Annotated in this window: 47 protein-coding genes (1 of these 47 cut by a window edge); 18 read left to right on the top strand and 29 right to left on the bottom strand. The window is 42.4% G+C overall.

Going from position 1 to position 57,671, the window contains the following annotated elements:
* The 10 genes from MUCPA_RS31655 to MUCPA_RS31610 all read right to left on the bottom strand — a co-directional run.
* On the bottom strand, positions 1–1,127 hold the 5' portion of the coding sequence (locus MUCPA_RS31655) for an aminotransferase class III-fold pyridoxal phosphate-dependent enzyme (RefSeq protein WP_008512192.1). It extends 226 nt beyond the left edge of the window; 1,127 of the gene's 1,353 nt are visible here — the first part of the coding sequence; it begins with the start codon at positions 1,125–1,127; its stop codon lies off the left edge, out of view.
* 122 nt (positions 1,128–1,249) lie between these two features.
* Complete coding sequence (locus tag MUCPA_RS31650; protein WP_008512190.1) at positions 1,250–2,707, bottom strand: CoA-acylating methylmalonate-semialdehyde dehydrogenase; 1,458 nt, start codon at positions 2,705–2,707, stop codon at positions 1,250–1,252.
* Positions 2,708–2,915: 208 nt separating this feature from the next.
* On the bottom strand, positions 2,916–3,329 hold the full coding sequence (locus MUCPA_RS31645; protein WP_008512189.1) for a hypothetical protein: 414 nt from the start codon (positions 3,327–3,329) through the stop codon (positions 2,916–2,918).
* A 63-nt stretch (positions 3,330–3,392) separates the two neighbouring features.
* Positions 3,393–3,884: an Lrp/AsnC family transcriptional regulator gene (locus MUCPA_RS31640; protein WP_008512187.1), complete on the bottom strand. Its 492-nt coding sequence runs from the start codon at positions 3,882–3,884 to the stop codon at positions 3,393–3,395.
* 190 nt (positions 3,885–4,074) lie between these two features.
* Positions 4,075–5,997, bottom strand: coding sequence for a glucosamine-6-phosphate deaminase (nagB, locus tag MUCPA_RS31635; protein WP_008512185.1), 1,923 nt, complete (start codon positions 5,995–5,997; stop codon positions 4,075–4,077).
* Positions 5,998–6,077: 80 nt separating this feature from the next.
* Positions 6,078–7,313 carry an ROK family transcriptional regulator gene (locus tag MUCPA_RS31630; RefSeq protein WP_233276812.1) on the bottom strand — a complete coding sequence of 412 codons (1,236 nt, stop codon included), beginning with the start codon at positions 7,311–7,313 and terminating at the stop codon, positions 6,078–6,080.
* 235 nt (positions 7,314–7,548) lie between these two features.
* Positions 7,549–8,991 (bottom strand): rubredoxin domain-containing protein, encoded by a 1,443-nt coding sequence (locus MUCPA_RS31625; RefSeq protein ID WP_008512182.1) that lies wholly within the window; start codon positions 8,989–8,991, stop codon positions 7,549–7,551.
* Between the two features lie 6 nt (positions 8,992–8,997).
* Positions 8,998–12,522, bottom strand: a complete 3,525-nt coding sequence (locus MUCPA_RS31620; protein WP_008512180.1) for a nitrate reductase — start codon at positions 12,520–12,522, stop codon at positions 8,998–9,000.
* A 25-nt stretch (positions 12,523–12,547) separates the two neighbouring features.
* The gene (locus MUCPA_RS31615) at positions 12,548–13,855 is read right to left on the bottom strand and encodes an MFS transporter (RefSeq protein ID WP_008512178.1); all 1,308 of its coding nucleotides are present in this window, start codon (positions 13,853–13,855) and stop codon (positions 12,548–12,550) included.
* A gap of 49 nt (positions 13,856–13,904) precedes the next feature.
* On the bottom strand, positions 13,905–15,500 hold the full coding sequence (locus tag MUCPA_RS31610) for an alginate export family protein (RefSeq protein WP_008512176.1): 1,596 nt from the start codon (positions 15,498–15,500) through the stop codon (positions 13,905–13,907).
* A gap of 481 nt (positions 15,501–15,981) precedes the next feature.
* Between MUCPA_RS31610 and MUCPA_RS31605 the strand changes: the two genes are divergently transcribed.
* Positions 15,982–16,680: a Crp/Fnr family transcriptional regulator gene (locus tag MUCPA_RS31605; protein WP_008512174.1), complete on the top strand. Its 699-nt coding sequence runs from the start codon at positions 15,982–15,984 to the stop codon at positions 16,678–16,680.
* Positions 16,681–16,690: 10 nt separating this feature from the next.
* Here the strand turns inward: MUCPA_RS31605 and nirD are convergent, their stop codons facing one another.
* Both nirD and nirB read right to left on the bottom strand, forming a co-directional pair.
* On the bottom strand, positions 16,691–17,041 hold the full coding sequence (gene nirD, locus MUCPA_RS31600; protein ID WP_008512172.1) for a nitrite reductase small subunit NirD: 351 nt from the start codon (positions 17,039–17,041) through the stop codon (positions 16,691–16,693).
* Between the two features lie 128 nt (positions 17,042–17,169).
* Positions 17,170–19,665 (bottom strand): nitrite reductase large subunit NirB, encoded by a 2,496-nt coding sequence (gene nirB / locus MUCPA_RS31595; RefSeq protein WP_008512170.1) that lies wholly within the window; start codon positions 19,663–19,665, stop codon positions 17,170–17,172.
* 276 nt (positions 19,666–19,941) lie between these two features.
* Here nirB and MUCPA_RS31590 point away from each other — a divergent pair, with 276 nt between their 5' ends.
* A complete protein-coding gene (locus MUCPA_RS31590) occupies positions 19,942–20,292 on the top strand; it encodes a DUF7009 family protein (protein ID WP_008512168.1) in 351 nt (116 codons plus the stop codon).
* A 298-nt stretch (positions 20,293–20,590) separates the two neighbouring features.
* Positions 20,591–21,763 (top strand): retropepsin-like aspartic protease, encoded by a 1,173-nt coding sequence (locus tag MUCPA_RS31585; protein WP_083839398.1) that lies wholly within the window; start codon positions 20,591–20,593, stop codon positions 21,761–21,763.
* A gap of 1,515 nt (positions 21,764–23,278) precedes the next feature.
* Here MUCPA_RS31585 and MUCPA_RS31580 read toward each other — a convergent pair.
* Positions 23,279–23,887 carry a PAS domain-containing protein gene (locus MUCPA_RS31580; RefSeq protein ID WP_008512164.1) on the bottom strand — a complete coding sequence of 203 codons (609 nt, stop codon included), beginning with the start codon at positions 23,885–23,887 and terminating at the stop codon, positions 23,279–23,281.
* 494 nt (positions 23,888–24,381) lie between these two features.
* Here MUCPA_RS31580 and MUCPA_RS31575 point away from each other — a divergent pair, with 494 nt between their 5' ends.
* Positions 24,382–26,574, top strand: a complete 2,193-nt coding sequence (locus MUCPA_RS31575) for a T9SS C-terminal target domain-containing protein (protein ID WP_008512160.1) — start codon at positions 24,382–24,384, stop codon at positions 26,572–26,574.
* A gap of 100 nt (positions 26,575–26,674) precedes the next feature.
* Positions 26,675–27,460: an alpha/beta fold hydrolase gene (locus tag MUCPA_RS31570; RefSeq protein ID WP_008512158.1), complete on the top strand. Its 786-nt coding sequence runs from the start codon at positions 26,675–26,677 to the stop codon at positions 27,458–27,460.
* On the opposite strand, the gene MUCPA_RS36560 is transcribed toward MUCPA_RS31570, so the two are convergent.
* A complete protein-coding gene (locus tag MUCPA_RS36560; protein ID WP_008512156.1) occupies positions 27,453–28,244 on the bottom strand; it encodes a response regulator transcription factor in 792 nt (263 codons plus the stop codon). The two genes, MUCPA_RS31570 and MUCPA_RS36560, sit on opposite strands and share 8 nt — an antisense overlap.
* Positions 28,245–28,732: 488 nt before the next feature.
* Here MUCPA_RS36560 and MUCPA_RS31560 point away from each other — a divergent pair, with 488 nt between their 5' ends.
* The 4 genes from MUCPA_RS31560 to MUCPA_RS31545 all read left to right on the top strand — a co-directional run bounded on the left by MUCPA_RS31560 (position 28,733) and on the right by MUCPA_RS31545 (position 33,064).
* The gene (locus MUCPA_RS31560; RefSeq protein ID WP_008512153.1) at positions 28,733–29,404 is read left to right on the top strand and encodes a hypothetical protein; all 672 of its coding nucleotides are present in this window, start codon (positions 28,733–28,735) and stop codon (positions 29,402–29,404) included.
* Positions 29,405–29,416: 12 nt separating this feature from the next.
* On the top strand, positions 29,417–31,276 hold the full coding sequence (locus MUCPA_RS31555; RefSeq protein WP_008512151.1) for a hypothetical protein: 1,860 nt from the start codon (positions 29,417–29,419) through the stop codon (positions 31,274–31,276).
* Positions 31,277–31,462: 186 nt separating this feature from the next.
* On the top strand, positions 31,463–32,326 hold the full coding sequence (locus MUCPA_RS31550) for an AMP nucleosidase (protein WP_050982188.1): 864 nt from the start codon (positions 31,463–31,465) through the stop codon (positions 32,324–32,326).
* Positions 32,327–32,746: 420 nt separating this feature from the next.
* Positions 32,747–33,064 carry a hypothetical protein gene (locus MUCPA_RS31545; protein ID WP_008512147.1) on the top strand — a complete coding sequence of 106 codons (318 nt, stop codon included), beginning with the start codon at positions 32,747–32,749 and terminating at the stop codon, positions 33,062–33,064.
* A gap of 189 nt (positions 33,065–33,253) precedes the next feature.
* On the opposite strand, the gene trxA is transcribed toward MUCPA_RS31545, so the two are convergent.
* From trxA to MUCPA_RS31530, 3 genes are all read right to left on the bottom strand, one after another.
* Positions 33,254–33,553 (bottom strand): thioredoxin, encoded by a 300-nt coding sequence (gene trxA / locus MUCPA_RS31540; RefSeq protein WP_008512145.1) that lies wholly within the window; start codon positions 33,551–33,553, stop codon positions 33,254–33,256.
* Between the two features lie 183 nt (positions 33,554–33,736).
* Positions 33,737–33,943, bottom strand: a complete 207-nt coding sequence (locus MUCPA_RS31535) for a hypothetical protein (RefSeq protein ID WP_008512143.1) — start codon at positions 33,941–33,943, stop codon at positions 33,737–33,739.
* 37 nt (positions 33,944–33,980) lie between these two features.
* Positions 33,981–34,733 carry a hypothetical protein gene (locus MUCPA_RS31530; protein ID WP_008512141.1) on the bottom strand — a complete coding sequence of 251 codons (753 nt, stop codon included), beginning with the start codon at positions 34,731–34,733 and terminating at the stop codon, positions 33,981–33,983.
* A 729-nt stretch (positions 34,734–35,462) separates the two neighbouring features.
* On the opposite strand from MUCPA_RS31530, the gene MUCPA_RS36555 reads away from it, so the two are divergent.
* A complete protein-coding gene (locus MUCPA_RS36555) occupies positions 35,463–36,605 on the top strand; it encodes a GAF domain-containing protein (protein WP_008512137.1) in 1,143 nt (380 codons plus the stop codon).
* 159 nt (positions 36,606–36,764) lie between these two features.
* On the top strand, positions 36,765–37,292 hold the full coding sequence (locus tag MUCPA_RS31515; protein ID WP_008512135.1) for a hypothetical protein: 528 nt from the start codon (positions 36,765–36,767) through the stop codon (positions 37,290–37,292).
* Here the strand turns inward: MUCPA_RS31515 and MUCPA_RS31510 are convergent, their stop codons facing one another.
* Both MUCPA_RS31510 and accC read right to left on the bottom strand, forming a co-directional pair.
* Positions 37,293–37,877 carry a riboflavin synthase gene (locus MUCPA_RS31510; RefSeq protein ID WP_008512132.1) on the bottom strand — a complete coding sequence of 195 codons (585 nt, stop codon included), beginning with the start codon at positions 37,875–37,877 and terminating at the stop codon, positions 37,293–37,295.
* Between the two features lie 232 nt (positions 37,878–38,109).
* On the bottom strand, positions 38,110–39,594 hold the full coding sequence (gene accC, locus MUCPA_RS31505; RefSeq protein WP_008512129.1) for an acetyl-CoA carboxylase biotin carboxylase subunit: 1,485 nt from the start codon (positions 39,592–39,594) through the stop codon (positions 38,110–38,112).
* 102 nt (positions 39,595–39,696) lie between these two features.
* Here accC and MUCPA_RS31500 point away from each other — a divergent pair, with 102 nt between their 5' ends.
* From MUCPA_RS31500 to MUCPA_RS31475, 6 genes are all read left to right on the top strand, one after another.
* The gene (locus MUCPA_RS31500; RefSeq protein WP_040626730.1) at positions 39,697–40,227 is read left to right on the top strand and encodes a DUF892 family protein; all 531 of its coding nucleotides are present in this window, start codon (positions 39,697–39,699) and stop codon (positions 40,225–40,227) included.
* A 383-nt stretch (positions 40,228–40,610) separates the two neighbouring features.
* The gene (locus tag MUCPA_RS31495; protein ID WP_063747594.1) at positions 40,611–41,294 is read left to right on the top strand and encodes an MBL fold metallo-hydrolase; all 684 of its coding nucleotides are present in this window, start codon (positions 40,611–40,613) and stop codon (positions 41,292–41,294) included.
* Positions 41,295–41,310: 16 nt separating this feature from the next.
* Positions 41,311–42,195 (top strand): diacylglycerol/lipid kinase family protein, encoded by an 885-nt coding sequence (locus MUCPA_RS31490; RefSeq protein ID WP_008512124.1) that lies wholly within the window; start codon positions 41,311–41,313, stop codon positions 42,193–42,195.
* A gap of 54 nt (positions 42,196–42,249) precedes the next feature.
* The gene (locus MUCPA_RS31485) at positions 42,250–42,738 is read left to right on the top strand and encodes a dual specificity protein phosphatase family protein (RefSeq protein WP_008512122.1); all 489 of its coding nucleotides are present in this window, start codon (positions 42,250–42,252) and stop codon (positions 42,736–42,738) included.
* 238 nt (positions 42,739–42,976) lie between these two features.
* Positions 42,977–43,783: a DUF1570 domain-containing protein gene (locus MUCPA_RS31480; protein WP_008512121.1), complete on the top strand. Its 807-nt coding sequence runs from the start codon at positions 42,977–42,979 to the stop codon at positions 43,781–43,783.
* A gap of 147 nt (positions 43,784–43,930) precedes the next feature.
* Positions 43,931–46,375 carry an outer membrane beta-barrel family protein gene (locus MUCPA_RS31475; RefSeq protein ID WP_050982187.1) on the top strand — a complete coding sequence of 815 codons (2,445 nt, stop codon included), beginning with the start codon at positions 43,931–43,933 and terminating at the stop codon, positions 46,373–46,375.
* 127 nt (positions 46,376–46,502) lie between these two features.
* On the opposite strand, the gene MUCPA_RS31470 is transcribed toward MUCPA_RS31475, so the two are convergent.
* From MUCPA_RS31470 to MUCPA_RS36550, 8 genes are all read right to left on the bottom strand, one after another.
* Positions 46,503–47,069, bottom strand: a complete 567-nt coding sequence (locus MUCPA_RS31470) for a hypothetical protein (protein WP_008512117.1) — start codon at positions 47,067–47,069, stop codon at positions 46,503–46,505.
* A gap of 120 nt (positions 47,070–47,189) precedes the next feature.
* Complete coding sequence (locus tag MUCPA_RS31465; RefSeq protein ID WP_008512115.1) at positions 47,190–47,678, bottom strand: c-type cytochrome; 489 nt, start codon at positions 47,676–47,678, stop codon at positions 47,190–47,192.
* 576 nt (positions 47,679–48,254) lie between these two features.
* Positions 48,255–48,329 carry a hypothetical protein gene (locus MUCPA_RS39655; protein ID WP_394330574.1) on the bottom strand — a complete coding sequence of 25 codons (75 nt, stop codon included), beginning with the start codon at positions 48,327–48,329 and terminating at the stop codon, positions 48,255–48,257.
* A 582-nt stretch (positions 48,330–48,911) separates the two neighbouring features.
* A complete protein-coding gene (locus MUCPA_RS31460) occupies positions 48,912–49,487 on the bottom strand; it encodes a Crp/Fnr family transcriptional regulator (RefSeq protein ID WP_008512113.1) in 576 nt (191 codons plus the stop codon).
* Between the two features lie 6 nt (positions 49,488–49,493).
* The gene (locus MUCPA_RS31455; protein WP_008512110.1) at positions 49,494–50,366 is read right to left on the bottom strand and encodes an oxidoreductase; all 873 of its coding nucleotides are present in this window, start codon (positions 50,364–50,366) and stop codon (positions 49,494–49,496) included.
* A gap of 292 nt (positions 50,367–50,658) precedes the next feature.
* A complete protein-coding gene (locus tag MUCPA_RS31450; protein ID WP_008512108.1) occupies positions 50,659–51,756 on the bottom strand; it encodes a hypothetical protein in 1,098 nt (365 codons plus the stop codon).
* Between the two features lie 2 nt (positions 51,757–51,758).
* Positions 51,759–52,616 carry a class I SAM-dependent methyltransferase gene (locus MUCPA_RS38735; protein WP_008512106.1) on the bottom strand — a complete coding sequence of 286 codons (858 nt, stop codon included), beginning with the start codon at positions 52,614–52,616 and terminating at the stop codon, positions 51,759–51,761.
* Positions 52,609–54,366 carry an FAD-binding protein gene (locus MUCPA_RS36550; protein ID WP_008512104.1) on the bottom strand — a complete coding sequence of 586 codons (1,758 nt, stop codon included), beginning with the start codon at positions 54,364–54,366 and terminating at the stop codon, positions 52,609–52,611. Before MUCPA_RS36550 ends, MUCPA_RS38735 begins: the two co-directional genes overlap by 8 nt.
* A gap of 116 nt (positions 54,367–54,482) precedes the next feature.
* Here MUCPA_RS36550 and MUCPA_RS31435 point away from each other — a divergent pair, with 116 nt between their 5' ends.
* Positions 54,483–55,034: a hypothetical protein gene (locus MUCPA_RS31435; RefSeq protein ID WP_040626725.1), complete on the top strand. Its 552-nt coding sequence runs from the start codon at positions 54,483–54,485 to the stop codon at positions 55,032–55,034.
* A 165-nt stretch (positions 55,035–55,199) separates the two neighbouring features.
* Here the strand turns inward: MUCPA_RS31435 and MUCPA_RS31430 are convergent, their stop codons facing one another.
* Both MUCPA_RS31430 and MUCPA_RS31425 read right to left on the bottom strand, forming a co-directional pair.
* Positions 55,200–56,675 (bottom strand): DUF1593 domain-containing protein, encoded by a 1,476-nt coding sequence (locus MUCPA_RS31430; protein ID WP_008512101.1) that lies wholly within the window; start codon positions 56,673–56,675, stop codon positions 55,200–55,202.
* 117 nt (positions 56,676–56,792) lie between these two features.
* Positions 56,793–57,587 carry a penicillin-binding transpeptidase domain-containing protein gene (locus tag MUCPA_RS31425; RefSeq protein ID WP_008512098.1) on the bottom strand — a complete coding sequence of 265 codons (795 nt, stop codon included), beginning with the start codon at positions 57,585–57,587 and terminating at the stop codon, positions 56,793–56,795.
* Positions 57,588–57,671 lie beyond the last annotated feature (84 nt).

Below are 57,671 nucleotides of genomic sequence, written 5' to 3'. Positions count from 1 at the left end.
TTAACCAACTCGATACAGCCTAATAAACCGGTGTTCCTAAAATCGCCTATGCTTGGATGGTGTTTCTCCATTTCGGCAACCTGCTCATCAATATATCGCCCCATGGCGGCGGCGTTTTCAATCAAATGTTCATCCTCGTAAATTTTGAGCACTTCCACTCCCGCCGCGCAGGTTACCGGGTGGGCCGAATAGGTTAAGCCCAGCATCAAAGGCTTATCGTTAAATGCCTCAGCAATTTTATCCGTCACAATCAAAGCGCCTAAGGGCAAATACCCTGCGGTGATGCCTTTGGCGGTAGCTATCATATCGGGCACTACACCACCATGATTATCCACACCAAACCATTTGCCGGTACGGCCAAAGCCGCTCATTACTTCGTCGGCAATTAACAAAATACCATGCTTATCGCATAAGGCGCGCAGCTTTTGCAAATAATCGGGTGGGTATTTGATACATCCGGATGTACCGCTTTCGCCCTCCATTAAAATAGCGGCTACGGTTTCGGGGCCCTCAAATTCAATTACCCTTTCAATATGGCTCACACATTCGCGGTTACACGAGTGGATTTCTTTTCCCCAGGGGCAACGGTAGCAATAGGGGTCTTCCACGTGTACAAAGTTGGGTGCCTGTTGCGAATCGGACGCCAGCTTACGCGGATCGCCACCGGCAGTCATGGCACCGTAGGACGAGCCGTGAAAAGCCCTGTAGCGGGTGATGATTTTATGCCGGCCTGTATAAATGCGGGCCAGCTTGATAGCGTTTTCGATAGCGGTAGCGCCGCATACCGTAAACAAAGTTTTGGTTAAATTACCGGGAGTAATCTCGGCCAATTTTTTACCCAGTTCGCCGCGTGCTTTGGTAACGCAACTGGGTGTTACATAACTTACCTGCTGCATTTGCTCCATTACCGCCTGCGCCACACGCGGGTTGCCGTGGCCGATATTGACATTCATTAAGCCCGATGAAAAATCGAGGTAACGCTTGTCTTCGTAATCATATAAATAAACCCCCTGCGCATATTTAACCGCGATGGGGTTAATTCCTTTTTGTTTGCTCCATGAAAACAGGGTATAATCCATACTGTTACGGATGATCTCTTCTGTTTCGGTTAATGTTTCTGTTAGCATATGGCCCCCTAACCCCCTAAAGGGGGAATAAAAGTTTATATTAAATTAATTAATTATTCTATTTGATCATTCCTTGATATTCCGCTTGCCCATTTCCTCCCCCTTCAGGGGGCCGGGGGGCTCTAACTCATCCAGTTAACGCCCGCCTCCGGGTTCCATTTGGTGGTGGTTTTCTTTAGCTTGGTCCAAAACTCGATGGAGCTTTTACCGGTGATATCGCCTACGCCAAACTTACTTTCGTTCCAGCCGCCAAACGAGAAAGGCTCGCGGGGTACGGGTACACCAACGTTTACCCCGATCATCCCTGCGCTGGCATTGTTAATCACATGCCTTGCCGCGCCCCCGTTCTGTGTGAACACCGCCGCCGCGTTGCCGTAAGGGTTTGCATTTTCAATGGCCAAAGCTTCATCAAGTGTATTGGCCCGCATAATACTGATCACCGGACCAAAAATCTCTTCGCGCGCTACATCCATATCAGGCGTAACATAATCAATTACTGTTGGGCCTACGTAAAAGCCCCCCTCTTTGCCTGTCACCGTAATATTACGGCCATCTACCAATATTTTGGCTCCCTGCCGCTCGGCGCTGGCAATGTAACGTTCAATGTTTTCTTTAGACTGCTTGCTGATTACCGCACCCAGGTTATCGCCGGGCACAACTTTCTTTGCCTCTTCTACTATTTTATCTACAATATGGTTAACATCGCCTACCGCTACCATGGCTGATGCCGCCATACAACGCTGCCCGCCGCAACCACTCATAGAGGCCGTAATATTAGCAGCCGTCATCGCGGGTATAGCATCGGGTAATACCAACAGGTGGTTTTTTGCGCCACCCAAAGCCAAACAGCGTTTATAATTATAGGTAGCCCGGCGATAAACTATTTTGGCAACCTTGGTTGAACCGACAAAGGATACAGCCTCGATACCCGGATGATCGCAAATTGCTTCTACTATCTGGCTATCGCCGTGCACCACATTGAATACGCCATCGGGCAAACCGGCTTCTTTTAACAGCTCAGCTATGCGGCCAACACTCAAAGGCACCTTTTCGGATGGCTTCATGATCATGCAATTACCCAGTGCAATAGCATTGGGGATGGTCCAGTTGGGTACCATGCTCGGGAAATTAAACGGTACGATGGATGCCACAACACCCAGGGGTACGTATTCGGTGCGGCATTCTATTCCCTTACTTACTTCCAATAATTCGCCGGCAATTAATTGTGGTAACGAGCAGGCAAACTCGGTTAGCTCAATAGCCTTTTCAATTTCGGCAACAGCCTCGGTATAGGTTTTACCGTTCTCTTCAACTATGAGTTTCGAGAGTTCGTCCAGGTGCTGATGCAACAGATATTTGTATCTGAAGAACACCTGCACCCTTTCCTTAATTGGCGTGTTTGACCATGATTTGAAAGCCGCTTTTGCAGATTGAACTGCCAAATCCAGATCAGCAGCAGCCGAGAGCGGAACCTGGGATAATAACGATCCATCAACAGGAGATACTACATACAGGTAATTACTGGTTTGCGCATCTAAAAACCGACCGTTGATGTAATTTTTAACAGCACCGTACTTCATTGAGTATAATTTATAAATGTAACTGGCAATATTCTCTAACAATTTTCAAGGAAGATTAAATCGCCAATAAAGATTTAAACATACAACAAAAAAGCGAAATATGCAATTTAATTGACATTTTCTGCAAAAATTGCAATTAAGATTTCAAAAGGAAAGGGGTACAGATTTTACGATAAAAGGCTTAGCGTTGAGAGTGCTAACTTGAGATTTATGTGCCAGCTTGTTGAGATATAGGCAAGTTAATGTTTTGAGGCAATTGTGTTATTTGATCTCTAAATTCAATAATTTTGAGTTGGGTTATCATGTGCTCAAGCTCCTGAATAAGAACAAAATCTAATTTTTCCGGAATCGGAGTTTTGCTTTTGAGATATTGATTACACGCCACGTTAATCATTTCCGAAACGGTTATTTGACCATCAGCATCTAAAAATATCTCCTGTGCCCAAAAATCCATCGTAATCATAGTTGGCTTACCGTCAATCTTAGACATTACGTATATTTCCTTTTTACTTAGCCAGTCCCAAGGCTTTGTTCTTATAAAGTATTTATCCTTATTGGAATAAGTTAAAAGAAATTCATTAACAATGACGTTATGTTTACCTTTTAAAAATTTATTAAACATACTTTAATGATTAAAAAACTTTCCTCGAAAAATAGAATCTAAAAAAAGAAATAACAGTTAAAACTACCTCAATCCGCTTAAATCGGGCTGGGCTAATTTGAGTACTTTAAAGTACATATCTGTTTTTGTTTGGTAAACACCTTCAATGGGAGCGATGCGTTCGTTCACAACTTGTACCAGATGGCTGTTATCGCGGCACATTACATCTACTTCAAGGTCAAAGTCGCCCGAAGTGCTGGCCAGGAAGCTCACCTCCGGAAATTCCATCAGTTTAGCGGCCACATGTTCAATTAAGTTAGCGGGGCGGATAGAAATTTTTATGTGGGCATAAGCATGGAAACCCACCTTTTCGGGGTTAACCCTACCTACAATCTGGATAGTTTTATCATCTATCAATTTACCTACCCTGGTGCGGATATTGCTGATAGACACGCCCAATTTTTCGGCCATAACAGTAAATGACATTCTGCCATCCTGTTGCAACAACATCAAGATGGAAAAATCCAATTCGTCAAGGGAACCATTACTACCGTGAAAAGCGTTTGTTAAATTCATTTTGGGGATTTATTAATGGAGGTTAATATCATCAATAATTTCCAAATATGCAAAAAATCGCCTTAGCAACGGATAACAGAATTTGTTCTTTTTAAATTATAATCAAATTTTAATACCGGACTTATTGATATACAATTCATCCGGCATTAAAAATGATTAAAAACAAATTAATTAAATATAGGGGAAGGGATCAAAAAATATACTTTACAAAAGCTTCCATCGCCTCATATTCGGCCAGGCCGAGCCTGTCGTAACATTTGGCGGTTTCGCGGTTACGGTCTTCCGCCCGTACCCAAAACTCTCTCGAGTCTTCGCCAGGGAATACCGGAAGGTCTTTTTGCGACTGGTGTTTGAAGATAGCGTTACGCTTCCGGATCACTTCCTGTGGTGATAAGGGCACCGCCATCTCAATCTCGTGGGTGGCAAACTCGTGCCAGGCTCCGCGGTACATCCATAGCCAGCAGTGGTTCACCCAATCTTCGCCCTGGTCTCTCAAACGGCGCAGAGCGGCCACAATGATATTGAAGCACACCAGGTGTGTGCCATGCGGGTCGGCAAAGTCGCCGGCGGCAAATATCTGGTGTGGCTTTACTTTTTGCAGCAGTTCTACCGTCAGCCTGATATCTTCTTCGCCAGCCGTATTCTTTTTGGTTTTGCCGGTTTCGTAAAAAGGCAGCGCCATAAAGTGGATATGATCATCAGGCAGGCCAGCATAACGCGCTCCCGAAATTGCTTCCGTTTTGCGGATGAAGCCCTTAACATCCCTGATGGTTTCGGTATCTACCTGGTTGGGTTGTTTTTGGTCGATAAACTTGCGCATATCCTCGTAGATCTGTTTCAGGTGCGTATTGCCGTCGCCGATGCTGTGGTTAAAGTCGATGGCGAATTCCATGTATCTTAACACGTCATCATCCCATACCGCCGTATTGCCCGATGTTTGGTAGGCTACGTGTACATCGTGTCCCTGGTCTACTAAACGGATAAACGTCCCTCCCATCGAGATTACATCATCATCCGGGTGCGGCGAGAAGATGATCGACCTTTTGCGGGCCGGTTCTGCCCTTTCGGGCCTTTGGCTATCGTCGGCATTGGGTTTACCTCCAGGCCAGCCGGTAATGGTATGCTGGATCTGGTTAAAAATATCGATATTGATGTTATAAGCGGGGCCCTGTTCTACCGCCAGTTGCGCCATGCCGTGGGTATTATAGTCTTCTTCCGTCAGTTTCAGGATAGGCTTTTTAATGGTATTGGCCAGCCAGATTACCGCTTTCTTTTTCAGTTCGTTCGTCCACTCGCAGTCTTTTACCAGCCAGGGTGTATCAAAACGCGTTAACTCGGAGGCTGCGCCCTCGTCCAGAATAAACTCTACATGGTCCGACAGTTGAAGATAGGTAGCGGGTACTTCGCCCGAAATTTCGCCCTCTATCGCCTTTTTAATAATCGGGGCCTTTTTCTGGCTCCAGGCCATCAGGATAATTTCTCTTGCTTTAAAGATAGTCCCTACGCCCATGGTAATGGCTTTGGTTGGTACGTTTTCTTTACCGCCGAAATCGCGCGAGGCATCGCTGCGCGTCAGGTCGTCCAGCGTTACCAGCCGGGTGCCCGAGTTGGGTGCCGAGCCCGGCTCGTTAAAACCGATGTGCCCGGTACGGCCAATACCCAGTATTTGTAAATCCAGGCCGCCAAGCCCGGTGATCTTTTGTTCGTATTTTAAACAGAATGCCGCCACGTCTTCCTGTTTCAGCGTACCATCAGGGATATTGATATTTTCCCGGTCGATGTCTATATGGTTAAACAGGTTTTCGTTCATAAACGTAACGTAACTTTGCGCAGCCGTAGGCTTCATGGGGTAGTATTCGTCCAGGTTGAACGTAATTACGTTTTTAAAGCTCAACCCTTCTTCTTTGTGCAGCCGTACCAGTTCGTTGTACACGCCTATCGGTGTTACGCCAGTTGCCAGGCCTAATACCGCTTTTTTGCCTTTTTCTTGCTTATCGCGAATCAAAGCGGCAATACGGCCAGCTACTTTGACCGACGCTTCTGCCTGCGTTGCGTATACGCTTACTGCTAACTTTTCAAATCGGGTCTCTTCTAAGAGATTTAATCGAGCCATGAGGTGAGGTTTTATTATGAGTATATCTGTAAATAAATTAGTCGTTGTTGCTGCAATTTAATTTCAATCCATTGGGAATCTTATACCTGTAATTCGGCCAGATTTAAAGCTTCCATCTTATTCAATTTACTTTCTAACGGCTTACCAAAGTTTTCGACCACAAGGGCAGCACTACCAATTAACTGGGCACGCGCATTGAGATCAGAGATCAGGAATTCGGTATGCTCTGTTAACCTGGGTATGCAATGTTCGTTAATGGCCTGCTGGATAGGTGCAAGCCATAGCCTACCTACTGTACTGCCTTTACCACTCAAAATTATGGCCGCCGGATTCATCAGGTGGATCAGGATAGATAAGCCCTGCCCTACTAAATAGGCGGCCTCTGATATCAGCTTCACCGAAAACACATCACCTTTAACGGCTTCATTAATTATGGCGTCGGCATCAATCGCATCATAGCTGCTTAAACTGCTCACTTGCCCTTCCTCAACCCCTTTTTTTGCTTTCGCGGTAACGGCAATCAACGAAGCCTCGGTTTCTAAGCATCCGTGCTTTCCGCAAGTGCATAACTTTCCATTTTTAAACAAGGGTATATGGCTAAACTCACCGGCCAAACCGTTGTCTCCGCGAAATATGGATCCATTCAATATCATTCCTAAACCAATACCCCAGCCCAGGTTAATCACCATCACATTTTTTTTAGCGGCGGCTATGCCAAACTTTTGTTCGGCCAAGGCTATGGTAGTCGAGTCGTTATCTATAAATACGGGCATGGATAGCCCTTTCTCCAAAAGCTCAACCAGCGGATCGGCAGATTGCAGGTAACTATAATTAATACCTTTTTCTGTGTTGACAAAACCTGGCATAGAAATTCCGGCGCCCAGGACTTTAGTTTGAGGGATACCCGATTGTTTCAAAAAATTGTTGATATGGCCAATCAACACATCAACCTCATTTTGATGCTGATACATGTCGAATTTAAGGCTCTGGATATCGCTAACAAAGTTATTGTTCAGATCAACAATAACCATCTGAGTGGCAAAACGGTCCATCGCGATAGAGAGGATGTACCATTTATCGGCTACGAGGGAGTAATTTAAAGGCTTACGGCCACCACTGGATATGCCGAGACCCTTTTCCATTACATAACCATCCTCAATCAACTCGTTTAATAACTTTAAAGTATTGGGGATGCTTTTGCCAACAAAAGTGCTAACATCAGCGTTAGATGCTACCTTGTTATAGTATAAACATTTAATTATCTCGCTATGGGCTGTCAACACAGCAATATCCCCGTTCATCATCTGCACTTCCATTTATACTACATATTTAGAAGTTTAAATTGACAAAACGAAATACTTTTTAAAATATTTAAAAAGTATCCTCTTGTTTATAAACCAAACGTTAAGTAATTATTATCCAAAGTTTGATTGATGTGAAGAAGAAAGAAAAGAAATGCCACACTTTTATAGCCGGTCAACTTGAATATAGTCAATTATCAAACTACAGCATCAGTTTCTGAATGCGGTGGTTTACAGGTAGACTTTGGGTTTATTGATTAAGATGAGCGGGAACGAAATTTTGCTTGGGTGCATCGCAGGTTGAACAGCGATAGTTGCTAATATCCTCAAATTTAACGCCGGGCGCAATGTTATTCCAATCATCGCCGTACTGTTCGTCGTAAACGGTTTGGCAACTTTGGCACTGATAAACCTGTTTTACCACAGGCGGAGTTAACTGCCCGGGTTGCAATGGAGGTAGCGTATTTTGGTGGTGCGAACAGGTTTCGTAAAAGTGATTGCAAAGCTGGATGAGGTAGCGGCTCAATTCTGCCGCTATAACTGATTCCCGATAGGGTATCAGCCCATTTAAGTTGGGATTAAAATCCGGCTGGTGTAAAATATCAAACAACCCATTCACTTGTTTTTGAATAACAATGGCAGCAAACGGTACAGCTGCAGGCTTAACCTTAACGGCAAAACTAAGGCGATAGGTACGTATGTCGGCCTCTTCAAACTCGCGTACCAGTTGGCGCTTCAATGCCAGGCCCTCATCGCATAAATCCTCAACCTGCCAATTCAATTCGTTGGAGGCATGGCGCACATTCATTCTGTGCTGGTTAAGCAGGTTGCCCCAAATATCCCTATCAGCCAAATCAATATTTTTTATCAAAATTGATTTCCAGGGGCTAACATATAATTGCCCCAACCTGGTTTGCATACAGCAATGGCACAGCTCTTTTAAAAACTCAATAGCAAATAGCTCATCGCGGCGGTAAATGCCGAGCCAGTACTTGTTGCCCTGCCTGTTAATACCTTCGTAATAGGGTAAATGGAATTCGGGTATTTGTAAAGGCTGATTAATTTGCTGAACAACTAAACCGGCCCGCTGATTAACCAGCTGATAAAAAAGCTCGGAATTGGCCCCTGGCTCAGCATAAAACAAGCCTGCGTTGGCGTCTATCGTTTCTTCAATCACCTTACAAAGCCCGGCAATATCATCCGAATAAATTAACGAGGGCCAGCAGTACAGCGTGTTGGTTTGGGGATACCTTACATACAAATACCAGTAATTGCTTACATCCGACGAGATAAAATTTAAGTGACCGGTAAAAAACGGAACAAAGGTTTGGTTGCTGTCAACCACGTTAATTTTAAGCTTGGGCCGGTGGCTAAACAAGCTAAAAACATCTTTATAAACACCTTCCTTTAACCAGTTATCCTGGTTAAAAAGATAGTCGGCAATGTAGGAGCTTAATATGTTAGGGTATAGATCGCCATCAATCTCGTAATCAATTTCGGCGCTTAGCATATCCAGTTCCATATCTTCCAACTGCTCTGCCACTATGGTAAAGTACAATTGCTGCCTGTTACCAAACCTGATGTGTTGCGCACCTGCTTTTTGCGCTATAATTAAAATCTCATAAAAATCGCCGGCTGAAATAACACCGCCGGGCAAGTTGATTTTGATTAAATGTTGGTTGCTGTTCTGCATAAAATATCAATTAACACAATAAACCAAACCTGGCAGTAAAACCTCGTCGAGCAAACGCTTTACTTCGGGGCGGCATGAGCCGCAACCCATGCCAGCACCTGTTGCCGAGCAAAGCGCATTGAGCGTGTTACAGCCATCGCTTACCTTATTACGAATATTATCCGCACCTACATTGTTGCAGCTGCAAACCAGTTTGCCCAGTACCGGCTCTGCCACTTTGCCGTTACGTAATAATTGCAGGCGTTTCTCGCTCAATTCGGTTTTATTGGCTATCAATTCTTTAAACTCCTGAAACTCGCCCTTATCCCCTATCAATATGGTACCCACCAGCCTATCCTGGTGAATGATGCACTTTTTGTAGTAGCGCTTGGCTTTATCAATAAATACAATTTCTTCATAATCCTGGTTGTTGGGGCATTCGGGCAAACCTATACTGCATAAATCAAACCCGTGGATCTTGATGATGTTCATAAACAGGCTCCCCTTGTAGTAACTGGCAATATCTCCCTTTAAATAACGGGCCACCACGGCGGCCTGCTGCTCGGCAGCCGCCGTAATACCATATAATACGCCCTCAAATTCGGCTATCTCGCCAATGGCGTAAACGTCGGGGTCGCTGGTTTGCAGGCGCTCGTTAACAATTACGCCACGCTTACACTCCAGGCCGCAATCCCTGGCTAACTCCAGGTTTGGGGTAGTGCCAATAGCCAGTATCATGGCATCGCAATTTATTTTGCGCCCGCTCTTTAGGCCTACACCGGTTAGCTTTGATCGCCCGTAAAAAAGCTGCACCTCATCGTCATAGTAAATATCGCAACCCTGGTCAACCATTTCCTCGTGCAGTAACTGGCTGCCTAACTCATCCAACTGCCGGTTTAAAAAACGCGACACCCGCTGAACAATAGTTATTTTGATACCTATCTCGCGCAATGAGGCCGCCATTTCAAGGCCCAATAAGCCGCCGCCTACAATAACCACATGCCCATTTTTAGGCACATGCTTTTTAAAGTTATCAGCATCGGCACGGCTGCGCATACTGAAGATACCGGGCAACGAGGGGATATTTTTAGGGATAGCCGCCCTGCTGCCTGTAGCTATCAGCAAAACATCATAGTGCGTTTTGATTCCGCGGCTATCGGTAACAAATTTCTGCTCGCGATCAATCTTCTCCACGCTTACGCCACGCAGCAGACTGATGTTATATTCCGGCTCTTCGGAATCTTTCATCTTAACCAGTTGCTCCCATTGCTGCTCGCCGCTAATATAATCGGGCAGCATAACGCGGTTATAAAAGGGATAATTCTCTTTGCTGAAAATGGTGATCTCGTCGAGCTGGTTAATCTCGCGGTATGATTTTACAAAGCCATAAGCCCCGGCCCCCGCTCCTATGACCACGATACGCTGAAAGGGTTTTTCAAACTTACTGACGTGTACAGCGCAATATTTAAAATCGGGCTCCTTGGAAATATCGTCAACCAGATTGTTAGTAACGTTATTGGCACGGTTAAGATCGTTACCTAAAATTTTGCCCCAGTGCATGGGTAAAAACACCACACCTTGTTTTATTTCAGCCGATACACTGGCCTTTACTCTTACTTCGCCCCTGCGCGATGTTATCACCGCCATTTCGCCATCTTTTAAATTCAATTGCTCCGCATCCGCGGGATGGATGGTTAAAAACGACTGGTTGATGTGTTGGTTAAGCTTATTTACTTTACCGGTTTTACTCATGGTATGCCATTGATCGCGGATGCGACCGGTGGTTAATATCAACGGATAATCAGCATCAGGAAGCTCACTGGTAAGGGTATCGGCCACAGCACTGATGACGGCCTTTTTTGATGGCGTATAAAACAACTTATCCGTAAAAAGGCGCGGTGTGCCGTTATTTGTACTTCGCTTTTTATAGGGCCACTGCACCGATCCCTTTTCTTTCAGAATATCGTAGCTTAAGCCGCTGATATCGATATTGGTTTTGGCCGTTAATTTGGCATGCTCGGCATAAATCTGGGCAGGGTTTTCAAAATCGAAACCCTTATAACCCATTTTTTGGGCAAACCGGCAGATAATTTCCGCATCGGGCAATGCTTCGCCAGGGGCATCTATAATCTTGTTCAGGTAACTTATCCTCCGTTCAGAATTAGTCATCGTCCCCTCCTTTTCGGCCCAGGCGGCGGCAGGCAATATCACATCGGCATATTTTAAACTCTCCGGCTTGTTGCTTACCTCCTGCACCACCACAAATTTGGCTTTCTTTAAAGCCTCTTCGGCTAAACGCGCGTTAGGCAAACTGGTTAAGGGGTTGGTACACATAATCCAGATGGCCTTCAAGCTACCATCGTTCAGGGCCTCGAACATTTCTGTAGCCGATAGGCCCGGCTTAGGCGATATTTCGGTTCCGCCCCAAAACTTCTGCACTTCTTCGCGGTGCAGGGGGTTACTCATGTTTCGGTGTGCCGGCAGCAAGTTAGCCAAGCCACCAACCTCGCGCCCACCCATGGCGTTGGGTTGCCCCGTTAATGACATAGGCCCCGACCCCGGTTTACCAATGTGGCCGGTAATCAAATTCAAATTAATCAAACTCAGGTTTTTGTTAACACCAATAGCACTCTGGTTAAGCCCCATCGTCCACATGGAAATAAAGCCCCCGGCCTTGCCTATATATTGAGCCGCCAGGCGGATATCGCTCTCGCTCAGGCCACAAATCCCTGCCGACTCGGCCAAAGTTCTTTTGAAAACCACGGCGCTGTATTGCTCAAAACCTTCGGCATGGTTGGCTATAAAGTGGGTATCCACGTCGCCATTTTCAATCAATAACCTGCCAATGGCATGGTTCAGGGTAATATCGGTACCGGGGTTTAATTGCAGGTGCAGATCGGCAATGCCGCAACTATCCGTAATACGCGGGTCAACTACAATAATTTTAATATCGGGGTTGGCCGCTTTGTGGGCCTCAACCCTTCGCCATAAAATGGGGTGGCACCAGGCGGGGTTTGCACCGGTAATATAAAAGCAATCGGCCATTTCAATATCATCATAACAAACGGGCACACTATCCTCGCCCAGGGCAATTTTATAACCCGCAACCGCGCTGCTCATGCAAAGGCGCGAATTGGTATCGATATTATTACTGCCAATAAAGCCTTTAATGAGCTTGTTAACCACATAATACTCTTCGGTTAAACACTGGCCGGAAGCATAAAAGGCAACAGAATCGGGCCCGTACTTATCTATAAAGGTTTTAAAAACGGCGGCGGTACGGTTAAGAGCTTCATCCCAGCTTACCCGTTGCATGGGCATATTTTTATGATACCGCATTTGCGGATAAAGCAACCTGTCGCTTTTATCATTTACGGTATAGTGCAGGTTAAGCCCTTTACTGCAAAGCATCCCTTTATTTACAGGGTAATTTTGATTACCCTGTAAAGTAATAGTTCCGTTTTTTTCCTTACTCAACACCACACCGCAACCCACGCCACAATAGCAGCAGGTAGAAGTATAGGTATCTGAATGCTTTTTTAAACCAGCCATCTCAAAATTGATTACAGCACCAATATTATAACGAAGCCTCCATGGTAACGGGGGCTAATTGCTCTTGATGAAGGCCGAAAATTTTACTGAAGCGGGTTAACAGCACAATAACTGATACCACTATTACAGCAATGCCGATATAAGTAAAAGCCTGCGCATAGCTGATGGTGCTCGATTTAAATAAAAACCCAAACAACATGCCGCCCAGGTTACCGCCCGCGCCCACTATGCCACTTATTAAACCTACGTTTTTGGTGTTGATGAATGGCACAATACCATAGGTTGCACCGTTGGACATTTTAAGAAATAAAGCGAACGTAAGCATGGATACAATGGCAAAAACCAGGGACCCCGCCTGCGCAAAAACAATTAAGCCAACACCTTCTAACAATAACATGCCAGCTAAAAGCAAACCTTTGCCACGCATACCAAATTTGCCGCCCACCCTGTCTGAAACTATACCGCCCAGGGCACGCGCAAAAATATTCATGAAACCGAAGATGCCTGCCCAAAAACCGGCAGAACTCTGGCTCAGATGAAATGAATCGACAAAATGAAGCGAAGCAACATTATCAAAAGTTAGCTCCATACCAAAACAGCAGGCATAGGCCAGGGTAAGCGCCCACACGCGCCAGTCGGCCAACACTTTCCAGTCCGTTGTTTTGCTTTCGGCTTTTGAGTGGCCTATCTCGTCAAAATTACCTGCGGGGGTATCTTTGGTGTACCGGTGATATAAAAAAGCGATAGCCAGCATCATCACTCCCGGTATAATCATGGCATATCGCCAGGCTTCGCCCTTGGTATAACCAAAACCTACTATGGCGGCAAATATTAAAGGCATTACCATATTGGTTACGCCCCCGCCCAGGTTACCCCAACCACCGGTTACGGCATTGGCGGTCCCTTTTATTTTAGGCGCAAACATCATGGAGGTATGGTACTGGGTAATTACAAACGAAGCGCCGATTACACCGATGCCCAACCTGAACAACAAAAAGGTAATATAACTATGAGCAAGGCCCACACAAAAAACAGGAACCGAACCAACAATCAATAACCTGACAGCAGTTTTGCGCGGCCCCCAAACATCACATAACTTGCCGATAATTAACCGCGCTATAATGGTTGAGGCAACCGAAGCAATAATGATGTTGCCAACCTGCCCTTTGGTTAAGCCCAGCTCAACGCGTATAGTGGGCATAAGCGGCGCGAGCCCGAACCAGCCAAAAAAGCACACAAAAAACATGAGCCAGGTGATATGGAAGGTACGCATTTGAACGCCTTTAAGGCTAAAAATATTCAGTTTGTCTAATGGTTTTGCTATTGAATTCATAATGTTGTAAGTATTTTGATCAATTTGATATTGAGTTGATAATTCAGTGTTATTTGCCTGCTTTATAAAAAAAATCGGGTGTAAACTTAAGCATAACATACGCCCAGGTTCCGTTTTTTTTGTAGGTGGATGCTACAGCATCTGTTGTAGCCTGGCCCTTGGCAAAAGGCATACTATCGGTAGCATCCATCAACGAATAACCAAATTCAATATTGGTAAATTTATTGGTGTTATAACTTACCTGGAAATCGGCTTCGTTACCCAGGTGCTTATCAATCAGGGTACCATCGGCCTTTTTCATATCATTATTCAGCGCAAAATAGTGCAGATCCAAACCCAGGGCCAAAGCTTTGCCGGTGTATTTAAACTTAAGGTAAGGGTTTACCAGGCCGCCCTTTGGCGAGCCGCTGCCTGCATAAAAATAATCCATATATCCCCAAAACTTGTGTGGGGTGCCGTACAGGGGGTCAAAGGTATTATTTTTGCCCGAGGCGATATCGGCCGGATCTGTCCCCGAAAGTACATCATAACCAGGGGCAACGCTAAACCAGTCTTTTTGGTAAGTGGCCTGGATGCTGTAATGATAAGCATTCATACCCAACCCATCGCGATCTTTTCCCTGCTGACGGTAATAAGCGGCTTGCAGGGCTATTTTGCCGAAGCCCGAAGCATTACCCAATGTAGGGCTAACCATTAAGCCGTAGGTATAGCGTTTATTGGTGGAGTAGTCGAAGGCATCGGTAGTGCTGGCAGCCACAAAGCGCCTGCCGTAAACATACCCGGCGGCGGCACTGCCCACCGAATCGAGCCGGTATTTGCCAAAATCATCATTAAAAAACAAAGCCGATATTTTGGTTTGATTGATTTTTTTGCTGATATATAAACTGGTGAACGATTTATAGTTTTGCGTGGCTGCGTTAGTGCCCGGCGGGTTGGCATAAATTGGCGTACCTGTTTTTGAGCTATTGTTACCCGCGCTGCCACCTGCGGCCAAGGGCACCAAACCCGCCGGAGCAGGTACCAATACACCTAAACTATTTTTAATGTATGCCGGTAAATTGCCCGGTATATAATTGGTATTGGTTGTACCTACATTATCGGCATTTTGGTTAAAGGCATAACCAAGCTCAACCTGCCAGCCATGATGCATCGCTTTTAACAAAGCCATGTCATGCTGGCGTGCCTGTTGCAGCCAATCCAGGTTGCCAATTAAGCGCGAATCATCGTAAATTAATTCCTGACGGCCTATTTTAAGCGAAAGCAGATCAATCCATTTAAAGCCAATAGATGTATCAGCCTTGTTAGCCAATACCCAATCAGCCCAACCTTCGTGTAACGACAGCCGATTACCATCGGCGGTTGAAATGGTGGAAGCATCGGCACCCCAAACACGCACATCCTGAACACTGACGCCAAAGGTCAACCTGTCCCATTTATAACCGAAGTTTAAGCGGGTACGCTGCGAAATAAAACCACCATCTTTTGAGCCGTCGGCTACCAGGTTTCCGTAACCGCTACGGTCTTCAGCACGTACACGCATCTGGCCGGTTAAAGAGATTTGACAATGGCCTGCGGACGAGGCAAAAAGACCCGAAATTAAAAATACAGCAAAAAGCCTGCAATTGTGGAGTACAATTTTATACATTTGTTAAGGTTTTAGAGTTTGTTAAAGCACTGAACTAATTTGCCCGCCAGGAATGCGACCTCCTGACGGGTTTTTTTATTTGGCGTATACCTGAATTTATTTCATCAATTTTTTCTTTTTTGGGATGATTTATTTAACCGAATCACTTTACAGGTATAAATATATCAAAAGCAATAATAAAAAGCAATAAAAATCACAAAAACTATAAATTAATATGACTTAAATCACAAAAAACTAAATAAAATGCAAAAAAACAAATCACATATCGCTTTTTAAAGCACAATTAATCAACTTAACAAAAAACTTTACTGAAAAACCAATACAAAAACCGATCAAAACCCAAACAAGCTCCAAAAAAATCAATAAAAAAGCCAAAACAACACATTATTCAATAAAAGATCTATTTAATTTATTTCGATCATGATATTTAGATGTTGTTATCCTTAATATTGCACAGATTATATTTACATCATTTTACCAAATGAAAAAAGCTAAAAGCGAGTGCGATTTAAAAAGTTGTTTCTTGTGCAGGATGTGTGTTAAAGAATGGCTGCCAGCAGTAAGTGCCAACCGGAAAAATTTTGACGTAAAAAAAGGAGAAGTTATTTTTAAAGAAGGCGACCCAGTTACCGGAGTTTGCTTTGTTTACTCGGGCAATGTTAAGGTTCATAAAAAGTGGGGAAAAGACAAAGAGCTGATTGTACGCTTTGCCAACAAAGGTGCCATATTTGGCCACCGCGGTTTAATTACGCCCTATTACCCGATATCGGCCACGGCACTGGAACCCACAACGGTTTGCTTTTTCGACCTGGATTTTTTTAATTCGACACTGAAGGTCAATCATGATTTTACCTATAACCTGCTCTTGTTTTTATCACAAGATTTGCAGGAATCGGAAAAGAGGATGCGTAACCTGGCGCACATGTCTGTAAAAGGCAGACTTGCCTATTCGCTACTTTCACTCAAGAACCAGTTTGGACTGACCGAAGATGGAGCTATTAATATCGATATTACCCGGCAGGATATTTCATCCTTTGCGGGGGCAACTTACGAGACCGTTTTTAGAACGATGAACGAGATGGTAGCCGAGAAGCTCGTTACCCTAAACGGAAAAAATATTTTCATCAGCAACGAAGAAAAACTGACTGAACTAACAACAGATAGCTTTCTGGAACAGTAGCGCATACAAATTAAACCTGCCCGATATAAACGCGGCCATCCGCCACCTTTACCGGGTAGGTTTTTATTTGATAATCATCGCCACTTAAACACTCGCCACTATACAGCGAAAATGTTTTTTTATGAAACGGACACGCTACCTTTGGCTCACAAGCATCGCCGGTACTACCAATCATACCGCGCGAAAGCGCCATCTGTTGCTTATGCGGGCACAAGTTTTGAGTTGCAAACCACTCGCCGCGGCGGGTAAAATTATAAATGGCTACCTGCTCGTCACCAAGCTTCACACAGGCGCCGCCATTTTCGGGCACATCATCCGTGTAACATACCATTTGCCAATTAAGATCTGTTAATGTTTCCATTGTTTTATTTTGGTAGCCTAAAAAATCTGGCGAAGTCAAAAGTTTAGATTGATTTTTTTTGCGCGGAATTGAAAAATATATTTTTTTTTGCTGGAGGCAGCAATTAACCTACGCCCCCCTTCCACACGCTACCACTCTTTAGCTTTAACCTGATCGCGAAGCGGCTCAAACTCAGCATTCGGATCTTTTTCGGTTGGCGCGTTTACAAAATGCGCGAAGCGCTTGCGGAGTTCGGGGCTTTCAACCGCCTCTTTCCATTCACAATGATAGGTATCAATCAATCCCTGTATCTCCTCCTGCAGTTGGCTGCAAATCCCTAAACTATCGTTAAGTATTACATTTTTAAGATAGCTCAGCCCGCCCTCCATTTTGTTAAGCCAGGTAGCGGTTCGCGTAAGCGGATCGGCCGTTTTAATATAAAACATCAAAAACCTGTCGAGGTATTTAATACAGGTTTCGCTGTCAATATCGGCAGCCAACAATTGCGCGTGTTGCGGTTTAGAGCCGCCATTGCCGCAGATGTATAAATTCCAACCTTTTTCGGTGGCTATAATTCCAAAATCTTTAGCTTGCGCTTCGGCGCATTCGCGGATGCAGCCACTTACACCCCCCTTCAATTTATGCGGCGACCGGATCCCCTTATACCGGTCTTCAATCCGAATGGCAAAACTTACGCTGTCGTGCAAACCAAACCTGCACCAGGTACTACCCACGCAACTTTTTACAGTACGAAGCGATTTGCCATAAGCATGTCCACTTTCAAAACCGGCAGCAATAAGCTCTTCCCAAATCGTCGGCAAATCGGTTAAATGCGCGCCAAACAAATCAATGCGCTGCCCACCGGTTATTTTGGTATATAAACCATATTTTTTGGCCACCTGGCCAATCACAATCAATTTATCGGGCGTAATTTCTCCTCCCGGAATACGTGGCACAACAGAATAAGTGCCACCCTTTTGTATATTGGCCAAAAACCTGTCGTTACTATCCTGTATCGGCGCCTGCTTTACAATCAAATCATTCCAAAGACTTGAAAGGATACTCGCCACTGCCGGCTTACAAACCTCGCAGCCATCCCCGCGGCCAAAATGATCCAAAACCAGATCGTAATTTTTAATCTGGTTCAAGCGGATCAAATCCAGCAACTCCTGCCTGGAGTAATCAAAGTGCTCGCATATTACATTTTTCACATAGGTACCATTCGCTTTAAGCGTGCCGGTAATCAAATCCTTCACCATCGGGATGCAACCACCACAACCCGTTCCGGCCTTGGTACATTTTTTCATACCATCTACGGTAGTGATATTTTGCACGGTAACGGCATCGCAAATAGCGCCTTTGGTAACGGCCTCGCACGAGCAGATGAGCGCCTCATCCGGCAAACCCATCACCCCTGCACTGGCATTTTCTTCGCCTCCCCTGACACCCAAAATTAAATCTTCCGGATTGGGCGGCAACACCAGCTTATTGTTTACGGTTTGCAGCAGCATGTTATACGCATCGGCATCGCCAATTAAAATACCGCCGAGCAAGTATTTACCATCGGTAGTAATATTGATCCTTTTATAGGTTCCCTTATGGGTATCCTCAAAAACAATGGTGCGGCAATCGGGCTCGGTAACAAAGGCATCGCCAAAGCTGGCTACATCCACACCTATCAGTTTGAGCTTAGTACTCATATCATAACCACTGAATGACTTATCGCCTTCGGCCAGGCAGGTAGCTACAATGTCGGCCATTTCATAGCCGGGAGCAACCAAACCGTATATCATACCTTCGTATAAGGCACATTCGCCAATGGCAAAAATATACTCGTCGCTGGTTTGCATTTTCTGGTTAACAGTTATGCCGCCGCGCGTGCCCACCTGCAAGCCTGCCAGCGTGGCCAACTCATCCCTCGGGCGGATACCGGCCGAGATCACCAGCATATCAACCGGGAGCACGGTTTCGTCATTAAATTTCAGGCCGGTGATGGCATGATCGCCGGTGATGGACTGCGTACTTTTATTGAGGTGGATATTTAAACCCAGCGATTTTAGTTTTGATTGCAGCATACCACTCCCCATCGAATCGATTTGCCTTGGCATTAAGCGGGGGGCAAACTCTATCACGTGCGCTTGTTGAATGCCCAGATCAAGCACTGCTTTGGCAGCCTCCAAACCCAATAAGCCACCACCCATTACAGCACCTACCTTAGCGTTAACAGCCCAGGATTTCATCAACTCCAGATCTTCAATAGTGCGATAAACAAATACGCCATCCTTTTCAACACCCGGAATATCGGGCACAAAGGCCGAGGAGCCTGTTGCAAGCACCAGGTAATCGTACTTTAAAGTTAGGCCCTTTGCGGAGTGAACTGTTTTATTTACCCGGTTGATCTCTTGTACCGGATCGCCGAGAAAAAGCGTGATATCATGATCTGCATACCACGATAAGCTCGACATGGACAGATCGTCGGCTGATTTACCATTGAAGTACTCGCTCAGGTGAACCCTGTCATAAGCATGGCGGGGTTCTTCTCCAAAAACGATGATTTTAAACCGGGATGATTTGGATATGAGTTTTTCACAAAACTTATATCCTACCATGCCGTTACCTACTACGATTACCGTGGGTTGCGACATACAGAAAGTTTTAAAGTGTTAAAGCAAAAACCACAAAAAACATTTAACTGCGACCTCAAACATTTTATGTTAGACAATTATAGCTATAAAAATTGATTTCTCATATAAAAAATTAATTTTTATATGATTTAAACAATATTCTATTGAAATTTAATTTAATTAACATTAAAAAAACATGATTTAAAACATTAAATTGATAAATTTTGTAAATTAGCAGATATATAAAGATATAACGCATTAACAAACAGGCAAAATCATCATAAAATATCAATTAAAATGAAAATAAGGATTAAAGGAAACTCATTACGCTATAGATTAAGCAAATTAGAGGTTGAACTTTTTACCGAAACAGAAAAAATAGCTGAACTCACAGAATTTGGTAACCAATCGTTACAATATGTATTGCAACGCTATGATGGCGATGAGCTTTCGGCTCAGTTTAACAACAACACCATTACCCTTTTTATGCCCGCGACTATGGCAAACGAATGGGCTAATACAAACCGCGTGGGATTTGATAACGGAACTGCACCTTTGTTTTTATTGGTGGAAAAAGACTTTCAATGCCTTGATAACGTAACGGAAGATCAGAGCGATAACTATCCTAATCCCTTGCTTAGATGCTGAGGCATAAACCCGGCGAAAACATAACCATTGCATTTACCATCAACAAAGAAAAAGTATTGTTTTATAGTTAAGATTTAAACTGGATAGCCGCGCCTGATGAGTTTGAGTTGAAGCCCCCCCGACGATGTAGGCTTAAAAAACAGTTTTGAATTGACAGCTTAAGACACCACAACGGCCAAACCATCGCGATAAGCAAGTTTTAATTGGTTATCTTTTTTGAGCATATTCAACACCGGCATTTTTTTTCTATTTTAGGCGGGAGTGCCTGCCGATATAGTCACCAGAAAAACAAGCTACCATGATGAAATATCCCATCGTTTTTATTCTATTTATGGCCATAAACACCCTTGGCCTTGCTCAAAACATGAATTACGGTGGGCTGGTAACGGATAATTATTATGAAGAATTGCCCTACGAGTTTATAAACGGCAAAATTGTTATTGAAATAGAAATTGGAGGCCATCAAAAAAAATTCCTGCTTGATACCGGCGCCCCCTGCCAGATCAGCAGGGAGATAGCCGACGAATTAAACATCGGTCAAAAAAACTCGAGTAAGGTTATTGATGCCTATGGCAATACCAACATTAATGGTATTGATCTGATCAAAAGTATTAAGTTGGGTGGTACCGAATTTAATAACGTACCGACCCTGATTGGAATACCGGAATTTTTTAAATGTATAGGCGTGGAGGGCATTATTGGAAGCAACCTGCTGCGCAAAAGTATTATCCAGTTTATCAGCAGTAAAAAAACTGTAGTCATTACGGATGATTTAAATCGATTGCCTTTTAAGCCCTCAACCGCGAGCAGGCTCAATACCAAAGCTGATAACCAGAGCAGCCCTTTTATCCAGGTAAAAATAGGCGACCAGTTGAATGGCGAATTTTTATTTGACACGGGCGACTCGGGTTTGATGATGATTTCCAATAGCTATATGGATAATATCAAACAACAAAACATTTTCCGAAAGATAGCAACAGGCTACGGAGCCAATTCCTTTGGTGAAAATGGTGCAGAACAACGGGCTATTAAATACCGCATCAGTTTCCATAACATGACCATCGGTAATATCGACTTTAAAAATGTGATTACAGAAACAGCTTACAATAACCACCAAACAGGTACCATTGGCTCAAAATTACTTAACTACGGCACCATTACGATTGACTTTATACATGCCAAGTTTTATGCAGATCCTACCAACACAGAAAATGACCTGAACGAAAAAAGTTGGCCCCTATCACCCGCCTATAGCGATCACAAATTAGTAACCGGCATAGTTTGGGAAAAACTAAAAGACAGTGTTAAACCAGGTATGCAAATTATTGCCATTGATGGTGTGGCATGCGAGCAGATTGACCTTTGTAACCTTTTAACCCAAAAGTCGCTTCTATTTGGTAAAGAGCACGCTACAATAACAATTAAAAACGATAGCGGCACTATCACTAAGCTTGTTATAGATAAAGAGTAAAACTATTATTAAGTAAACATCACTTAGCGGGAGCAGGTAAGCCCAAACGGTGCTCTTGTTAATCAAAACCCTGACTTTTAACTCCGTACCGAACAGCAATCTATTGGCAAAAAGACATAAAAGAACTACTTTTTTAAACAGTGGCTTAAATTGATGTAATATTATGAGTAATGGCCCCGGCCAACCGAAAAAAAATTAAGGAAGACTTTTGAACCTCGCAGACTGTTAGGTGCAGAAAGAAAAGAACGCAAAAGCCTGACTACACGCCGGGCCGGGAGCTGGCCTCGCGCGCGGAAGGATCGGGCAGTCTTGATTTCTTTGGTTACTTTTTATATCAAGACAAAACTGCGTTAGCAATCATTCACACCAAAAACAAACAATAGTGAATAATGTGACAAGCCCCTTCCCCGGGCTATTGAGCGGGACGATGTTGTAAATTAAGAATACGGATTATTAACGCAAAATAAACGATTGACAATCACCGTACCCGATATGCTGCATACATATCGCGCGCAAAAGATCCGTCCTCGCGTCGGGATGACATAATGGAGTGGAATTTAACGCTAACAATCAACAACTTAGCATCACGCCATTATAAGTAACGGACCCGGCCAACCGGAAAAAAATAGGGATGACGTTTGAACCTGTAGGCCTATTTTGCGCAAAAAGAAAAGTGCGCAAAGGCCTGACTGCACGCCGGGCCGGGTTTGGCCTCGCGGGTGGAAGGATCGGGCAGTCTTGACTTTTTGGTTCTTTTTTGTCAAGAAAAAAGAACAAAGCCTTTCCCGCGGCGACTGAGCGGGCCGATGCTTTAAATTAAGAATACTGTATATTAGAGCAATAATATACAGTATGACAATCAACAACTTAGGCGATTGAAATGATAAGCCGCATCAAAAAACACCTCGTACAAGGCCATGCCGCACGTCCTTCGACTACTGAGCCTGACGAAGTATCAGGATGACCGCTTTCGCGCACAAAAAAAGGGCGAGTCATACTGAGTAAGGATCCGGCTATAAATTAAGAATACTGATTTTTGTAGAAAAAAATACGCACTGATAATCAAAAACTTAACATGACGTCATTATAGGTAATGGACCCGGCCAACCGGCAAAAAAATAGGGATGACGTTTGAAACCTGTAGGCTATTTTGCGCAGAAAGAAAAGTGCGCAAAAGCCTGACTGCACGCCGGGCCGGGAGCTGGCCTCGCGCACGGAAGGATCGGGCAGTCTTGATTTCTTTGGTTACTTTTTATATCAAGACAAAACTGCGTTAGCAATCATTCACACCAAAAACAAACAATAGTGAATAATGTGACAAGCCCCTTCCCCCGGCCATTGAGCGGGACGATGTTGTAAATTAAGAATACGGATTATTAACGCAAAATAAACGATTGACAATCACCGTACCCGATATGCTGCATACATATCGCGCGCAAAAGATCCGTCCTCGCGTCGGGATGACATAATGGAGTGGAATTTAACGCTAACAATCAACAACTTAGCATCACGCCATTATAAGCCAGCGGCACACTCAACAATATTAGATACCTGCTTATCCAACTCTTGAATTGTTGCTTCCATCAACGGCAGATAAATTGACTTTTCCATCATTCCCTCGTCGCGTAGCAAATTAAGTAAACCCATTAATGTACAAACCGGGCCGCGGATATCGTGCGATTGCATGAGCGATATGGCCCTTAATTTGGCATTTTGCAATTCAATTTTAGCCTCGTAATTTTTCCGCGTGGTAATATCTGTCGCATTAAAAACAAGTCCTGCAATTTGCCTGGTGGTATCGTAAGCAGGAGCATATTCCGCCATCCACCAAGTTGGGATATTATTAATCAGGTTCAGTTTACGCTCAACAGTAAAAGTTTCGCCAGCGAGCGCGCGCCGGCAGTTGGTCAACAATTGATCAGCCAGTTCATCATTAAGATAATTGATAACAGGTTGCCCAATTTTAATCTGTTTATTAAAAACAGTTTTGATCAAACCTACGGAGGCTTCATTAAAATCAACAACGTTTAAATGCTTATCTAAAATGATGTGATAGCTTTGCAAACTATTAAATACCGCGTTATATTTTAAACTCAGTTTATCCAATTCGGCCTGTAAACGCATGATTGTTTTTTATCGTGATTCTGGCGTGTCGTCAGTTCGGCATCTGAGCCGCCGGGCAGCGCCTTCTTAATGCATTTTAAATATAACACGTGGTTAAAGGGTAAGGGCTTGAGTATTTCCATGATACTGTTTTATTTATGAGGTAAGGGCTTATCCAGATAGATATGTACATCACATCATAATAATCAAGCCAGTATCAATCACTACGTTTAATCCTGTTACAGAGGCATATCCAAAATATCATTAATAAAAATCGTATGTAAAAGAGGTCATCATATCGCTAATTATCCAACAACAAAAAAAATCAACTACAGCAATCGCCATTTAAACACAAGGCTATCAACGGGAAACTTTCAAAATAAAAAGTATTCATATTACCCGATCCCTTTTTATATCACATTTTTATTACAGTTAATGTTAAGGAGCCGTTACAAATTACTACTTTAATAATGTATTTTTGATTAGTTAATATATCATCCCCAGGTAATCCGCAAATGTTGAGGTCTGTTTTTCATTTCCTTGTTTTTTTATTGGTGATGTATGCCGGAACCACAATGGCGCAATGCCCAACAAACATTGGTTTTGAACAGGGCGACTTTACCGGCTGGGAGGGTGATATAGGCACCATTGAAAGAAACTCCGGTGCCATAACATTCACCAATCACATTATTGTTAATGGCTTGCAAAGCATTATTACCAGAGCATCACAACAGGTAGATGAATTTGCCGGCTTTAAGCTTGCCAGCCCTAACGGCAGCAATGCCATTGCCAAACTGGGTGATAAAACCACAGGCAGTAAAGCACAAAGGCTAACCTACACATTTACCGTACCTGCCAACAATAACAATTTTAGCTTAATTTATTATTATGCCGTTGTTTTAGAAGACCCCACTGGTGGAAATCACACCAATGCGAATAAGCCAAAGTTTACCGCCGCTGTATTTAACGTATCGGATAATAAATATACTGATTGTGCAAATTTCAACTTTGTATCCATAAGCAATTTACCCGGTTTTAAATTTGCTCCAACGCAAAATAGTGCAAACCAGTATAATGATATCTATTACAAAGACTGGTCGCCGGTAACGATTGACCTACGGGGCTATGCAGGCAAAACATTGAGATTGGAGTTCACAACTAATAATTGCGGCCCAGGGGCACATTTTGCTTACGCCTATATAGATATTAATCAAAATTGCACTTCGCCGGTTACCGGGAATGTAATTTGCGATATCAACAAGCCAGTTACACTGGTTGCCCCATCGGGCTTTTTGGAATATCACTGGTATAAAACCAAAGATCCTAACATCGAATTATCTCAATCACCAACTTTCAGCATATTTCCGCCACCAGAAGCAGGCACACAATATTCGGTGCGCATAGTCCCCTACCCTAATTTGGGATGCGAGGATATTATTACCACCACAATTAAAAATTCAAACAACTTAGTCTTCAATGTAACCCCACAGTTGTACGCTTGTAAAACCCCCGGTGCAGATATTACAACGCCCGATATAACAGCGGGTACCGACAAGGATTTCACCTTTGCTTATTATAGCGATATGGCTTGTCAAGATCCGGTTATTGATCCTAAAGCCATTACAGAAGCACGCACTTATTATATCAAAGCTATTGCTGATACATCGGGCTGCGATTATGTGAAACCTATACAGGTCATATTTAAACAGGCGCCAAACTTAGTTATCCATAACCCGCATGCTGTATGTAAGCCTAATATGGTTGACGTTACAGCAGATACAATAACTACAGGAAGCACTTTTTACGATAAATTAGAATATTATATAGATGCCAATGCTACCATAGCATATCAAACCCCCAGCCAGGTTTCGGCCTCAGGAACCTATTATATTAAAGCAATAAACAGCGCATCCGGATGCTATGATATCAAACCAATAACTGTTTTGGTAGATGAACTTCCCATTTTGCAAACCCGTACCATTTATGGGTGTGGTACAGCAGATATTACTGTGGACTCGGTTACCAGGGGCAGCAGCTTTTACGGCTTGCCTACTTACTGGAAAGACGCTGCCACCAGTATCCCTTTAGATAACCCAAAAGCTATAACAGCATCAACCACCTGTTATATTAAAGTTGCCAATGCCGCAGATTGCTTTGTAACAGCACCCCTCACGGTTAAAATTTTCGCCTATCCGCAAATCCAGGTCACCAATCCTGCTTCTGTTGTTTTCCCCACTACGGTGGATATAACGCAAGCATTTACACACAACGATACTACCAGCTACTTTTATTACCGTGATAGCCTTGCTACTAAAGTACTAACCAAGCCCGAGACGGTTACCCGTGCCGGAACTTATTATATTAAGGCTATAAACGGCAACGATTGCGCAGTTATAGAGCGGGTAAAGGTTGATATTGCCAAACCACCCGATGTTAATTATAGCGTAAATACCTTTACCCCTAATGCCGATGGCAAAAACGACGTTTTCCATATTGTTATACCAGCAGCTATCAAGCTGAAACACTTCAGGGTATATGGCTCCTGGGGCGGTTTGTTATTTGAAACATCAGATGCGGAGAAAGGCTGGGATGGTACCAGCAACGGTAAAAAAATGGCCGTGGGCACTTACTATTGGATATTTGAGGGATACGATACTTATATTAACCAGGAGGTGAAAAAATCGGGCAGTATTAGTATTGTGATGTAAGCTAATGTGCGTATTTTAGCGGATATAATACTTTAAACAGTACAGTATTCACTCGGGCACAATTCATCAAGCATTAAACATATTAAGATAAAGTACCGGTATGATATATAGCAAAACAACTGGTAAAGGCAAGCACCATATTATTTTCGCACACGGAAATTCCCAATCGCACCAGGTTTGGGATGAGGTGGTTAATGCTGAATGTTTAAAACACTATACCAGGATTGCACTTGATCTTCCGGGACATGGTAAATCATTCAGGAGTGAGCATCCGGCTACGGATTATACCTTGCGGGGCATGGCACTACACCTGCAAGATTTTGCTAATCAGTATTCCGACCATGGTTATATTATGGTAGCCAACTCGCTGGCAACAAATTATATTGCTGAAAAAGCTTACGGTTATCAAAACTGTAAGGGGGTATTTTTAACAGGCGCCAGCATCATCGGCGAGAATATTACACCCGGAGAGATTATTCAACCCAATCCAAATTTCGGTGCGACGTTTTCGGCCACCGCTACCGAAGCCGAATTAAACGCCTTAATTGATGACGAGGCCTACCACATGCCCAACCATTTACGGGAGCAACTCAAGGCCTTATACCGTAACACCGACCCTAATTTGCGAACTACCCTCGGCCTGTCAATTGCCAACCAGGAATATACAGATGAGATAGGAAATTTATGGAAACAAAACATCCCTATAGCCGTGGTTAACGGCGCGGATGATAAGTTAACCGTTCCGGACTATATGAAAGGTATGGGTCTGAAAATGTGGAGAGACCGGATTATCATCATACCCGAGGCCGGCCATTGCTGCCATCTGGACGAGCCAGAACTTATTGCAAACCTGGTAGCTGAATTTGCTTCCGAGTGTTTTAAATAACACGGTTGCGAACAGCCATCACAACAAGTTCCGTAACGTTTTTGGCGTTAGTTTTACGAAGCATATTTTGTTTGTGGTTGACTATTGTATTCTCGCTGATGTTTAATTTGTCGGCTATTTGTTTACTGCTCAACCCTTCGGCTATGTAAACCAATACCCCTTTCTCCCGTTTAGTAAAACCGGCCTCCTCCTGGTGGGGATAAAAGTAATTAGTCTCCACAACCTCCTTATACCACGGGTTCATTTTTTCGATGCTGTGCACTATAACCGTATCCGTTTTAACATCGGTAATATCAACTACCATACCCATGCTGTACAAAGGTAAGCCAGTTTCTTTCGAGGTAATGTAAGTACTTCGCTGCAACACTTGCGCGTATGTTTTATCGCTTCGTTTAACCCTGAAATTGTTTGAAAACAAGTAATGATTATGTAAATGCTGGGGTGTACGTTTTAAAAAAGTTAGATTACGCGAAAATATTTCCTGATTATATATTTTAAAATCGTCCTTGTGGTATACATCGATCAATTTTTCGAGACGCGATTCGATAAAATCCCTGGGATGGTAACCCGAAATCAGATGAATGGCATCAGTCATGACGAGGTATTGATGAGCGCAATAGTCGATGACGTAAAACAACGGAATGCCATGCTGATTAGTATTGCCAAACTGCTTAAACTGTTCGAGCAAATTATTAATATCCTCAAGATCAGCAACTTCGCTTGCATACCAGGCATTTTGCAAATGCCCCTGGTAGGTAAAATCCAAATCTTTTTTGGTTTTCATAAACATTTAATTAGGTGGGTATAATATACGTTAAAAAATAAGTATTTCATTGAAAAAATAGTAATAATCTACTATTTTTTCAATGAAATACTACCTATAAATTTGATCAGGTAATGAAGCTTAAATAAAAATTAAAACGAATCAATACAGAAAACAAAAAAATTAAACTATTATGAAATAATACACTGATTTTAACGGAACCACCAATAAAAAAACTGTATATCAACTCATTGCTATTACATCGTAGTTTTATTCATCAAGCTTTTACAATTTAAAAATTACAATAATTCGATCACAATTAACTCAGGCCATCGTGCCGTGTTATAGGCAGCTCGAGATATCAGTTGTGAGTTTGCGTTCCCAAAACTAAATCAATACGAAGGTTTTCAATACCGTAAAAACACGTTATTAAAAGCTATTATTTACCCGTAAATATTGTTCTTGTATATCCCAAATTTGATTAAACAATAACTCAAACCCTTTTTAAAATGAAACACTATTTACTCATCATTCTGGCTGTGTTTCCCTTTTTGAGCCAGGCTCAAAAAGCTACCACACAGCTTCCGCATCCGGTTTCGGTACAACTGCAGGCTGGCACCCAAGGTATTGGCGCTGATGTACGCTACGGCGTTTACCCCAATCTATCGGCCAGGCTTGGTGGTAGTTTTGTACCCATTAACACCGGCAGCAGTTTAAGCATATCGGGTTTTAATACCGATTACTCCGCCGATGTAAAAATTTTCAATGTGCACTTGTTGGCCGATTATGTACCCTTCAAAAACATCAAGAACTTAAGGGTAGTTGGCGGCGCCGCTTATTTATATAAAGCAAACGGCGGCTTAGTGTTGTCGCCTACAGGCAGCTACACCTTCGGCAATTATAACCTAACCGGGCCCGAAATTGGCAAACTGGATATGGATGTGAGTTGGAAAGGTGTTGCACCCTACCTGGGGGTGGGATTGTTTAAAAGCTTCCCCAGCAATTTATTCAACTTTAACCTTGACCTGGGCACTTATTATCTTACCGCACCGAGTACCCGCATCACAGGAACCAACTTATTGGTTGACAATAATCAACTGGAGCCTCAATTTAATGATAACCTGAAAGGCTACCGCTGGCTGCCTGTACTACAATTAAACTTCAATTTTAAAATACGATAATATACTATCCATATGAAATACTTTCTTATAACCATAAAGAAATCGCCGAGAACGGCCCTATCGTTTTTTGCATTGGTGAGTGCCCTGGTTATTGGCACATATGCCTGTAAAAAACCAACTGAAGGTATCAACATTATCGTTAATACCGGAACGTTATCTAAATCACCCGTACTGATCCATTTTACCAATGCCAATATAACATCAACCAACCAGCCAGGTGATTTTGCTGTTAACGTTACCGGTAAAGATTCGGCCCTGGTACAAATGGATGGCGGCGGTACAAAAATTACCGCTTCGCACGGTTTTTTACCACTATCGTTAACGCGCGTTGCAACCCCTTCTAAAAACACACCCATATCATTCAATGTATCAGCATCCGTTCCCGGGTTTACACCGGTTACGCAAACAATCACATTGAACAGTGATACTGCAAAAACCGTATTCGAAATTAAGCTGATTGAGTATGCCAATCCGGCACCCGGAACAACTGCTCTGGTAAGCACATCGCCACTTTCTGCAGGAGCCACAACAAGCGTAATTAACTTAACAACGCCCACCACATCATCGGTACCGCAAAGTGCAACACTAAGTATACCCGCCGGAACACAAATGCTTGATGCCAGCGGTGCCGTAATTAATGCCGGCACCCTGAACGCCAACATCGTTCAATTTACTTCGGGTACTCCATCAATCATCAACTCATTTCCGGGAAGTATGAAAGCTAACCTGGCGCTTGATAAAAATGGAAAATTGATACAGGGCGGTGTAAATTTTGTAACGGGCGGTATGTTAGCAATTAATATGACAGCGGGCACAAGTACCGTAAAATCGTTCTCAAAACCAGTTAGCATGAGTATTGAATTGCAATCAGGCTTAATTAACTTTGGCACAGGTAAGGCAGTGGCTGTTGGCGATACCATTCCGTTATGGAGTTACAATGAAAGCAACGGTGTTTGGAAAAACGAGGGAACAGCAATAGCTTACATAGATGCTAATAATAAACTGGCCGCAACAGCAAATATCACCCACCTCTCCTATTGGAACTTAGATTGGTCATGGGGGTATTTTGGCGGATATAATACCTCATATAATCCTTTGTCCATTAATCTAACTTCCAATTCAACCAACTGGCATGGGCTTTACGAAGTACAATTACAATCACCCGATGGCAATTACCTGGCTGGGTTTCACTCCTATCAGCCTCAGTATGATTACTATCAAACTTATGTAAGATATACTTATTACTACTACTGGTATGGCTTTACGTATAGCTGGTTCGATTATTACTATTATACTCAATACAACAAGTACGGTTTTGGCCTTAGTCAGATACCTTACACCTCGCAGGCTAAAGTTGTGGTTTATGATTTAATGCAAGGTTACGCTAAGGTTGGCGAAAGCGCTGTTTTCAATCCGATTAATGCCGGAAGTGTAACTGTAAATGTTACTACGCCGCCACCGCCAGACTATGTTAAGGTAAACTTTAACCTCAAGGGACACTGCTCATCTAAAGACGTTAATATAGGCATTTCGGGCTGGTTCTTCCTTTATAACTATAGTGCCGCCTTGAGGGGCCAGTGGGCTTATACTTATGTTTACATCTATAATGGTCAAATATATAACTTCGGTTATAACGACAATGCTCAAATCAGTAACAGTGGAGGAGCGCTTAGCGGATCAATTCAAATGATCAATGGAGACCAGTATTTTATAGAAACTTGGAATAATTACAATTGGTATTATACATCGTTTGTATTTAGCAAGTCAAATTTCTCTCTACCATCGTCCAATAGCATAAGTGGAAGTGTGGTTTACAATAGCAGCACAAATACCGCAACGGTAAATGGTACTATCAGTGTAAATTGTAATTGATTGAGGTACTTAACCATAATTTAAGAAAAGCCGGATGTTAAATAACTAACACCGGCTTTTCTATTGCCCCCCTCCCCAGATTTAGAGTGCAATAGTCGATCTTATTGGTCTGGCACTTTGATTATTCATATTTTTTTCTTATCTTCATTAATGAGCCGGTATTCCCGGTTCTGTTATTATACGAATATGAACGAAGAAAAAGACGTAAAAAAAGACGCAGCGATTGTAGAACAATCTAACAAGATCAAAGAAGTAAGCAGCCCCGTAAAATCGGGCTTAAAAACAAAAGATGCCATTGTAGCCAACTGGCTGCCCCGTTATACGGGCCGCCCTCTTGACGATTTCACCGGGTACATTATACTCACCAATTTTTCAAAATACCTGCAAATGTTTTCGGAGTGGCATGATAACGCCCCCATCATAGGCCTTGATAAACCTATGCAAAGCGTAAGTGCCGACGGTATAACCATTATTAACTTTGGTATGGGTAGCGCGCTGGCGGCAACCGTGATGGACTTGCTCACAGCTATACACCCCAAAGCTGTTATATTTTTAGGTAAATGCGGAGGTTTAAAAAAGAAGAATAACGTAGGCGACCTGATATTGCCTATAGCGGCCATCCGTGGCGAAGGTACCTCAAATGATTATATGCCTCCCGAAGTACCTGCCTTGCCAGCGTTTGCGCTGCAAAAAGCTATCTCCACCACAATTAGGGATCATGCGCGCGATTACTGGACCGGAACCTGTTATACCACCAACCGCCGGGTTTGGGAACACGATAAAGAATTTAAAAAATACCTTAAAACATTACGCGCCATGGCGATTGATATGGAAACGGCAACCATATTTACCACTGGTTTTGCTAATAAAATACCTACCGGAGCCATACTCCTGGTATCTGACCAACCCATGATACCTGAGGGTGTTAAAACGGCAGAAAGCGACTCTAAAGTAACCGAAACCTATGTAGAAACTCATTTACGCGTAGGGATAGACTCGCTAAAACAATTAATTAATAACGGCTTAACGGTTAAGCACCTTAAGTTTTAAACTCTTGTTTAGCTAAGGCAAATAATTAAAAAGCTTTGCCATAGAATGGTGTTGCTCCTTATCAAGTAACCCGGCAAACGGCAGTAAACGGCGCAGGTACGATGATGGCGAAAAATGCCGTTTACCTAACATGATTTAATCATGCGCTTCGTTACCGTGTTTAACTTATAGCCGAATTGCTGAACACGTTACTGAACAAGCAAATTTAACCGTTCCATTCAGCTTTATATTCTTTTAATGTTGGCCAACAATGGGCCGCTTGCTGTGCAAGGGTACAATGTGTTCAAAATAAAATACAGGGTGTATCAAAAAATTAACTTTAGATTAATAAAATACGCATTTGAGCCCAGTTATAGTCGATAATCGTATTGGCACAACAATTGAACTTGAACATATGTCCCCTATAAAACAGTCAAAGAAATGATAACATTTAAAGAACACGAAAGCGTAGTTTACACCGATGCAGAAGGCAATATGATTGATACTTTTGTTGTTTATGACACGGATGCGAAAACGGGACTGACCCATATTAACCATATGGATATGCTTGTGCCGCTAAACCAGTTGCAATTGCACCCAAAATCATTAGAATCTAATCATGTACCTGTAAGGGATGCCTTCAGCTTTGAGATACTCAAGAAGCTAAAAGCTAAATATACCGATCATGATGTCGAATTAAAAGCCAAGATCATTACCAAACCAGCAATGGCTATATATTCATACTCTAAGGCTTCTTAACCTCAACGTATAATTTTTAAGCAAGAAACTCCGGTTATATATTATAACCGGAGTTTCTTGCTTTATTACCTTTTTTATTGTACCAATAATTGTATTTTGCCGCGATAGGCCGTCACATTAATCGGTGTTTTTGATTACCTGGTTGCTGCTGATGGTATGATTTAAGAAAGTGTTAATCCCGTCTCATCATTAGGCACCATAACGAGCAACAACCTGCTTTAATTCGGCCGCCTGGATAACACCGCTTTGACGCCATTTGGCCTGCCCGTTTTTAAAAAGAATTAGTGTAGGCACGCTTTGTACTTTATAACTATTAGCAACCTCGGGATTTTTATCAATATCTATTTTCAATATCGTAATACCATCGCCCAAACTATCTTTAAGTTGCTTTAAAATAGGAGGCATAGACCTGCAAGGGCCACACCACTCTGCCGAAAAATCAATCAGTACAGGTTTCTCGGATTGGATCAGTTCAGAAAAAGTTGCCATGGGTTTTAATTTAAGGAATATAAGATTAACAGTAAGGCCTGGCTTTAGTTTGAAACAAGTTCAGAAAATAATTTTCGCTGATACATGCCAGCGTTGACAAGTAGAAGAGCAAATATGCAAGCCTAAAAAAGGTTGTCAGAAATTCATCACCATATTAACGAGTACCTTTTACGATCTGATAACCTACAGCTCTTCTTCGGTTACAATATCGTAACCTTCAAAAACCCAAACGGGTTTCCTTTTGATATCCTTTTTGTTAAATTTAACCCGATATGTTTTGCCTGCCACCATTGTAAATTGGAAATCCAAACTTGTTTGATGGATATCTTTCGGAACAAATTGAGGCAACAATTGCTCCGCCAGGAAGGCGATCGGATCTGAGGCGGCCATATTTTTTTGGCTAAATTAGTAAAAATACAGCTGTGTTTTAACCAGACACATGCCTTTGATATGCATTATAAAGCATAACTAAAAGTATAAAACCAATTACGGCAACCAACCACTTTAAAATGGTAGCTGTACTTAGCTTTTTAGGGGGCTCGGGGTTTAAGTTAATAATTTCCAGGTCGGCAAACGGCGTATTTTCGGTATTAAAGTACACCGGCATATTTTCGTTCTTAGCCGCAACGTTTGCTCTGAAGGATTTCAAATTAACAGGACCGGGAGGCATATCCAAAATTGACTGTAGTTTTACTACCCGGGCAGTTGCCGCCTTGGGCTGCTCATTACCCAAACGAGTACCATCGTACACAGTACTATCATCCTCATAGTTAGGTAAAGCATTAGTTAATGGCGAGTTAGTTACAGTCATATTATCATTTTCGTTATTCGTTGCTGTTACACGGCGCATCGGCAATATTGGAGCCGGCAACTGGTCGTGCTTTACAACAATCTCTTTTAAGGCGAGGTAAGTTTCTCCCTGGCTGGTAAGGCGCATTTCTATCTTTTTATTATCCAGCGGATACAAACCCGTTACCAGTTCCCATGCTAAAAAATCAAATTTCCCCTTACTTTCTACCAACTTTTCGCGTAACAAAAAATCCAATTCCGTATTTAATGCCCTACGCTTCTGTGATGTATCCAATTCGCTTTCAAAAGCAGACTTAATATCCACCATAGCCTCAATTGCATTGCTTTGATGCAAATATTCAAGTATGCGGATATGTAACGACTTGGGCATGTACTTTAATCTGTAAGGCAATAACTTTGCCAAAATACAAAATAAAGGCATACCAATTGCGCTGTTTCTGCTCCGCCGCAAAATGTAACGACAGTAAGAAAAATAAAAACTCCTGAAGTTTGGTTGACTCACTATGGTTTTCACCAAAACTAAATACCATAGCTATCAAGATGTAGTAATAGATACCTCAACAAACCGGGCACCTTAGCAGCCAACAAAAAACAAAGTTGAGATTCGAATTTCAAATTGAGCCTTTAACAACAAATCAACATTAGTTTGTTAAATCAGATGAGGTTTGATCAAAGATTTATGTTGGCACTTATATAGTAACGGGGAATTATTTACCCACAATTCCCCAACATATTTGAGCTTAATGTTTTAACAAATGGTGAATTTAAGTGAGGTGTTTTTACTGAATCTCTTGCCTGCTACGTTAATCAAATTTATGTCAGCATTAACTGCTAATACAAAATATCAATTTAAACTAAAAAGAAAACGAAGCCATTGAAACAACATTTTCGAGGCTGACAATAGGGGAAATTTGATTAACATTATTAATGTTTAATTATCACCATTTTAAAATTTTGGCATATATTAGCCAAAATATATGTAAAAGTTACACAGAAAGCCATCTTCATAATGGACTGCTTTTATACATAAAATTTCAAAAATATTATCGTTTTTTCTGCCATATCAATTTATTGTGATTAATTATTTCGCCGGGATATTATGAATGAAGCTGTTCGTTTACTTGCAGTTAAACAATTTGAACACTTCAATTGGCAAATTGATGACGAATTGCGAGAATTGCTGATCATGGCTTCCCAAATCTGCGAAACAGCTATCGCCCTGGTAAGTTTGCTTGACGATCATAAGCAATGGATTAAAGTAAGTGAAGGCACCAGCAGCGAAAGTATACCGCTGGATATCGCGTTTTGTACACATACCCTACAACACGGAGATTTAACCGTAGTTAATGACACACTGGCAGACGGACGTTTTGCCAATCATCCGATAATCTTGAACGGCTCAGTTATCCGCTTTTATGCCGGCTTTCCGCTCACCACCAGAGAAGGAGTAAATATAGGAACGCTATGCGTGATGGGCGAACAGCCAAACACTCTGGATAATCATCAGCAACTCATGCTGAAGATGCTTGCAAAACAAGCCATCAATATCATGGAGCTCAAGTTAAGCTACGACATGCTTAAGAAAACTAAGATGGAAGCCTATGAGCAAAAACAAACTATCCAGAATGCCGAAATTAGGTTGCGCGCTTTTTTTGAAAGTTCTGCCAATTTCCACGTTCTGCTGGGCAGAAAAGGCGAAATTTTAGACTACAACAAATCCGCCTACAATTTTATAAGGAGAATACACGCTACCAAAGTAAAACGTGGCGATTTGTTCACCATTTACCTTGCCCCAGCCTTTGTTGAAACTTTTACCGAAAAGTACAACCTGGCCCTCGCCGGTGAAAAGGGGTATGCGGAAGGGTATACAGACTACGGCGAACATGGCGAAATTTGGTGGGAAGCCAATTTTGAACCCGCGTGGAACAATGATAACGATGTAATAGGTGTATCATACAGCATCCGCAATGTAACCGAACGTAAAAGGTACGAGCAAAAAATAATAGCGCAAAACCAATCTTTGATTAATATCGCCTATATCCAATCACACGAATACAGGGGGCCGCTCACCTCTATTATGGGCATGATGAACCTGATCAGGGAGGAGGGCTATCAACCCCCGGTTGAATATCTACAGTTGCTGGAAAGTGCCATCAGCAAGCTCGACGAAAAAATACATGAAATTGTAACCCATGTAAACACACACGAATTGAGCGAGAAGAACACACCTAAGCTATTTTAACAAGTTATCTGTTTTAAAAGTCAAAAAAGCTGCAGCAGAATATAAAAAAGCAGTTATTGTGATGAGTATCAATTTTATTACTTGTTGATTTTTAAACCTTTCGTTAATTTTATATCTAATGAATTAGATGTTACAGAAACAGGTTTAAAAATTACAGCTATGAAGAAAAACTACAGAAAAAAATCGGCATTATTCATCACTTTAATTATTGTAGTCATTTTAACATCTGGATTTTTCATAAGCAAAAAACTGTTGAAGCCAAAAGACAGCGTTGAAGTTGCCGAACTCGAAATAAAATTGCCAACAGGCAAAAGCTCTGTTAAGATCGGCGCTTCGCAAACCGCTTTAATTAAAGCTTTAGGGCAACCAAAACAAATTGGGCCTTACTCATCGCAGGCTCATTATAAACAAGGAACGGTATTAAATTATAACGGCGCCAAATTTTACTTTGTGCATAACAAACTCACTAACTTTGAAATCACATCGCATAAGTACAAGGTTGGTTTGGCCAGTACGCACAAGTATAATTCAATAGGTAATACTCAAGCGCAATTGCCTAAGTTCAAAATCCAAAACAAAACCGCTTTATTAGACGTTACGAGCGATGACTCAACTACCGATCAATTTTTAGAATACGACTTGAGCGATAGTGGTAAGTTAACCAAGATAACTTACAGTGATTATTGATTAACGCTGCATTAAACGCGCAACATATTTACCTATAATATCAAATTCGAGGTTTACTTTTGATCCCTCGCGAACTTGTTGCAGGTTGGTATGCTCCCAGGTATAAGGTATAATAGCTACCGAAAAATAGTTGGTGCCCGAATTTACTACTGTAAGACTAATGCCGTTCACGCAGATAGATCCTTTTTCTACGGTTACGTTCCCTGTGCTGCCATCATACTCAAAGGTGTACTCCCAGCTGCCTTCAAGCACCTTATAGGCAGTGCAAACAGCTGTTTGGTCTACATGCCCCTGTACAATATGGCCATCAAGCCGGGCATTCATTTGCATACACCGTTCGAGGTTCACCAGATCGCCAATTTTAAAATCACCGATATTTGTTTTGCTCAGTGTTTCTTCAATAGCGGTTACGGTATGCCCGCCATCTGCCAGTGCAACAACGGTTAAACAAACTCCGTTATGCGCTACCGACTGATCTATCTTCAACTCGGTTGAGATTGCAGACGCCACTGTAATATGTAGATTACCCTGATTGTGCTTTAAATCAGTTACTGTACCTAAGGTTTCTATTATTCCTGTAAACATAGCTCTGTGTTATCGGGCCAATTAGCCCAAAGTTTCTGTTCTCAAAACTAATTATAATTTCTATAGCGTATTTTTTTAATCACAAGTTTTACATTACGCCCATTTTTAGATTTACAGGCATGGTTACAACTTGCCCATTAAAAAAACAACTACAGAAGAGAAACCGGAACATCATACATAATACCAACAATCCAGGTAGTATTGAATTTACAGGTGTGCCTGCAAAGGCTTACTAAAACCCCTTCCTATTTTTAACCCAGGCCGACTTTCCTCCGATAGCCTCTGCCGGGGTAGCTATTTGTTTACCCGAGGATAATAACTTTTCCATAATTAAAGCTGCTATTTGAGCCTCATCCTCTCTCCCGGTATTCAATACTTCAGGGATAAAATATTTTTTTACGAAATGAGTATCAAACCTGCCCGATGTAAAAGCTTGGTGCTGCATTACAAATTTGCCGAAGGCCAGCGTGGTGGTAATTCCGGTGATCTGGTATTCGTCGATAGCCCTGATCATCCGTTCAATAGCTTCCTTCCTGTTGCTACCATAGGTAATCAATTTGGCTATCATCGGGTCGTAGTATATCGGTATCTCCATTCCCTGCTCAAAACCATCATCAACCCTTACTCCTGGGCCTTTAGGCGTTTTATACGTTTGCAAAGTACCAATATCCGGAAGAAAATCATTTGCCGGATCTTCGGCGTAAACCCGGAGCTCTATAGCGTGGCCGCTGATATGCAAATCTTCCTGCTTAAAACTCAGGGCTTCGCCGCGGGCTATATTGATCTGCTCTTTTACCAGGTCAATCCCGGTAATCAGTTCGGATACGGGATGTTCCACCTGTAAACGGGTGTTCATTTCCAGGAAATAGAAATTCAGGTCATCATCCATAATAAACTCCACAGTGCCTGCCCCGGTATAATTAACAGACCGAGCCACATCAACGGCGCACTTACCCATTTGCTGCCTTATTTCAGGTGTTAGCACGCTTGATGGCGCCTCTTCAATCACCTTTTGATGACGGCGCTGTACAGAACAATCGCGCTCAAACAGGTGCACAATATTGCCATGCGTATCGCCCAATACCTGTATTTCTATGTGCCGCGGCGATGATACGTAGCGCTCTATAAATACCGATCCATCGCCAAAGGCGGATGTGGCTTCGGATACGGCCAATTGCATCTGCTCTTCAAATTCGTCTACGTTTTCAACAATACGCATGCCCTTACCCCCCCCACCAGCGGCGGCTTTGATGAGTATAGGGAAGCCAACTTCAACAGCACGGTCACGGGCGTCGTTTACATCGGTAATAGCTTCTTCTGTACCGGGCACCATAGGGATATGATATTTTAAGGCAGCGGCTTTTGCCGATAGCTTATTACCCATTACCTCCATAGCCTCGGGCGAAGGCCCAACCAATATTAAACCAGCCTCGCGAACCATACGCGCAAAGGCCGCATTTTCTGATAAAAACCCGTAGCCGGGGTGTATAGCTTCGGCCCCGGTTTGCCTGCAGGCTTCAATTATTTTACTACCCACCAGGTACGATTGGTTTGATGGCGAATCGCCGATGTGAACCGCTTCGTCAGCATAACGCACATGCAACGCATTACGGTCGGCGTCAGAATATACAGCTACGGTTTTGATACCCATCTCGCGCGCCGAGCGCATTACCCTAAGGGCTATTTCGCCACGGTTGGCCACCAATAATTTCTTCATCAAAACAAATGTAACTTTTTGTACCGAAACAAAAAGAATGATAAAACGAAAACAAAATCATCGTTTAAGAGTTATAGATGTCCACAAGTTAGCTCATCTGCCATGCCTGATCATTCCAAACATTTGATGCGCCTGTTTAACGGGCATCTCAAACTCGACGAAGAAGCCCTGACCAATTTATTTCTGGGTCAGTTAGGAAACATCTATTGTTCAAAAAGCCACCTGCTGAGTGTACTGCCTGGTTTATCGGCCAAGGCCTCTTTTCCTGAACTGAAAAATGCCATACTGGAAGGCATCGATAACATCAAAATGCAAATTTTGCGCATGGATGTAATCTACAGCAATTTTAACATGGTATACGCTGAAGAAAAGTGCATGGGCATTAAATCCATCACCTTAGAAGCTCACCTGGCAAGCCACGCAGAAAACAAATCGCCCCTTTTTATCGATATGTCTATACTTACCCATCTCCGTATTATTGAGAGCATCGAGATAACCAGTTTTAATATTTTGAAAGATATTGCTGCATCGCTCAACAACCCCGATGTATCAACCCTGCTTAATCAAAACATACAATCAGCCATGAACACTAAATTGATTTTCGAGCTGATATCCAAGGAATACATTTCCTGAAAATCAGGTAAGGGTTTAAAAGAAACATATTATTCGTAGTTTAATCCGGCCTTAAGCCGCTATTACTATAATGGCTTTAATTTACGTCAACCTGGACGTACTCGCTAAACGGCAGACTATACGGGCTACCTGCCGCCCCCCCCTTTTTTTGCCAAAGCTGCTTCAGCAAACCGCAACGCTCCATAGTACCATGAAAGACAATACCATTTTACAATAGCATGTTGAATGCTGATTACTATTTGATTTATATTGATAATAATTGCTTTTTTACAAATCAAAACAGCAGCCGTAGCGGAGTATTATGTTTTTGCCGTAATATAGGGGCGGATGCCCACAAACAAATCAGCGTTTTTATTCTTTATAAAATCAACAAAATCATTAAAATGAAGATCACTAAATACATTCATTCGTGCCTGGTTTTTGAACAGGATGGTTTTAAGTTACTGATGGATCCGGGCAATTACACCTTTGCCGAAGGACTGGTAAAGCCCGAAGAATTTGCAGATGTATCGGCCATCATCATTACCCATATCCATCCGGACCATCTGGACATGGATCATTTAAAAAAGATTATAGAACTAAGCGGGGCGCCTGTTTTTACCAACAATCAGGTTGCCGATGCTTTAGAAAAACAAGGCATAGGGGCCGAATTATTGACGGAAGGCACCCGGAATTTTGGCGGTATGGCGTTTAAGGCCATGCCAGTAATACATATGCCGCTGTTAGACAACCTCATCCCCGAGATGACCGGTTTCATTATTAATAACACTATATTGCATGCCGTCGATTCGTTAGATTCTTCTTTATACCAAATTAAAAACATTGAATTGCTGATCCTGCCAATTATGGCGCCTTTTTGTAATGAGCTGCAAGTAGCGCAATTTGCCGATACTATACAGCCAAAACATATATTGCCCGTACATGATGGCTTTGGTAAAAGCTTTTTTTTAAAACAGCGGCATCAAAACTATGTAAAACACTTTGAGGCGCAGGGCATTCAGTTCCACCAGCCATTGGGTGGCCGGGTTTCGGCCGAAACAGAAATCGTCTTTAAGTTTAATCTATAAACCAAACTTCAAATCCATGCAGTTTAACCATATCCATGTCATCATCAACCCGGCAGCGGGAAAAGAAGAGCCTATCCTCTCCTACCTCAATACCGTGCTTATTGATACGGATATTCATTGGGAGGTAAGCGTAACCACGCCAGATAGGGAAGCGTTTGACATTGCCCGGTCGCTTATTGGCAAAACCCAACTTATTGTTATTTATGGCGGAGATGGAAGCATTGCCGAAGTTGCGCGTGCGTTGTATGGCTGCGATACGCCCATGGCCATTATCCCGGGAGGAACGGCCAACGTGATGTCAAAGGAACTTGGGATTCCACAGCAAGCTATAGAGGCTATCAGGTTAATTGCAGGCGGCCAAACTAAAGTGATTGGCATTGATATGGGGATGGCTAACGATACTCCTTTTTTACTCCGCGTAAACCTGGGGATTATGGCTGATATGATATTGCAAACCAGCCGCGATTTAAAGAACAGCTTTGGGCAGCTGGCCTACGGCATTTCGGCTATTCAAACCCTTGTACAATCGGAGCCTACGCAATTTAAGCTATTGATAGACGGGAAAGAATTTACCGAAGAAGGCGTAGCGTTAACTGTTACCAATGCTGGGAATATTGGCATCAGCGATTTTACTTTTCTGCCGGATATCAATGTAACAGACAGCTATCTGGATGTGATTGTGATGAACAATACCGATTTAACATCGTTATTACGCGTGGCCGGAACGATGCTTTTTCAAACCGAATCTGAAGTGTTAAAACATTGGCGCTGTAAAGAGGTTAACATTACGCTGGGGCAGCCAACCAGTTACATATGCGATGATAGCGAGCAACAAGCTGAAACAATATCAATTAAAATAATACCGGGGGTATTGAAGATTTTAGTAGCAGAGAACCATTAAAACTTTATGTGGGACAAAATTAGAAGTATTTGGGTTATCATAACAATTTTCGTGATGAAAGTGGTTGATAACCTGCACCGGGTAATATTCGGCTTACCAACATTAAAACGCAGCCAAATAACCGCCAACCTGTTTCTGGGGAGCCAATACAACAAGATAGGCTTAAAAAAATTAAAAAAACTGGGCGTTACCGCGATAGTGAACATGCGCATTCATTCGGTTTACAGCAACTCCCGGTATAAAGGCTTTAAATACCTGCACCTGCCTACCGTGGATAACACCCCGCCCCCGTTAGACGATCTTCTAACCGGTGCCACCTTTATTGACGACGAAATTAAACACGGCGGCAAGGCCTACGTACACTGCAGACAGGGCCTGGGCCGTGGTCCAACCATGGCACTGGCCTATCTTATCAAAATTGGTACTACCCTGCCAGATGCATTAGCATTGGTAAAAAGTGTTAGGCCGTTTGTAAACCCTAAGCCCGGGCAAATTGAAAGGCTGAAAGAATTTGAAATTTACTGCCGGAAAAATTTTGCTTAAATACTCATCACAGTTGTTAAATAGAGCGTACTTAATCCGGAGTTTTCAGTCAAAATCCGGCATTTCTGCCCGGTTATTAACAACTGTGACTTAACGACAACCAACCTTCTATCATTGACATGGCGCAAGTTACTCCACTGCTGTCCGCTTTCTTATAGCCTCGATTTTCAATTGCCAATTTTGCCAAAACGGCCCAACAAAAGCGCAAAGTACCAAAATAATGTTACTTTAGCTTACCATGAGCACATTGAATTTGAACCCCAACCCTCTAAACGTTTTTTGCTTAATTTTTATCATAGCCTTTATACTGGGTGGCCAGCCACTATGGGCTCAAAACTTTGATGTGAATACCATTCATTGCAGCATGAGCGATGATAACAGGGCCACCATGAACAAGATTGGGAAATTTGAAGGACATTTTTATAACGTAATTTTCAATACCAGCATGAATGATACCGTAACGGTAAAAATTAACTTATACGGCAGGAAGAGCGAGTATAAGCAGGTGCAGAACGAAAACATCCACACTACTTTTATCGACGGCTTTTATTCGGGCGAGAACAAACAGATCTACCTGTATAAAACGGAAAACTACATGAATATCCTGTTGCACGAAACCAGCCACGCTATTTTATATCGTAATTTAAATAATGCGCCAAAATGGTTGAACGAAGGTATTGCAACACTGTTCGGCAGGATGGTGATAAGTAATAAAGACGAAGTTTTTTATGTAAAACAAACCCACTATATTAAACTACTTAAGGGGCGGATAAGTGACAGGACATTTAGCCTCGAAGACTTTTTCAATTATAAAAACGAGGACTGGTTTAATGCCGAAAAACGCGAATACCTGTACACCGTAGCCTACTGCCTTATTTACTTTTTGGCCGAAGATAATATTGATAACCTGCAGCGTTTAATGATCTTGTTAAAAGAGGGCAATAGCAGTTACGCCGCTATCAATAAAATATATGGCAGCCAAAGCAAGTTTGAAGGCAGATTTTTTGATTTCTATTCTAAGCAGTCAGCTTATAGCAGCGACTGAACACGTGATTTCAGCACCGTTTCTTAAATATCTTTGTAAAAAATATCAATTCCCCGTTAATCCTTTCCGCATTTCAATAGTCTGAACGAATAAAAAAGGCACTGCAATATTAAGTGGCCTTTGTTTTTACCATCAACATCGGCACTATTGAAAAAAAATTACTCACTCATCTTCTTTTTTACGGTTTTAATATCCCTTAAGGGTTTTGCACAAAACAATAATGGATCTGTAAGCGGTAAAATATCCGACCCTACAACCGGCGAAATGATTGATTTTGCTGGTGTGGCTATTTTTATGCAGGGCAGCGATGATATTATTAGAAGCAATACCAGCAGCAACGGCGGTATATTTAAACTTACGGGCCTGCCTTATGGCAAATACGGACTACGTATTAGCTATATCGGTTTTGAAAAACAGGTAGTTGACGACATTGAGATTACCGCCGAGCATCCGGATGCTTACCTGGGCATTATTAAACTCAAAAAGAATAGTAGTTCGTTAAACGAGGTTACCATTAGCGAAAAGAAAGCCGCCGTTGAGTTTGGCGCCGACCAGATTACCTACAACGTAAGCCAGAGCCTTCAATCGGAAGGAAGCACCGCTACCGATATTTTAAAAAATGTGCCTATGGTAAATGTAGATATCAACGGCAACGCCACCATTGCAGGCAAGCGAAGTACCCGCATTTTTATAGATGGCAAACCGTCCGATTATATGACATCCAACATTGCCGACCTTTTGAACGTGCTGCCATCCGAAGCGATAGAGAAGATTGAAGTAATGACCAACCCGCCTGTAAAGTACTCGGCAGATGGTGAAGGCATTATCAATATTGTGTTAAAAAAGGGTTATAAGGTTGGCTTAAACGGAACATTATCATTAAACGGCGGTACCTTGGGCAATTATAACATCAACAGTTATGTGGCCTACCGCACCAAATCATTGTCGTTAACATCAAGTTACGCTTTTGGCGAGAGTGAAAGAAGCAGCACCGGCTCATCGCTTAGCGATAATTTTTTAGCCGATACCAATTATTACCGCAATCAATACTCCAGCAACAATGGACTCAATTTTGGGCACAACATCCGCGAAAGCGTTAACTGGGATATTGACACTACCCAAAACTTGCGGCTCACAACTAATTTTAATATCAATAAATCCAACGGAGCATCGGCAAGTGATTACTATTACCTTGATGAGAATAATATTGAAACCAGCTTACGTAATCAAAATAACAACAACCATAATCATTCGTTCAATTACGTTTTTGATGCTGACTATACCTGGAAAATTCCGGGTGGCGATCAGTTAGAAGCCAGCGCCACTTATAGCGGCAACAGCGCCAATACCGACAGGCTTGCCCAAAGTTATACCCTTGATGCCAACGGCTTACCCATTAACGGCATATTACCGCTCAACCAAACGTACGGTGTATACGCTGCGGGCCGCGCCTTACAGGTTAAGGTTGATTATGATAAACCACTGGGCAAATCAAAAAACACGGCTGATTTTGGCTTATCGGCAAACATCCGCACCAGCGATAACAACCAGGTTGTGCAGGATTTTAATTTTGCCAACCAGATGTACCTGCAAGATTTGCAGCTTACCAACCAGTTTATTTATAACGAGCATATTTATGGCGGTTACGCCAGCTTAAGTATCAGAACGCAAAAGAAATGGTCGTTCAGGATAGGTGGCCGCAGCGAATTAACGGATATTAATTTTAACGTATCATCCCTGCCTGATCAATATCATATTAAGCCCTATATAAACCTCTTCCCCAACCTTTCTATTAACAAAACGTTCAGCAACTACACCATCGGCATCAGCTACAGCGGGCGTATTGTCAGGCCTTCGCCCAACTCGCTAAACCCGCAGGTTATTACCAACGCAAGCAATCCAAACATCTCTTTCGGTAACCCCAACCTGGCGCCGGCCTATACACAGCAAGTTGATTTTAGCTTTAGCCTCTTCGGCAAAAACTGGGCTTTTTATCCGCGGATCGGCATAGCCAATACAAGCCATATTATTGAGCGTATTACAACGCCTATATCATCATTAGCCTACCAAAGCACTTATGATAACCTGGGTACCAGCAGTTACAATACCATTAACCTGTACGGCAACTACCATGTAGCCAAAAAAATCAATGTAAGTGGTGGTGCTACGGTGGGCCGCATAGCTTATCACAGCAATAATAACAGCGCGCTAAACCGTAACGGCATCACCTTCCAAAGCAAGGCAGGCATTCAAATTGATATGCCGAAGCAGTTAGCTTTTGAGAGTAACCTTAACTACTACACCAACTCGTCGGCCCAGGGCCGCAGCAAAGGTTCGCTCAGCTCCAGTTTTGCCATCCGGAAATCCGTTTACAAAAACAAGGTGCGCATAAGGTTAACCGCCATTAACCCAACCGGGCAAGGCAGCAGCACAACATTTACCCAGGGCCAAACTTTTAACCGGCAAGATTATTACATGCAAAACAACCGCAACTATAGCCTATCGGTAAGCTACAACTTTACCAAGGTTGGGCGCAATACAGCAAGCAAAAAGCAGAAAAAAGATGTACCACCGCCGGAAGTTAGCCTATAATGATAAGCACGGTTCAGCCCTCAACTAAATGAATTTCATAATTTAGTAACCATTTTGCTATCAAAGTAAGAAGAACGTTTGCACCTGCACAACTTGGATGTGCTTTAAAACCAGTAACACAGGCCTGTCACTCGTCAGCTACCGGCTTATTGTTTTGTAGCTCTTGAAAATACCTGGCTATCTTTTTACATTTCAAGTAATTAGGTATTACGGCTATCGGTGAAACCGGGGAACGACTTGTTGTGGTAACTTTATGGAAATAAACCTCATCATCTTTCAGGATAACTGTGATGCACCAACCAAAACCGCTAATGTCAGGTCGCTTGATATCCCTTATTACGTCAGTTCTACTGGCCATAAAGGTTAATCCATCATAAAAATGATGCAGGGTATTCATTACATCTTCCTTGTTTTCGAGTTTCTTTTTTCCTTTAACTTTTACAAGGGTATTTAACAATACAAGGCTAATTACGATAAAAGGATCAACGAACACTACAAAGAACAAGGGTGAATATTCGCGATTTGGAATTTCTTCAATGGCGGCATACAGCGATCCTGATAGCATTGATATCAAAAAGAAATACATCATTAAGCGATTGAATTGGAACCACCGGTCTTTAGCGTAAACCAATTTCCCCTTCCTGATGCTCTCGATATAATTTACCGGCGGTAAGTACTCGTCATCTTCTTCCATTGATGCTAATCATCCTTATTAAACAGCAAAACCGTGCCTGATTGTTAACCAGGTACGGTTTATAGATTTTCAGGCACATGCTATCCTAAAACTATATGCCAAACATACTTTATCAAATTGTTAATTTGACGGCGGTGTTGGCGGTGGCGGCGGCAGTAGTTGCCCGTTTGCTCCAGGACCTCCCGGGCCTCTGTGCTCGCGAGGAGCAGGTGTGGCATCCGGATGGGCAGCACCATGATGGCAGGTATAGCAAGAAATAGCTTCCACCATTTCTTTCTCATTTTTATCAGCCTTAAAATATTTTTTATTGATCTTGGCCGTCATGGTCATCATTTTACGCGCCATTTCCTTTTCCGGCTTGGCGTCGCTCGCAAAATCAGTTCTCTTAGTTTCTTCGTTACGGGCATGGCAAAATCCGCACCGTACGCCTAAAGCCTCTTTCCACTCGTCCATTACCTTGTCCAGATCTTCTTTACTGATGTTTTTAGGTAATACCTTCAAGTTTTTCCATTGAGGTTTTTCAGGTTCGTTTTGCATAGATGCAGTTGCTGCAAAAACAACCGTACCACTCAAGCAGATGGTTACAAATAGTTTTTTATAATGGATCATGATGACTAAAGTGTTTTATCATGCTAAAGTAAAAAAATGCCTTTAAAATTACCGGAATACATTGTAATAAATATGCGATACAGTAATTTGTAATAAGTATAAATTAACATAACAAATTACTATTAAGTTAAACGAGCTTAAAGTATGCAGCAGTAGTGAAATAGATGATCTGTTAAAGACACACGCCACAGGCGTGCGTGAGCATTGGGCAAAAGCGTGCATAGACGCGCTGGTTATTTGGCATGATGGCCACAAGCAAGGCTTGCGGTGTTGAAGACATTTGAGTAATCTGCAAAAGATTACCCAGCACCATTACTTTAAACCTAACCAAACAAATCGCCCCCCTTCAAATCCCCTCCCCTGTTAAATTACACCTTAAACCTATATTGTCTTGACGATCAATTAACACTATTTTTTTTATGTGCGTATCTTGGTCTGTTAAAGAATTTTAAAATTCCTTTCTCCGCAGGATCAGCAACCTCGCTGATACTTCATAGAGAATCATTTCTGCTCTCCGCGCAGTCTAAGGTTCAGGACCTTTAGGATTAACTAAAAATATATCTTCAAAATATCTTTTTACTTCCTGAATGCTTCATAAGCGGTTTCGAAAAATAGCCATAAATGGCCACCTTTGCCGGAACGGCAGCGCACTAAGTAAGCTGGCACATCTGATGCTAAGCCCAAGGAGATCAGGTTGGTTGATCAGGAGCGTACGTTAATGTATTGGCAAATAGAATAACGCATTTTCGAAGAAGAATAACAAAGAAAAGCCCGTGCAGATTATGGCAATTACCTCACTAAATTTAGTGCTGATCAATTAGAACCAAAATGCCGTAGCGGATTCTCGAAGCGGTAGATAGAATTATTCCGGCAATTTTATCGCACATTCCCAATTGCGAATACAGTGTATTTGCAATTGAGTTGGAGCCAATATAAAGTTATCATCAGGCTTGATAGGTGGAATAGTAGATTAGATAGGCCGCACATATTTTATAAATAATTTACTTACAAGTATATACAATTAAAATCATACAATAGTACCCTCTATTTGGTCCCCACGATAGATCGTGGTTTTTGAAACAATTTGTTTGTACCATAACTTATGGTACAAACAAACATTTACCAACGGAAATAAAGTGTTTAATTCTTCAGACAAGCTTATAGAAATGATAGCAAATCATGATAGTGGTATCCGGGAGATTCTTTGAATACGCTACACAAGTTTTTATGCCTTTATTTCTCCGTGATTTTCCTGCGTATTCTGCTCAGTGAGGATTGGGTGATACCCAGGTAAGAAGCAAGATAAGAAAGCGGTACCCTATTGGCCAGTACCGGAAAACTATCTAAAAACTTCAAATACCGTTCCTTTGCATCATCCACCATCATCGGGCTAATCCGGTTAACTTTATCAGCCATACCTTTAAAAGTTATTTTAGCTACGATTTGATCCCAGCCAATAATCGTCATCGACAGTTCTTCTAATCCACTTTTTGATATCACCAGGTACGTACAATCTGTAACAGCCTGTATGTACTCAACTGCCGGAATACCCAGATCCAAGCTATTCATATCCGCGATAAAGCAATTTTCTTCAAAAAAGTACTTGGTAACCTCGTCGCCCTTATTGCTGTAATAACATACACGCATGATACCTTCCGTCAGGAAGATTACTTCCCGGACTACTTTTCCGGCTTCATGGTAATACTCATCTTTTTTAATCGTCTTTGAGGTGAATTTACTTCTAATCAGCTCAATTTGTTGTTGATTAAAATGCCCAAACTGCAATAAATAATTAATCAGCTGTTCCATTTTGCTTTATTTCATCTGGCTCATTAGCAATTTGTCAAAGAGCTGGTCTGACAATACCTTTCGCAAAAACAACATTGGTTTTGCCATAGCGCCACCAACGTATCGTGTTTTAGGTTTTTTTGCTTCAATCCCTTCTTTAATCAGTTTGGCAATCACAATGGGTTCTGACGAATCCTTTTCCATTTTCGCATAGGATTTGATTAATGCCTCAGCAAATTTACGATAAGCCGTATGGCCTGAAACACGCATGAGGTCATCACCGCCGATACTCATCATTTCGGACTTGGTGCCACCCGGCTCAATCACAATAACGTCTATGCCGAACTGCCTTATTTCGTTACGCAGCGAATCGCTTAAACCTTCTATTGCAAATTTACTGGCATGATACCAGCTACCCATCGGCAAACCCACTTTACCGCCGATGGAAGATATATTAATGATCTTTCCATAATTATTCTTCCGCATACCTGGCAATACAAGCTGGATTAACCTTGCTGCACCAAAAAGGTTAATTTCTAATTGATTTTTTGCCTCTGCCATGGGTACATCTTCCAACGCACCATACGAACCGAGACCAGCTGCATTAACCAGTATGTCAATACTTCCTGAATCACCTAAAATCTTATTTACACAATGAGTAATACTTTCGTCGTTGGTCACATCCAATAATAGGTGTTTGATGCCATATTCTTTCAACGTTTCTAATTTATCAACCCGACGAGCTGCACCATATACTATGTAACCATTTTGCGCCAGATAGATTGCTGTAGCCCTGCCGATCCCTGACGATGCGCCTGTAATTAATGCTATTTTTGCCATTTCTGTATTATTATAAATAATTGAATAAGGCAAAACTCCAAATTTAAACACTGCAACCATTTGTCATTTGGCAAAAAGCAACTATCCAAATCAAACTTGCAGAATTTTTTAATCAGCTGTAAAAGCGTTCAATAGTGCAAAATCAGCCTAATATGATGGATGGCAAAGGTGAGCAGGACTCAAAAAAACAACAGATATTAATTTACCTATTTTCAAATACTTATTTAATAACCAAATACTTCTCGGCCAAACAGCCTTTTTCCTCATAAACTAAAACCTGCAAAAATCACTTCGAGCTCCCGAAGTAGTTTTAACGCTATCTCTTTTTCATCCTATTGAAAGACAGTTGATATCAATAGTCATACACATGCTCAATCGTCACGTTATCAGTTATAAAAGTATTTAAAACTGTAGCTAAGTTTTTTACTGTTGTTACTACAGCAACCCTGTTTAAACCTGGTTTGGTAAAAACAGGCTGAGTGAATAATATTTTATAATTGCCGGTTACATTTAAATACTTATCGGTTAAAACAGTAAGCATAATAGCGCCTTTATTTCCGGCTATCTCCGTAAAGCCAACACCATGTTTAGCCAGCTTGCTAACCGCGTTATTAAATTCGGCATAACGGGGTAAATTGGCCAGGATCGTACCGTTTGGCAATATTTTTATTTGATGCACAAAACCGGTAGTATCCTGCCCAGCAGGCAGCTTATCCATCACTACTGCTGTTTGCAGCGAGGCTGTTTCGTAAGCCGATTTAGTGCCGAGGCCAATCAGCCAGCCATAACCGCTTTTAATTAATAATTCGGTGGTTAAATAATAGCGCCTTTCCAGTTTACGCAGCAAATGCGGACCGGATAAGGAGGTATTGCTCCACAACGCTTTAAGCTGATGGTTAAAATCGTACTGGTACCATGGCAAAGCTTCAATAAATTTCACGTAGCTGTGCTCATAACGGGCGTTAAACTGATCCTCGGCTGTCATTTCTTCACCGGGCCTGGTATCGGTTACCCGGCCAACAATGGTCTCGTAAAATGATTTGATGCCGTACTCAACCGTTGTACTGCCTGCAATTACCCATATCATGACGTGGTAGCCGGTATTGAAAGCAAAATTACCTTTGATCTGATGGTACATTATACCATAACCGCCCCATAGCTGGTCGACATGCTTTAGGTACGGAAATGTGGTTGAGGTGCGGGTTTTAAAGTAATCTGCCTGTTCGGCCGGACTAAACACAAGGAACCATTCGGGATAAGTCAGAAAAGTTTGATCAGGCGGGCGTATAGCTGCCTGTGGTGTTAATGGATGCTGATTGGTTACCAGCCACGCTTTATCAACCAACAAGCCCTTCCCGGCTGGCACGGTAGACGGCTTCCGGTTTTTAACAACAAACGTTATGATAGCCAGTAGCAGCGCAATGAATGTCAGTATCCTTAGCCTTCTCATGCTTATATTTTGGTAAACAGCATTAAGGTATTATCTGATGGATCTTTATCCTGTAGTATGCGTTTACCGGCATCTTTAAAACCGGCCTGCTCTATCATAGCCGCCCATTCATCTGCCGGTTTAAAGTTTTTAAAATCTTTGGCTTCAAATTCCCAGGTCTCATTCAATCCCACATTAAATACCGTGTGCACCAAAGAAACAAAAGTGGCCATTCCGGGCGTTTTAACATCATGATCGCGAATAACAAATGAACCGCCATGCCGCAGGATACGCTTGATTGATTTTACAAAACCATCAAGTTTAGCTACCGGGCAATGGTGCAAACCAATGTAGCAGGTAACCACATCCAGGCTGGCATCGGGGATAATTGAACTGGCGATAGATTCATAACCATCAATATCCACAAAAGTGCCCAACTTACCTAATTGACCGCGTTCCATAATATCGCCCGGTGAGTTGGTTGATGCCAAATCATTAATAAGATATATAGGCCCGGTAACTTTGGTTTGTTTTCTAAGCTGACTGATATAGCGGCCTGTAGAACCGATCTCGGCATAACCATTAATCTGTTTTACATCGCCCAATAATTCCAGCGTTTGCCTAACTATTTCCTTTTTTTGTTTTTTAAGCGCCGGCAATGCATAAGTTAATTCTGATAAAAATGGCTTTATGCTTTTAAGCTTGCTTTGCACAGCTTTATAAATCTCCTCGTCGGTTTTGCCGGCAGCGGTTTCTTCTTTTATCAGTTGATGGAATTTATCCTCGGGATATAAATGAAATATCACCTGCAAAAAGCGGTAAAAATCATCGCTCCATTTGGTATCATTAAATACTGCTTTAAATTCGGATGTATTAGCCATTGTTTTGTGGTTTTAATGGTTTATAATAAGTATCCCAAAAAATGTTCCGGAATTTATAGTCAGGGTCTAATTTGGTTTTTAAATCAAACAGTTTTTGAGCGTTGGGATAAGCTTTATAAAACTGTTGTACAGTTGGGTGTACTTGGTATGGCAGGTAGTAAGCGCCGTTTACAGCGGTTACCGCGTCGGCCAACTCACGCGTCCAAACGGCAACGGCGTGTTTGGAGGCCGGGTCTGTACGTTGCTTGTAGTAAACTACAAAAGCAAACACCTCTTCGCGCGCCCAGGCCAGGTAAGTGCCTGGGTCGGCTTTGGCATGGCGAATAGAAACGTTTAATACGTTTACGTTAAAGCGGATAAATATTTCGGCCATCGCCTGTTCAAATTCCTCAAAACGCTCAACAGGTACAAAGTATTCCAGCAACACATAGGTGCTATCTCTGCGCGAGCGTGGCTCTAACTCTGCTACATCGTAGCCCGCCTCGTAGTTGCGCCAGTGTATCTTTTTACCGCGGAACATCAGCGGGTCTATCAAAAACTCACGTCGCCATTTACCCAACGGAGTTTCCGTGAATGACCATAAGAAATATCGCTCCAGCGGATACGATTCTTTTAATGGCATCAGCCGGGTTTTAACTGTCGGTTTTTCGGTGGTTTCTATCCAGCTTACTGCGCGTAAACGTTTATATTTTGGTGGGTAGATATCGCCATTATGGAAAACTACCTGTGGATTATCGCGTATGGTTTTAAAGAAGTACCCGGCATACTCTTCCACTTTCATTTTTTTATCAATTCGTTTAATGGCCAGGTTATCGGCCAGTTCCAATTCGGCCTCCACAATAATACCGATGCCATTGTACCCTCCTATCGCGCCAAAAAACACTTCCTGATTCTCGGTGCGTGTTGCGTGTACTAACGATCCATCGGCTAATACTACATTTATAGAGCGGACGGATAATACCACCGGCCCCATACCCATATACCGCCCATGTGCATTAACACTCAATGCGCCACCAACCGTGAAGTTGGCATAGGTTTGCATGATTTTAATACTCAGATGATGTTCATCTATATACTGCTGAATATCGCACCAGCGGATACCGGTTTGTACTTTGATGAGCTTATCCGTCGCGGAAAACTCCAAAACTTTATTCATGCCGCGCATATCAATATGCAAACTGTGCGGACTGGCAGTTTGCCCACCCATACTGAAACGACCACCACCTACGGAGATGGCCCCGGTAGTATTTTTTACAATTTCGCACACTTCCTCAACAGAAGCCGGACGCATTATTTTAGCAACCAATACCGGGTTTAACCGGGTTACATCATCAATAATGCGCTCATCGGTTTTTAGGTGCGGAATTTCTTTACCGTCATCATTTTTCAAATAATCGGGTGCCAAGCCGGGCACGGAGCCGTATTGATTTGTGGCATAATTACCTTTCTTAAATCCCAGCCGCCAGAACAACCATACCGGCCCAAGCACGGGTATTAAAACGGTAAACAGCCAATAGCCCGAATAGCCCTGATCATGCAGGCGCTTAATGGATGTAGCTATCACAATCCAGAATAGTAATGGGTAGAGTATAAAGGTTGCACCCTCGGCTATTGCAAATAATAATAAATTATACAGCACATAAAAGGTACACCAGTAAAACAGCGAAGCCAGCCAAAAAGTTCCTTTTGATAAGCGACCGTTAAAAGTAAATAGCAGATAGGTTACAGGTAGCTTTTGTTTTAGGCGCATAGATGGTATTGGCAATAGGCTAATATATCATTACTTTCAATTATAATTATACTGCTTGTATAAAATAGAACGTGATAGCTATAAGTAAATTATATATGAGCTGTATCTTAACTACCATGAGGAAGCCTAAAAAAGATGAAATTCCGGTATCAAAGATAAGCCATACTACCGTATATGCAGATTTCAGCGGTGTGGATGGCGATGGAAAGATACTCTATCTCAATCCCAAATGCGTTTTAGTTGGTTTAGATGGTGTGCCATATATGTTATTTATTACCGCTGATTTTAACCAGGATGACCTAACGAAAACCATAGGGGGAGAGTTATACCAAGTGAAGCGATTGGTTCTACAGCACACTTTTTCATACGTGTCTCCTGAAAAGAGATCCTATTGTAAAATACCAGATTGGTTGTTAGCTTTCAAAAAGATAGAGTGGTTAAAATTCAAATATGTGGAATTAGATGAGCTTTGGCTTTTTAGAAACTTACCCGTGCAGCATCTTGTATTACAGAATGTCAGGTTCAACGACCCAACTATATTCGCAGATTCTATCATTCAATTCAATCTTCTTAACCAAATCACTCACGATAACTGCTTGAATAAAGAGTTAATAAGTAAGATTGCTTCAGCCCTACCCCATGTAAAGTTTTCCTACGAAACTGAATAATGTTTGTGCTAAAATACGATTGTAGTAATTGCAGAATTCTGCGGAAACGCTGCTGAGTGACCTGGTTTACTTACATAATGTACATATCTTGTTTATCTGTTCAAAGGGCCTATTTGCATCCTTAACTTCTGTAAAAATCGAATTACTGCGCCCCCCGCGCCTCCTTTATGGAACAATGGTTACAATCACTCTTTTATACCTTGTTAAGGCCGGTGTCCCTTTGTCTGTTATCCTTACAATAAAATGTGCAGTTTCGGGCTTATCCACCTTTGGCGCGGTTATATTTACCGTATGCGAATTTTCAGGTTGGTTTATTTTAATAAGGGTTTTATAGGAGCCGGCTTCCGGGTAATTGAACCATAAAAAACTCAGGCTATCCCCGTCAGGGTCGTAAGATCTAAAAGCGCTCAGGCTAAATGTTGCTCCTGCCTTTATCGTGATGCTTTCGGGGCCGTTTAAAACGGGTACCGGGGGATGGTTGGCTTCGGCGTATGATTTAGTGCACCAGGCCATCCGCGCCGCAAAATCATTTTGAAAATCATCGCGCCAGCGCCATAACGATACGCTATTGCTGGTAAACAAATCTTTGCCGGCTTTTACCGCGCGCCCGTACTCGCCATATTCATAAGGTGTATAGGCGTCAACGGCATCCGTCCAGATGGCCCTGGTTTCAGGCTTTAAGGGCATATTGGAAACCCCTTTTTTTGCCTGCGCAAAATCAGGTTTATACAATTCGTAACGGCCGCCCCAACCGCCCCAGTCGGGATGCTCTGCATCGTTTAGCCCGTTTCGTATCAGCGATAAAAAAGATGGTGTATCGCCTTCAATCCCCCATGATACATCGGGATATAGTGCGCCCAGAGGACCATGCCCCTGCTGAATATTTTGCGCAATCCATTTATTGCTGATAGTTTCGTTATTGATGCTGTCGAAACGGGTATTGATTGCACTCCAGGTAGCTCCGGAGTAATTATCACCGGGGCTAACGATGTAAAACAGATCAGGAAAATTAGTCCTGATCCAGTAACCACTGTCATCCTGGTCTGATATGGTATAGACCCTCAACTTGGCTATTAATCTTTTTGCTTCTGATGCTGTTTTGGTTTTCTTTATTTTAAATAACGATTGGCCAAGTGTATTTACGCCACCCCAAACCGATATCCAGAGCGGGCGGTTATCGTTTTCTTCAAGTAGTTTAATAATCCAGTCTGAGCCCTCGGAATCTTTACCATCACCGATACCTTCCATACCGTAGGCCGGGATGCCATGTTTTACTTTGGATAACAACAAACCGGCATCAGGAAAACCTTGCTGGTGTTTATTAAGATTGGCCTGCACCTTACCGTAGGCTTTGATCAACCTGTTGATAGACTCCGGCGACACACTTGTTTTCATCCACACGGAGGTAGTGGCAATCAATCCTTTAATATCTATCTCATTAGCATATAAAAGTAGACGTATAAACGACTCGCTATCATCGGGGTCGGCCTCAATATCCGATAATACAACTAACCGGTTCTTTTGATCACTTGGTTGGCTTAACTGGGTGGAAAGATTTTTTTCTACAGCATGCACCTGCGGATATACACCTGCGGAAGCCAACACCAAACATGATGTGAGTAATAAAGTTGACAGTTTCATGTGTTAAATAATTGTTTAAAATTGGATTGATCAGCCACGCTATGTAGTTTAAAAACAGCAGCATTACCAATCAAATTTATGAATAAACAAACATATATCGTCAATTATGCGGTACTATTAAAGCGCTTTGATCTGCCTCAGAATGTTCCGGGTGATCTCTTTCCGGCAGTTGCCAAAGTTGGCGTTCACTTCACTTCTTGGCTTAATCAGCCTGGTAGCAAAAAAATAAACATTATCCTTTCGCTGCACATAGCCTACCCACCAGCCCAGATCCTCGTTGTTGGTTTTCGTCCAGCCGGTCTTCGAACGAATAACATAATCCGGAGCAGTATCAGTAACCATAACGTTTTTCAAAATAGCGATATTTCGCTTTGAAAAGGGTAGCTTTTCCTCGTAAACCTTGATCAGGAACTCGACCTGGTTTTTAGGTGAGATCGCAAATACCCCGAAGTTCCAAAAATCTGCTCCTTTCTCCGCAAGGTTATGGTTGCCATAATCACAGGCATCCAGGTAATACTGATATTTCTTTCGGTCTATTTTCTTAGCCATTTCAATAAAGGCCCAGCCTGCTGAAACCCGAAAGGCCTCTTTTACCGTAATATCATGGTAGATTTCTGGCCGGTAACCGTACAGGGTAGTATCGGTGCTACCGGGCCATTTAATAATCTCATTTTCATCTTTAATGGTGCCAGTCTCTAAGGCTATCAATATGTTGATTACTTTAAAAGTGGAAGCCGGCAAGGTAGCCACCTGCGCGTCAGCCGAATCAGAAAGCAGCCATTTTTTTGTTTTATAGTTATAGATAGTCGTACTTCCATTGATCCGGCATTCCTTAAAAGGCTGCTGAAGGGAAGCCTGTGCTTTAAGCGATAGGGGAAAAAAGAGCGCACAAAATAACAGGCAACGATGCATGATAAAGCAGTATTTTGAATCTCAACAATTAATCAAAGGTAAAGATAAAAGGCTTGTCACATTTGAACAAGTTATGCATGTTAA

It is taken from the genome of Mucilaginibacter paludis DSM 18603, from assembly GCF_000166195.2.
In the GTDB taxonomy this organism is placed as follows: Bacteria; Bacteroidota; Bacteroidia; order Sphingobacteriales; family Sphingobacteriaceae; genus Mucilaginibacter; species Mucilaginibacter paludis.
This window is presented reverse-complemented; position numbering and strand designations above follow the sequence as displayed.

Bases quoted from the DNA above. Each gene is read 5' to 3' on its own strand.
- MUCPA_RS31650 (WP_008512190.1), bottom strand. From the start codon at position 2,707: ATGAAGTACGGTGCTGTTAAAAATTACATCAACGGTCGGTTTTTAGAT.
- MUCPA_RS36555 (WP_008512137.1), top strand. From the start codon at position 35,463: ATGAATGAAGCTGTTCGTTTACTTGCAGTTAAACAATTTGAACACTTC.
- MUCPA_RS31590 (WP_008512168.1), top strand. From the start codon at position 19,942: ATGAAAATAAGGATTAAAGGAAACTCATTACGCTATAGATTAAGCAAA.
- MUCPA_RS31450 (WP_008512108.1), bottom strand. From the start codon at position 51,756: ATGAGAAGGCTAAGGATACTGACATTCATTGCGCTGCTACTGGCTATC.
- MUCPA_RS31585 (WP_083839398.1), top strand. From the start codon at position 20,591: ATGATGAAATATCCCATCGTTTTTATTCTATTTATGGCCATAAACACC.
- MUCPA_RS31500 (WP_040626730.1), top strand. From the start codon at position 39,697: ATGCCTGATCATTCCAAACATTTGATGCGCCTGTTTAACGGGCATCTC.
- MUCPA_RS31630 (WP_233276812.1), bottom strand. From the start codon at position 7,313: ATGGAAGTGCAGATGATGAACGGGGATATTGCTGTGTTGACAGCCCAT.
- accC (WP_008512129.1), bottom strand. From the start codon at position 39,594: ATGAAGAAATTATTGGTGGCCAACCGTGGCGAAATAGCCCTTAGGGTA.
- MUCPA_RS31620 (WP_008512180.1), bottom strand. From the start codon at position 12,522: ATGGCTGGTTTAAAAAAGCATTCAGATACCTATACTTCTACCTGCTGC.
- MUCPA_RS36550 (WP_008512104.1), bottom strand. From the start codon at position 54,366: ATGCGCCTAAAACAAAAGCTACCTGTAACCTATCTGCTATTTACTTTT.
- MUCPA_RS31515 (WP_008512135.1), top strand. From the start codon at position 36,765: ATGAAGAAAAACTACAGAAAAAAATCGGCATTATTCATCACTTTAATT.
- MUCPA_RS31470 (WP_008512117.1), bottom strand. From the start codon at position 47,069: ATGGAAGAAGATGACGAGTACTTACCGCCGGTAAATTATATCGAGAGC.
- MUCPA_RS31550 (WP_050982188.1), top strand. From the start codon at position 31,463: ATGAACGAAGAAAAAGACGTAAAAAAAGACGCAGCGATTGTAGAACAA.
- MUCPA_RS31645 (WP_008512189.1), bottom strand. From the start codon at position 3,329: ATGTTTAATAAATTTTTAAAAGGTAAACATAACGTCATTGTTAATGAA.
- MUCPA_RS31460 (WP_008512113.1), bottom strand. From the start codon at position 49,487: ATGGAACAGCTGATTAATTATTTATTGCAGTTTGGGCATTTTAATCAA.
- MUCPA_RS31535 (WP_008512143.1), bottom strand. From the start codon at position 33,943: ATGGCCGCCTCAGATCCGATCGCCTTCCTGGCGGAGCAATTGTTGCCT.
- MUCPA_RS31640 (WP_008512187.1), bottom strand. From the start codon at position 3,884: ATGAATTTAACAAACGCTTTTCACGGTAGTAATGGTTCCCTTGACGAA.
- nirB (WP_008512170.1), bottom strand. From the start codon at position 19,665: ATGTCGCAACCCACGGTAATCGTAGTAGGTAACGGCATGGTAGGATAT.
- MUCPA_RS36560 (WP_008512156.1), bottom strand. From the start codon at position 28,244: ATGAAAACCAAAAAAGATTTGGATTTTACCTACCAGGGGCATTTGCAA.
- MUCPA_RS31570 (WP_008512158.1), top strand. From the start codon at position 26,675: ATGATATATAGCAAAACAACTGGTAAAGGCAAGCACCATATTATTTTC.
- MUCPA_RS31480 (WP_008512121.1), top strand. From the start codon at position 42,977: ATGAGCACATTGAATTTGAACCCCAACCCTCTAAACGTTTTTTGCTTA.
- MUCPA_RS31495 (WP_063747594.1), top strand. From the start codon at position 40,611: ATGAAGATCACTAAATACATTCATTCGTGCCTGGTTTTTGAACAGGAT.
- MUCPA_RS31560 (WP_008512153.1), top strand. From the start codon at position 28,733: ATGAAACACTATTTACTCATCATTCTGGCTGTGTTTCCCTTTTTGAGC.
- nirD (WP_008512172.1), bottom strand. From the start codon at position 17,041: ATGGAAACATTAACAGATCTTAATTGGCAAATGGTATGTTACACGGAT.
- MUCPA_RS31435 (WP_040626725.1), top strand. From the start codon at position 54,483: ATGAGGAAGCCTAAAAAAGATGAAATTCCGGTATCAAAGATAAGCCAT.
- MUCPA_RS31605 (WP_008512174.1), top strand. From the start codon at position 15,982: ATGAAAAAAGCTAAAAGCGAGTGCGATTTAAAAAGTTGTTTCTTGTGC.
- MUCPA_RS31625 (WP_008512182.1), bottom strand. From the start codon at position 8,991: ATGCAGAACAGCAACCAACATTTAATCAAAATCAACTTGCCCGGCGGT.
- MUCPA_RS31545 (WP_008512147.1), top strand. From the start codon at position 32,747: ATGATAACATTTAAAGAACACGAAAGCGTAGTTTACACCGATGCAGAA.
- MUCPA_RS31485 (WP_008512122.1), top strand. From the start codon at position 42,250: ATGAAAGTGGTTGATAACCTGCACCGGGTAATATTCGGCTTACCAACA.
- MUCPA_RS31425 (WP_008512098.1), bottom strand. From the start codon at position 57,587: ATGCATCGTTGCCTGTTATTTTGTGCGCTCTTTTTTCCCCTATCGCTT.
- MUCPA_RS31575 (WP_008512160.1), top strand. From the start codon at position 24,382: ATGTTGAGGTCTGTTTTTCATTTCCTTGTTTTTTTATTGGTGATGTAT.
- MUCPA_RS31465 (WP_008512115.1), bottom strand. From the start codon at position 47,678: ATGATCCATTATAAAAAACTATTTGTAACCATCTGCTTGAGTGGTACG.
- MUCPA_RS31430 (WP_008512101.1), bottom strand. From the start codon at position 56,675: ATGAAACTGTCAACTTTATTACTCACATCATGTTTGGTGTTGGCTTCC.
- MUCPA_RS31490 (WP_008512124.1), top strand. From the start codon at position 41,311: ATGCAGTTTAACCATATCCATGTCATCATCAACCCGGCAGCGGGAAAA.
- MUCPA_RS31510 (WP_008512132.1), bottom strand. From the start codon at position 37,877: ATGTTTACAGGAATAATAGAAACCTTAGGTACAGTAACTGATTTAAAG.
- MUCPA_RS38735 (WP_008512106.1), bottom strand. From the start codon at position 52,616: ATGGCTAATACATCCGAATTTAAAGCAGTATTTAATGATACCAAATGG.
- nagB (WP_008512185.1), bottom strand. From the start codon at position 5,997: ATGGCTCGATTAAATCTCTTAGAAGAGACCCGATTTGAAAAGTTAGCA.
- MUCPA_RS31610 (WP_008512176.1), bottom strand. From the start codon at position 15,500: ATGTATAAAATTGTACTCCACAATTGCAGGCTTTTTGCTGTATTTTTA.
- MUCPA_RS31530 (WP_008512141.1), bottom strand. From the start codon at position 34,733: ATGCCCAAGTCGTTACATATCCGCATACTTGAATATTTGCATCAAAGC.
- MUCPA_RS31615 (WP_008512178.1), bottom strand. From the start codon at position 13,855: ATGAATTCAATAGCAAAACCATTAGACAAACTGAATATTTTTAGCCTT.
- MUCPA_RS31580 (WP_008512164.1), bottom strand. From the start codon at position 23,887: ATGCGTTTACAGGCCGAATTGGATAAACTGAGTTTAAAATATAACGCG.
- trxA (WP_008512145.1), bottom strand. From the start codon at position 33,553: ATGGCAACTTTTTCTGAACTGATCCAATCCGAGAAACCTGTACTGATT.
- MUCPA_RS31555 (WP_008512151.1), top strand. From the start codon at position 29,417: ATGAAATACTTTCTTATAACCATAAAGAAATCGCCGAGAACGGCCCTA.
- MUCPA_RS31455 (WP_008512110.1), bottom strand. From the start codon at position 50,366: ATGGTTGCAGTGTTTAAATTTGGAGTTTTGCCTTATTCAATTATTTAT.